The sequence below is a fragment of the Streptomyces sp. NPDC054783 genome (assembly GCF_053611725.1).
The window spans coordinates 1-55,471 of record NZ_JBSHAY010000024.1 but is presented as its reverse complement, the minus strand read 5'-3'; the positions used below and the strand labels follow the sequence as shown (position 1 = coordinate 55,471).

Genomic DNA, 55,471 nt, shown 5'->3' with positions numbered 1-55,471 from the left:
GCCCAGGGCTTCGCCGGCCGGTCGGGTGAGGGTCTTCTCGCGGGCGAACCGCACCCGCACGGGCAGCACGCCGAGCCCGGGGACGGCCCCGGCACGTGACTCGACCTCGTCCTCGATGTGCTCGCCGAGGATCTGGAAGCCGCCGCAGATGCCGAGTACCGGGCGGCCTTCGGCGGCTCTGCGGACGACGGCGTCCGCCAGTCCCCGCTCCCGCAGCCACTCCAGGGCCCGTACGGTCCCGCGCGTGCCCGGGATGACGACCAGGTCCGCGTCCGCCAGCTCCTCCGCGCGGTCCACGAACCGCACCACGACTCCCGGTTCGGCGGCCAGCGCGTCCACGTCGGTGAAGTTGGACATCAGCGGAATCGCGCACACGGCGACGCGCAGCACGTCCGCGCCGACCGGCGGAGTCTCGGTGGGCTCGCGGACGGTGCCGCGCAGCGACGCCCTCCCCCACGCTCGGCTTCGCTCCCGCGGGGGGACCCCCATCCCGTCCTCCTCGTCGATGCCGAGCCCGTGCCGGAACGGCAGCACACCGTACGTCCGCCGCCCGGTGAGGCCGTACAGCATCTCCAAACCGGGCTTCAGCAGGGAGACATCCCCCCGGAACTTGTTCACCAGGAACCCGGCGACCAGTTCCTGGTCCTCCCGCGAGAGCAGCGCGACGGTCCCGAAGAAGGACGCGAAGACGCCCCCGCGGTCGATGTCGCCGACGACGAGCACGGGCAGCCGCGCATTGCGCGCGATCCCCATGTTCACGATGTCGGTGCGCCGCAGATTGATCTCGGCCGGGCTGCCCGCCCCCTCACAGATCACCGCGTCATACGTGCCCCGCAACTCGGCGAGGCAGTCCAGCACCGTGCCGAGGAGCCTCTGCTGCCGTCCGCCGTGGTACCCGCGTGCGCTCAGCTCGCCCACCGGTCTGCCCAGCAGTACCACCTGGCTGCTCTGTTCGCCGCCCGGCTTGAGCAGCACCGGGTTCATCAGCGCGGTCGGCTCGATCCGGCACGCCTGGGCCTGCATGGCCTGCGCCCGCCCGATCTCCGCGCCCTCGCGGGTCACGAAGGAGTTGAGCGACATGTTCTGCGCCTTGAACGGCGCGACCTTCACGCCCTGACGCACCAGCCACCGGCAGATCCCGGCGGTCACGACGCTCTTGCCGGCGTCGGAGGTGGTACCGGCGACGAGGAGTCCCCCGTTCACTTCCCACGTCCCTTCAGACCCTTGACGACACCTTTGACGAGGAGGCGCGCGGCGACCGTGGTGCCGAGCGCGAGCAGGCCGACGCCGCGGGAGAGCCGTACGGCCCGGTCGATGTCGGTGACCCGGACGGCCCGGCCGGTCTCCCCGTTGAGTACGGGCCGGTGCTCGACGCGGCCGCCGTAGGAGAGCGTTCCGCCCAGGCGCACGCCGAGCACACCCGCGAACGACGCCTCTACGGGCCCCGCGTTGGGGCTCGGGTGCCGGTGGGCGTCGGCCTTCCAGGCCCGCAGGGCACCGCGCGGGTCGGGTCCGGCCACGGCGGCGAGTACGGCGGTCAGCCGGGCCCCCGGCCAGCCGGCGACGTCGTCGAGCCGGGCGGAGGCCCAGCCGTAGCGCCGGTAGCGGGGGGACCTGTGACCGACCATCGCGTCCAGGGTGTTGACGGCCCGGAACCCCAGCAGCCCGGGCACCCCGGCCACGGCCCCCCACACCAGGGCGCCCACGACGGCGTCGGAGGTGTTCTCGGCGACCGACTCGACCACGGCCCGGGCGATCCCGTCGGCGTCCAGCGCCTGCGGGTCCCGGCCGCACAGGTGCGGCAGCCGCGCCCGCGCCGCCTCGACGTCACCGGACTCCAGGGCGCGCCCGATCGTGCGGGCCTCCCGGGCGAGCGACGTACCGCCTACGACCGCCCAGGTGGCGGCGGCGGTCAGTGCGACGGAGGCGGCGGGGGAGGGGCGTACGGCGCGTGCGGCCAGCGTGCCGAGCGCGACGGCGCCACCGGCGCACACGGCGGTGTGCACGGTGCCCCAGCCGCGGTGGTCGTGCCACAACGCGCGGTCCACGGCAGCGGCCGCACGTCCGAACGCGGCGACCGGATGCCCGCGGCGGGGATCGCCGAGGAGCAGGTCACCGAGAAGACCGGCGGCGGCGCCGTACGCGAAAGTGCGGTCGGCACCCATCGGCTCAGCCGGTCGTGGGTACAGGAGCGGGCCTGGTGCGGGTCCTTGTCCTTCGGCAGCCGGGCATGGCGATCGATGTCCTCACTCAGGGTGTCCGCGCCCTGGTTCGACGAGATTCGGCGGTGAGAGTTCCTGGCTCCCGGGGGTTCTTCCCCGGTGACAGTGGCGGGACCGCGCCGGATTCGCACCGGCTTCCTCTTCTGCCGCCGTACATGGCCTGGGCAGTCCACCACGCGCCCGGAACGGCCGTCAACTTGCCGTTGACCTGCGAGGGGAGAGTGTGCCGATCCCCACACCGTGGGGCGCCCGTGGCCCGTGGGCATGGCGAAGGCTCCCCTCCGTCACGCCTGGAGGGGAGCCTTCGTGTTGCCTGGTTCGTGGTGGTCCGTCAGGACTTGGAGACGATCAGGAAGATGCCGTACGCCACCGCCGCCGCGCAGGCCGCGAAGCAGACGTAGGCGCCGGTGACGGCGAGGGTGGCGGAGTTGCCCTGGGCCGCGGCCTTCTCGCGCCGGGCCAGACCGTTGATGCCGAGGGTGAACAGGGCCACCAGGCCCACGGTGAACACGAGGCTGGCGCCGAAGACGGAGCCGAGGGCCGACCAGTCGATCTTCATGGGGTTGCTTCCTTGGTTACCGGTGGGGCCGGGGTCAGACGGTCGCGGCCGGCGGGGCGGCCTCGGGCGCGGGCTCGGTGGCGGCCGGGGAGGCGATCGTGGCCGTCAGGTCCTCGGTGATCATGCCCGCCGGGGGCGGGGTCACCGCGGCGATGGCGGCGGTCACCACGCCGGCCGGCTCCTCGGCCCCGGCCACGACGTTGGTGTGGTCGACGACCTCGCGGCGGGAGATCTTCCAGATCGCGGCGCTCGCGGCGACCAGGAAGACGGCGACCACGGCGGTGCCCCAGTCACCGAGATCGGTGACGGACTCGGCGCCCGCGCCGACCAGCGCGGCGGCCGGGAGGGTGAGCACCCAGGCGACGACCATGCGGGTCGCGGTGGACCAGCGGACCACCCCGCCCTTGCGGCCGAGGCCCGCGCCCATCACCGAGCCGGAGACGACGTGCGTGGTGGACAGGGAGAAGCCCAGGTGGGAGGAGGCCAGGATGGCGGTCGCGGCGCTGGTCTGGGCGGCGAAGCCCTGGCGCGGCTCCAGGTCCGTCAGGCCCTTGCCCATGGTGCGGATGATCCGCCAGCCGCCGATGTACGTGCCGAGCGCGATGGCCAGGCCGGCGGAGAGGATGACCCAGGTGGGAGGGTTCGAGCCCGGGGCGATGGAGCCGCCCGCGATCAGCGCGAGGGTGATGATGCCCATCGTCTTCTGGGCGTCGTTGGTGCCGTGCGCGAGGGAGACCAGGCCGGCGGACGCGATCTGGCCGGCGCGGTAACCCTTGCGGGTGGCCTCGCCCTCGGCCTTGCCGCCGATGCCGTAGGAGAACCGGGTGGCCAGCATCGAGGCGACGCCCGCCACGATCGGCGCGGCGACCGCCGGGAGCAGCACCTTGGTGACCAGGGCGTCACCGTGCACGGCGCCGAAGCCGGCGGAGGCGACGGTGGCGCCGATCAGACCGCCCATCAGGGCGTGCGAGGAACTGGAGGGCAGGCCCACCAGCCAGGTCACCAGGTTCCAGAGGATCGCGCCGACCAGCGCGGCGAAGATGACCTCGGGACGGATGCCGGTCTCGTCGACGAGACCCTTGGAGATCGTGTTGGCGACCTCCACGGAGAGGAAGGCGCCCACCAGATTCAGCGTGGCGGACATCGCCACCGCGATCTTGGGCTTCATGGCGCCTGTGGAGATGGTGGTGGCCATCGCGTTGGCGGTGTCGTGGAAACCGTTCGTGAAATCAAACGCGAGAGCGGTTACCACCACTATCGCGAGGATCAGCGAGAAGCTTTCCATTTACCCAGGCAATCGTTCGAGGTCATTGGCTGGACGACCGTAGGCAACCTGGGTGAACGGAAGATGAACTGAGGCGGGCGTGGGGGTGTCCAGAGAGGGGGGTCGGGGTTCCGCTCGGCTCCCGTGTCCCAGGTGCGCCTTGGCTACCAGCCGCGCGCGAAGGTCCGCAGCCGGGCGGTGGAGCCGTTGAAGAGATTCTGGTCACCCGGCAGCCGGCCCCGGGTGCCGAACTGCCAGAACGTCCAGTACCGCCACCCGCCCGGCAGCTTCCCCGGCCGCGAGGTGTCGTGCCGGGCGATCCACAGGGCGTGGCTCTTGGCGAACGCGCGGCTGTTGCCGGTGCACAGCCGCCACCACTGGGTCGTCGTGTAGATCACCGGGCGGCGGCCGGTCTCCCGCTTGACCTCGTTGCTGAAGGACCGGATCCAGCGGACCAGCCGCGTCCTGCCCAGCCCGTAGCACTTGTGCCGCTTGCTGTACGGGTTGTACTCGATGTCGAGCGCGGGCGGCAGCGTCCGGCCGTCCGCCCGCCAGCCCCCGCCGTGCCGGACGAAGTACGCGGCCTGCCGGGCGCCGGAGGACCTGTCCGGCCGCGCGAAGTGGTACGCGCCCTGGTACAGGCCCGCCTTGCGCGCACCGGTGTACTGCTGGGAGAAGTAGGGGTTGCGGTAGTCCGTGGACTCGGTCGCCTTGACGTAGACGAACCGCGCGCCCCTGGACCGGGCGGCCGCCCAGTCGACGCGCTTCTGGTAGGAGGAGACGTCGTGCCCCCGGGGCCGGCCCGAGGCGAGCGCCTCGGGTGCGGCCGCGGTGCCGACGAGGACGAGCGCCGCCGCAGCCGCCGCGAGGACACCGGCGCGGTGACGGAGAAGGGTGCGGTCGCGGGCCATGTGTCTCCCCGGGTCGGCGGACGAAAGATCGTTCCGGCGGGCAAGAGAGACCATTGAAGGCCCGATGATCTTCGAATCGGTGCCTTTTTGCGGCGATTCACCATGACTTTCGCCCATTCGGGGGCATGTGGTTACGGCCGGAAGCGACCGTCCACCCCCCTCCCGAGGGCGCGGCTGGCAGGATCGCGGCATGGCTGCACAGCGGCGGGACACGGAACAGGACGCGGAACAGGTGCGGATCCGGGCGGAGCTGGTCGCGACGGCGCGACGCACCGTAGCCGACGGGCTGGTGGTCGGCACCTCCGGAAACGTCTCGGCGCGCGTCGGCGACCTGGTGCTCGTCACCCCGTCCGGCCTGCCGTACGACCGGCTGACCCCGGACCACATCACCGGCGTCGACCTCACCGGACGCCAGGTGCTCGGCACGCTGGTGCCGACCAGCGAGCTGCCCATGCACCTCGCCGTCTACCGCACCACCGACGCCCGCGCGGTCGTCCACACCCACGCCGTGCACGCGACCGCGGTCTCCACGCTCGTGCCCGAGCTGCCCCTGGTCCACTACATGGCCGCCGCCCTCGGCGGCCCCGTGCGTGTCGCCCGCTACGCCACGTACGGCACCGACGAGCTCGCCGAGAACATGCTCCGCGCCCTGGCCGGCCGCTCCGGCTGCCTCCTGCAGAACCACGGCACCGTCACCTACGGCACCACCCTCGACCAGGCCTACGACCGCACCGCCCAGCTGGAGTGGATGTGCCGCCTGTGGCTGACGGCGTCCTCCGTACCGGGCCTGACCCCGTCCCTGCTGACGGAGGCACAACTGGCCGAGGTCGGGGAACGTTTGCGGGGGTACGGCCAACGGAGGTGACACCTTGCCCGTCAGCACTCGTTTCCAGCCCCTTGTCGATCAGTTCCGGCAGCTCTGCTCCCTGCTGAGGCCGGTCATCGCGATCCGCCGCAACCACGCCCGCCCACGACGCACATGTCCGGCGGTGTCCAATCCACCCGCACCCCGACGTTCCCCATCCGGCCCCACATCTCCGCTGGCCGGTGACGGCAACCCCCACGACACTGGACCCGTGCGCACCGTCAAAGCGACCGCCCTCACCACGGCCATAGCCGCCGGCGTGGCAATGGCGTCCGTCGCCGCCGGCCGGATCGCCAGCGACGCGGCGCTGAAGGCGCCCGCGGGCCGCCCGTTGCCCACCGAACCCCGCCTCACCGTGCACGGCACCGCCGCCGGCCAGATCACCCTCACCCGCGCCCTGGCCTCGCTGCGCCCCGGCACCTACGGCCTCTCCGGCGACGGCTCCCACGCGGTCGTCGGCCCCGTCCTGGACGCGGCCCCGCACGAGGCCGACACCGTCGTACGCCGCCTGGAACGCGTCACCCACGGCACCCTCTCCTCGGGCGACGCGGTGTGGCTCACCCCGAACCTGTACGTCGGCAACCCCGGCACCGCCCTCGGCCTCGACCACGCCGACATCGACGTGCCCGGCGAACTCGGCGAGCTGCCCGCCTGGTTCGTGCCCGCGGCCCGGGACACCTGGGTGATCGCCGTGCACGGCCTCGGCACCACCCGGGAACAGGCCATGAACCTCATGGCCCCGCTGCACGCCCGCCGGGTGCCGGTCCTCGCGCTCGCCTACCGGGGCGACCTCGGCGCCCCGCGCCCGCCGGACGGCCTCAGCCGCCTCGGCGAGACCGAGTGGCGCGACCTGGACGCGGCGATCCGCTACGCCGTCCGCTACGGCGCCCGCCGGGTCGTCCTGCTCGGCTGGTCCACCGGCGCCACCATGGCCCTGCGCGCCGCCGAGCACTCCGCGGTGCGCGAGCGCATCGCCGGGCTGGTACTCGACTCGCCGGTGCTCAGCTGGGAGGCCACGCTGCGCGCCCTCGCCCGGGCCCGCCGCACCCCGCCGCCGCTGCTGCCGCTCGCGGTGCGCGCCGCCCAGGGCCGGACCGGCCTGTACGCCGACCGGGTCCCCGAGATCACCGACCCCGACCTGCTCACCGTACCGACCCTGATCTTCCACGGGCCCGACGACCAGGTGGCCCCCTGGGAGTTCTCCCGCCGGCTCGCCCGCCGCCGCCCGGATCTGGTCGCCCTGCACACCGTCCCGCAGGCCCCGCACGGGGCGATGTGGAACGCCGACCCGAAGGAGTACGAGGAGCGGCTGCGCCGCTTCATGACCCCGCTGGTGTGAGAACGCCCCCGGCTCTCCGGCGGGCGCCGGGAGGCCCGGTGCCGGGCATTCCGTTTAAGGCCGTACGACTGGCCTGATCACCACTGCCGGCCCCTCCCGGCCCCCGTGCCTTGGCCAGCCCCGTCGCCCCCCGTGACATTCCGTTTGGGTTTTCGGACCGTCAACCGGAAGACTGCACCCGTGACGTCCCGTATCCCGCGCGACTCCAGGCTTCGACTCGTCCGACCGCGACCCCTGGCCGCCGCCCCCAGAGCTGTGAACCAGCGGCGCCCGCGCCGCGCCGCACCCCGGCCGCCGGAGGGCACCCCCGCCCCCGCGGAACTGGCCGGAATGGCCCGCATCGGGCTGGCCGGTCCGGTGCGCGTGGCTCGCTGGGCCGACGCCGCACTCGGCCCCGGCAGCGACGGCGCCACCGCCGACGGCAAGGCCACCCTCTCCGACGCCACCGCCCGACGCGCCGCCGTCGACCTGGGCCTGAGCATCGCTCAGATCCGCGCCGACTGGGACACCGCACGCCTCGCCGGACTCGTCGAGGTGCACGGCGACAGCGCGCGCCCCGGCTGGCGGCTGCGCGCCTGGGACCGCGACGACAGCGCCGTACTGCGCGGCTGGGTCGCCCTCTTCGACGCCTGGTCGCTCGCCTCCCCGGAACCCGAGGAGCACGAGCCGTCCGCCGTCGCCGAGGTCGTCTCGGCCATGCCCCAGGTGCTTTCCTTCCTCCAGCTGTCCGCCGGGCCCGTCCCGGTCGAGCAGCTGCTCGACCTGCTCCAGCAGCGGGTCACCGAACTGCGCACCGAACGCTGCGAGGTCCCCTACGAGCCCGGCACCCAACGGCCTGCCGCCCCTGGCACCCAGCGGCCAGCCGAGCCCGCGCTCGCGCAGCCGGCCGTGCCGGCTGCCCGGCAGTCGTCCGAGTCCGGGTCCGCTCAGCCGGGCCTGCCAGGGGCTGAGCGGCCGTCCGAGTCGGGGCGCGTCCGCCCCGCGGTCGGCTCCCCGAGCCCGGTGGAACTCGCGATCGCCGCCCTGGAACACCCCGTGCCCACCGGCGACACCCCGCTCGAACCGCTCCTCGACTGGGCGTTGCGGGCCCTCGCCTCCGTCGGCGCGCTGACCTACGGCGACGGCCAGGCCACGCTCACCCCGCTGGGCAGCTGGGCGGTGTGGGTCAAGCTGGAGCAGATCTGTGTGGCCGCGCAGAGCCCGGCCGGCAACATCGAGCAGTCCGCCGAGGACATGCTCCGCGGCTGCGCCCAGCTCCGCCCCAACGCCGCCCGCGCCGAATACCGCGCCTGGCTCGCCGCCCGCACCGTCGGCGACGCCGTCACCGAGCTGATCCACGCCGCGCGCGGCGAGGACGCCCTGCTGCGCGGCCTTGCCTTCGAGGCGCTGCGCGTCGTCGGCGCCCCCGCCGAGCCGGACGTGCACGCCGTCGTGGACGAGCCGGCCCTGCGGCCCTACGCCCTGCTGTGGCTCGCCGAGCACGACGGGATCGACCCGGAGGACGCCCACGAGGTCCTCACCCGGGAGGAGGCGACCTGGCTGTGGGTGGACACCGCCGCCGCCGTCGCCGACCACGGCGAGTCGCCGATGCTGGTCCGGCACCTGGAGTCCGCGGTGCAGCCCACCGTCCCCCAGCTGCTCGACGAGGTCCGCGCCGTCGGACACCCCCGCACCGTGCAGGTCCTGGTCGCGCTCGCCGCCGCGCACCCCGACCCGGCCCTGGCCAAGGCCGTGCGCCGGGCCGCCTTCCAGGTGCACACCGGAGGATGAGCGGCGCGGGGGCCGCTCAGGCGCCGATCTCCGGGGCGTACGTCCCGAAGCTCCAGATGTTGCCCTCGGCGTCCCGGGCCATGTAGTCCCGCGAGCCGTAGTCCTGGTCGGTCGGGGGCATGAGGATCTCCACGCCGTGCTCCAGGGCCCGCTGGTGGTGGGCGTCCACATCGTCCACGACGACGTACACCCCGGCGGGCCCGGCGTCCTTCATCGCCGCGTCGAAGAGGCCGCCGCGGCCCTTGGAGCCGATCATCACCGCTCCGTTGCCCTGGACCAGCTCGGCGTGCATCACCTTGCCGTCCTCCGTCTCGTACACCGAGAGCTCGGTGAAGCCGAGGGCCTCCGTGAGCTGCTTGATCGCCGCCTTCGCGTCCGCGTACAGCAGCGTGGGGTAAAGACTCGGCCGTCCGCCGCCCGTACCTGCCATGCCGATCACTCCTTCGTGCGTCGGTTCCGTGGCGTCCCGTTCAGTCTTGCAGCCGCCACCGACAACGCCTCGGCGCAACGGGTCGCGCTGCTTGATGACGCCGGTCCGGCAGCCCCGTCGGGGCCACCGCTGCCGCCGCCCCGCCCCCGGCGACCCCCCCGAACGGGCGACTCCCCGCCCCCACCCGCCCCGCCGTCCCGCCCCGGCCGACCCCCGTGACTACGCTCTGCGCCTGATCCGAGGCCGAGGACAGCGAAGGGGGAAGGGTGGCAGCCGCCCCGAGCGAACCAGGGCTCGCCGTGTCGGAGGAGCCGTCACCTGCGGTCCACCTCGGCACCGGCGCCCCGCCCCACCGCGACCCCCGTCACCCACCGCGTCATCCAACGCGCCCGATGGTCCGCGCCCAGCACGGCACCCGTCACCACGGCCGGAGCGCACGCGCCCTGCGGATCCTCGGTGGCGTCCTCCTCGCTCTCGGCCTCCTCCTTGCCGCCCACCACATGCGCCCCGTCCCCTACGAAGACCGTCTCGTCCACGCCGCGCGAGGGGAACGGCAGCCGGGCGCCGGAACCTGGGCACTGCGCGCGCGGGGCGCCGGCGTGACCGCCTACGACACCCGTACCGGCGCCCTGCGCTGGCGGTACGCGCGCGTGGGGCATCGGCCCGTCGACGTACTGACCACGCGCGCGGAGGTGATCGCGCTGTGGGAGGACGGGCTGCTGACCGACACCGACGGGCGCTCGGTGCGCTGGCACCGGGCCCTGCCCGACGCGGCCGAGTGGCTCCCCGCGCAGGGCGGCACCGGCGTGCTGCGCCCCCTGGGACGCGGCATGCTCGCGGCCGTCACCCCGCACCGCGTGACCGCGTACCGCATCGCCGACGGCGACCTGCGCTGGGTACTGCCCGCGAGCGACGGCTGCGCGTTCCGGCCCGAGGCCGCCGTACGGCGCGGTGCGGCCCTGCTGGTCGCCCAGCCCTGCGCGCAAGGGCCCTGGACGGAGCAGCTCGTGGCCCTGGACGACCTCGGCCGGATCGTCCCGGGCCGCACCCCGCTCGGCAACGATCTTCCGCGACGATCTCCGCGGCACCGATCGAACGTGCGGACGTAGAAAACCGCTTGCACACCCCCGTTAGACTTCTCCTCATGGCCATTCTCCTCGCGCATTAGACGGCGGGAACGTCCTCAGCCGCCCACCCGCCAATCCCTGTACGCCCTGGAGTCTGTCCGTGATCTCCGCCTCCGGTATCGAGCTGCGCGCCGGTGCGCGCGTCCTCATCGAGAACGCCACCTTCCGTGTCGCCAAGGGCGACCGCATCGGCCTCGTCGGCCGCAACGGCGCAGGCAAGACCACCCTCACCAAGTGCCTCGCGGGCGAGGGCATCCCGGCCGCGGGCCAGATCACCCGCTCCGGCGAGGTCGGCTACCTCCCGCAGGACCCCCGCACCGGCGACCTGGACGTCCTCGCCCGCGACCGGGTCCTGTCCGCGCGCGGCCTCGACGTACTGATCCGCAAGATGCGCGAGAACGAGGAGCGCATCGCCAACGGCAAGGGCTCCACCCGCGAGAAGGCCCTCAAGCAGTACGAGCGCCAGGAGACGGAGTTCCTCACCAAGGGCGGGTACGCCGCCGAGGCCGAGGCCGCCACGATCGCCGCCGCGCTGAACCTGCCCGACCGCGTCCTCGGCCAGCCGCTGCACACCCTCTCCGGCGGTCAGCGCCGCCGCATCGAGCTGGCCCGGATCCTGTTCTCGGACGCGGACACCCTGCTCCTCGACGAGCCCACCAACCACCTCGACGCCGACTCGATCATCTGGCTGCGCGACTACCTGAGGACCTACCGCGGCGGATTCATCGTGATCTCCCACGACGTCGATCTCGTCGACACCGTGGTCAACAAGGTGTTCTACCTGGACGCCAACCGGTCCGCGATCGACATCTACAACATGGGCTGGAAGCTCTACCAGCAGCAGCGCGAGGCCGACGAGAAGCGCCGCAAGCGGGAGCGGGCCAACGCCGAGAAGAAGGCCGCCGCCCTCAACGCCCAGGCCGACAAGATGCGTGCCAAGGCCACCAAGACGGTCGCCGCGCAGAACATGGCCCGCCGCGCCGAGAAGCTGCTCTCCGGCCTCGACGAGGTCCGGATGTCCGACAAGGTCGCCAAGCTGCGCTTCCCGGAGCCCGCGCCCTGCGGCAAGACCCCGCTGATGGCCGAGGGTCTGTCGAAGTCGTACGGCTCGCTGGAGATCTTCACCGACGTCGACCTCGCCATCGACAAGGGCTCACGGGTCGTCATCCTCGGCCTCAACGGCGCCGGCAAGACGACCTTGCTGCGCCTGCTCGGCGGCGTCGAGAAGCCGGACACCGGCCGGGTCGTCCCCGGCCACGGCCTCAAGCTCGGCTACTACGCCCAGGAGCACGAGACCCTGGACGCCGACCGCACGGTCCTGGAGAACATGCGCTCGGCCGCGCCCGACATGGACCTGGTCGAGGTCCGCAAGGTGCTCGGCTCGTTCCTCTTCTCCGGCGACGACGTCGACAAGCCGGCCGGCGTCCTCTCGGGCGGTGAGAAGACCCGACTCGCCCTGGCGACCCTGGTCGTCTCCTCGGCGAACGTGCTGCTCCTCGACGAGCCCACCAACAACCTCGACCCCGCCAGCCGCGAGGAGATCCTCGGCGCCCTGCGCACCTACAAGGGCGCGGTCGTCCTCGTCACGCACGACGAGGGCGCCGTCGAGGCGCTCCAGCCGGAGCGGATCATCCTGCTGCCGGACGGCGTCGAGGACCTGTGGGGCTCCGACTACGCGGATCTCGTCGCCCTCGCGTGATCGAAAGCGTGATCCATGCCTGACCGAGGCCTGATCCACAGCGTATGGATCATTCGGCTCATCGGTGATCCATCATCTGTGTGAGATCTCCTCGTATCGAGGTGTGTCGTACACGGAATTCCCGGCCGATCCCTTGCGCGCCAAGGGATCGGCCGTCGCGCCTCCCTGACCTGGCACTTCACGAATCCACCCGTTCGGCCCCGCGGACACCACCGCCTGGAATTCTGGATTCCGCTTGTGGGGATCCACTCCTGTCGTCACAACGATGTCCCACGGACCTTGCCGAATGGGTGGCCATCAGGCCCGAGAGGGGTGATCATGAGGAGACCAGAGCGCACTTCCCATGAGGAGGCACGGGTGGCCGAGACTCTGAAGAAGGGCAGCCGGGTGACCGGCGCCGCGCGCGACAAGCTCGCGGCAGACCTGAAGAAGAAGTACGACTCCGGTGCGAGCATCCGGGCGCTGGCCGAGGAGACCGGCCGCTCGTATGGCTTCGTACACCGGATGCTCAGTGAGTCGGGCGTCACGCTTCGTGGGCGTGGCGGAGCGACCCGGGGCAAGAAGGCCGCATCGTCCTGACTCCGGGCGGCCCATCGGCTTCGATGGTGGCCACCCGGTCGGCGGTCTGACCGGCCGGGTGGTTACTGTGCAGTCACTTACGCGTGCCCACGGCATGCACGGCTGACCGCACTCATCGGAGGCGCCCCATGGCTTCGCCCGACCAGGACCTCGCTCCTGTACTCGACAAGGACGGCGTACGGCTCACCGTCGACGACGCGCTCGCCACGGTGACGCTGACCAATCCGGCCAAGCGCAATGCGCAGAGCCCCGCCCTGTGGCGCGCGCTCACCGAGGCCGGCCGGCTGCTGCCGGGCTCCGTCCGTGTCGTCGTGCTGCGCGGCGAGGGCAGGTCCTTCTCCGCCGGGCTGGACCGGCAGATGTTCACCCCGGAGGGGATCCCGGGCGAGCCGAACTTCATCGAACTCGCGCGCCGTGACGACGCGGGGCTCGATGCGAGCATCGCCGAGTTCCAGGAGGCGTTCACCTGGTGGCGGCGCAACGACGTCGTGTCCATCGCCGCCGTCCAGGGGCACGCCATCGGTGCGGGCTTCCAGCTGGCGCTCGCGTGCGATCTTCGGGTCGTCGCGGACGACGTGCAGTTCGCCATGCGCGAGACCAGCCTCGGCCTCGTCCCCGACCTGACCGGCACGCATCCGCTGGTCGGTCTCGTCGGGTACGCCCGCGCGCTCGAGATCTGCGCGACCGGGCGGTTCGTCGGCGCCGAGGAGTCGGTGGCGTCCGGGCTGGCCAACGTTGCCGTCCCGGCCTCCGAACTCGACGCCGCGGTACGGGACTTGGCCGCCGCGCTGCTGGCTGCGCCGCGGGACGCCGTGGTCGAGACCAAGGCGTTGCTGCGCGGGGCCCTGGACCGTGACTACGAAGCCCAGCGTGCGGCCGAGCGTGCCGCTCAGGCACGCCGGCTCCGGGATCTGGCCGGCCTCGGCGAATGAGCCCCGCGCCGGTAAGGCGCCCTGCGCGAGCAGGCCGTTCAGCCGACCGCCGTCACCAGCACGGCCACCGTCGGCCGGTCCTCCAGCGCGTCCCGTACGGCCGTGCGGACCTGCCGAGCCACGTCAACGGCTCGGCGGTCCGCGCCGGTAGTCAGCTCCACGCGCGCGTGCCGGTGCGGCAGTGCCGTACCGGCCGGGCGTTCCTCCAGGTGGACCCCCCGGCCGAGACCGCCGAGGGAACCCGTCAGCCCGGTCACCCCGGGGACGGACAGCGCGGCTTCGGTCACCCGGATCTCGTCCGGGTCCGTGGGCTGCCGCGCGGGTACCGGTCGCGGCCCGCGCACCTCCGGGACAGGCCCCTCCGCCTCCAGCAGGTCGGTGATCCGCAGGTCCACCTCCGTCACCGCGAGCCCGAGCCGCTCCGCCGCGGCCGTCGCCAGGGTCAGCCGTAGCCTGGACGCCACCGCCGGCAGCGGTTCGGCCGCCGTCACGGCGAAGTCCGCCGTCAGGCGCAGCGGCCCCGGCGGCAGCGCGCTCGGCGGAGCCGGTACGACGGGCTCGGGCGCCTCTTCCGGATCGGCGAGCGCGAGCCGCAGCACGCCGAGCCGCACCCCGGGCAGCCCGTCCGCCGCCGCGCGTCGCAGAATCCCCGCAGCCGCGCCCTCCGCGATCCAGACGCCGTCGCGTGGCCCGCCGAGCGGCAGCAGCCTGCCCAGCCCGACCTGGCGCCTGACTACCTGTGTCCACCGGTCCGCCGTCATTCCTCCAGCCTGCCGTATCACCGGCGCGCTATCGGGGAACTTTGCTTACGGTGGGCAGAGGACGATCCAGGGGGACGACCGAAAGGGACGTACGGCGATGACCGACATGACGACGACCCCCGAGGGCGACCAGGAGCCGCAGGTCTCGACCCGCAAGGCGACCCGGCGCGGCGGCGGCGATCCCGCGACCCGTGGACGGACGACCATCGCCGATGGCGTCGTGGAGAAGATCGCCGCTCTCGCGGTCCGGGACGTGGTCGGCGTCCATGCCCTGGGCAGCGGCCTGGCCCGCACCTTCGGCGCCGTACGCGACCGGGTGCCCGGCGGCTCCAAGGCGGTCACCCGGGGCGTGAAGGCCGAGGTGGGCGAGGTGCAGACGGCGCTCGACCTGGAGATCGTCGTGGACTACGGCGTCTCGATCGGCGATGTCGCCCGCGCCGTGCGGGAGAACGTGATCGCCGCCGTGGAACGCATGGCCGGACTCGAGGTGGTCGAGGTCAACATCGCGGTGAGCGACGTCAAACTGCCTGAGGAAGAGGAAGAGGAACCGGAGCCCCGGATCCAGTGAGACCCGGGCCCGGACCCTGCACGCCTGACGAGAGCTGAGGAGCGCTCCATGAGCATGGCCGTGGTCGGCATGATTGCCGGTATGGCGCTGGGCTTTGCCGGGTACTTCGGCGGCTTCGGTGCCTTTCTGCTGGTGGCGGCCCTGGGTGCGGTCGGGTTCGTCGTCGGCCGGTTCGCGGAGGGCGACCTGGAGGCGGGTGAGTTCTTCCGCACCCGCGGCGACCGGCGCGAGCGGCGGCGGTGACCGGAGGTGAGTGCCGAGACCGGCCAGGCGCGCCCGCCGTCGGCCCTCGTGCCGCCGGGCGAGCGCGGCGCCATCCGGATCGCCGACCGGGTGGTGGCGAAGATCGCCGCGCAGGCCGCCCGCGAGGCGCTGCCGCCGCCGCCCGCCGAGGCGGCCGCCCCGCACGCCACGGTCGTCGTCCTCGCCCACTCCCGGCCTCGCTCGAAAGGGGGGACCGCCGTCGCGGCGGCCCGCGTCCGTGTGCACCTCGAGCTCGGCTACCCCTGCGACATCGGCGCCCACTGCGCCGCCGTGCGTCGACATGTCGCCGAGCGGGTAGGCGCGTTGGTGGACATGGCGGTGTCCGAGGTCGCCGTCCAGGTCGAACGGCTGCACCCGGCACCGCACCGGAGGGCGTGATGAGCGAACCGCAGTCGACCACCCCCACCCTCGACAAGGAACCCGGCACCACCCCGCCCGCCCCCGCCACGGGCAGCGGCCGCTTCTGGTCCTTGCGCCGCGTCCCGGCAGCCGTCGTCGCGGCCCTGCTGCTGGCCGGCGCCGGCCTGCTGCTGTACGACATCGCCGCCGTACGCGCCCATCACCCCGCGATGCACTGGCGCCGCGCACTCGCCCGGCAACTGGCCGAACGGCCCCTGGACGACACCTGGGTGCTGACCGGCGCGGCCGTCGCCGCCGCACTCGGCCTGTGGCTGATCGCCCTCGCGGTCACCCCCGGCCTGCGCGGACTGCTGCCCATGCGGCGCCCGCGCCCCGATGTGCGCGCCGCACTCCGGCGCGACGCGGCGGCGCTCCTGCTCCGGGACCGGGCCATCGACGTGTCCGGCGTCCGGTCTGTCCGGGTGCGGATCCGCCACAAGAAGGCCGACGTCCGTGCCGTGTCCCACTTCCGTGACCTGGACGAGGTACGCGCCGACCTGGACACCGTGCTCACGGACGCGATCCGGGGCCTCGGCCTGGCCCGGCCGCCCACGCTGTCGCTGCGTGTGTCCCGGCCCGGCCGGAAGGGGTGAGGACGATGCGCACCGGCGGCCTCAACCGCGTCCTGCTGGCCCTCGTCGGCCTGCTCCTGCTCGCGCTCGGCGGCGCGGTGCTGGCCGTCGGCCTGGGGGCGCCGCCGCCCTCCTGGTGGATCCACACCGGCCCGCACGACGTGCTGCTGACCAAGGCCGAACGCACCCGCTGGCGCGGCGCGGGCTGGTGGTGGCCGACGGTCATCGCCGCCCTCGCCGTCGTCGTCCTGCTCAGCCTGTGGTGGCTCACCGCGGTCCTGCGCCGCCGCCGGCTGGCGGAGATCCTGATCGACACCGGCGACGACGAGTCCGCCCTCCTGCGCGCCAGGGCCCTGGAATCGGCCGTGGCCCAGGACGCCGTACGGCAAGAGGGCGTGGCTCACGCGGAGATCCTCCTGCGGGGCCGCCGTACGACGCCCAGGGCAAGGGTGTGGCTCCGGCTGGAGCCGCACGTGGACCCGGCGACGGCCCTGACCGGGTTCACGGCGCAGGCCCTGGCCCACGCGCGTGAGTCGGCCGGTCTGCCGTCCCTGCGCACGGAAGTGCGGCTGGGGTCGGTCAAGCACCGTGCGGAAAGGGTCGCTTGACCGTGAACGCGAGGTTCAGAACCCGTGCCTCATGCCCCCGTCCACGGGCAACATGACACCACTGAGATAGGACGCGGCCGGAGAGAGCAGGAACGCCGCGACCTTCCCGAACTCCTCCGGCGTCCCGTACCTCCGCAGCGGAATCCGGGATTCGTTCGCGGCCCGGGTGGCCTCGGGATCGGCGGACAGCGCGTCCAGCTCCCGTACGCGATCGGTGTCGATGCGCGACGGCAGCAGGCCCAGCACCCGGATCCCGCGCGGCCCCAGCTCGTCGGCGAGGGACTTGGCGAACCCGGCGAGCCCCGGCCGCAGCCCGTTGGAGATGGTCAGCCCCGGAATCGGCTCGTGCACCGACGCGGACAGCACGAATCCGATCACCCCGCCCGGCTCCAGCTCGGCAGCCGCCGCGCGAGCGAGCCGCACCGCACCGAGGAAGACCGACTCGAAGGCGTCGCGCCACTGTTCGTCGGTGTTGTCCGCGACGAACCCCGGCGCCGGCCCGCCCACGCTCACCAGCACGCCGTGGAACGCGCCGAAGGTGTCACGGGCGGCCGCGATCAGCCGCTCCGGCGCCTCGGGGTCGGCGTTGTGCACGGCCACGCCCACCGCGTTCGGGCCCAGTTCGGCGGCGACGTCGGCCACCCGCTTCTCGTCCCGCCCGCTGATCACGACCTTCGCCCCGTCGGCGACGAGTTCCCGCGCGGCGGCGTTGCCGAGTCCGCGGGTCGCCCCGGTGACGACGTACACCCGGTCCTTCAGTCCAAGATCCATGGTCCCTATCCTGCCTGGTCGTCCCGGAACAGCGTGAGGGCGGTGTTCACCAGCGCGATGTGACTGAAGGCCTGCGGGAAGTTGCCCAGGTGGCGGCCGTCGACGGGGTCGTACTCCTCGGCCAGCAGCCCCACGTCGTTGACCAGGCCCACCAACCGGTCGAACAGCTCCCGCGCCTCGTCCTTCCGGCCGGTCAGATGGAGCGCGTCGGCCAGCCAGAACGAGCAGGCCAGGAAGGCGCCCTCGCCGCCCGGCAGCCCGTCGACCACCGAGTCCTCGGTGTCGTACCGGCGCAGGAAACCGCCGTGCCCGAGGTCGTCGCGGACCGCGTCGACCGTGCCGACCACCCGCGGGTCGTCGGGCGGCAGGAAGCCGACGCGCGGGATGAGCAACAGCGCCGCGTCGAGTTCGCGGGAGCCGTAGTACTGGGTGAAGGTGTTGCGCTCGGGGTCGAAACCCTTCTCGCACACCTCCCGGTGGACCTCGTCGCGGAATCTGCGCCAGCCCTCCAGGTCGCCCTTGAGGTCCTTGTTCTGCTCCAGTGTCTTCACGGCCCGGTCGGCGGCCACCCACACCATCACCTTGGAGTGCACGAACTGCTGCCGGCCGCCGCGCACCTCCCACAGGCCCTCGTCCGGCTGCCGCCACGCCGACTCCAGGAACTGGATCAGGGCGCGCTGCATCGCCCACATGTGCGGCCGCGGGGGCAGGCCGGAGCTGCGGGCCAGCGCGAGGGAGTCCATCACCTCGCCGTACACGTCGAGCTGGAGCTGTTCGACGGCGCCGTTGCCGATGCGTACGGGGGCGGAGTCGGCGAAGCCGGGCAGCCAGGACAGCTCCATCTCCGGCAGCCGCCGCTCGCCCCCGACGCCGTACATGATCTGCAGGTCGGCCGGGGCGCCCGCGACCGCGCGCAGCAGCCAGTCGCGCCAGGCCGAGGCCTCGTCGTGGTAGCCGGCGTTGAGCAGTGCGCCGAGGGTGAGGGTGGAGTCGCGCAGCCAGCAGTACCGGTAGTCCCAGTTGCGCACCCCGCCCGGCTTCTCCGGCAGCGAGGTGGTCGCCGCGGCCACGATCCCGCCGGTCGGGATGTAGGTGAGGGCTTTGAGAGTGATCAGGGAGCGGACGACCACGTCCCGGTAGGGGCCCTGGTAGCAGCACTGCCGGGCCCAGCCCTGCCAGTCGGCGACGCTGCACTCCAGGCCTTCGAAGGGGTCGTTGAGCGGCGGGCGCTGCTCGTGCGAGGGGTGCCAGGTGAGCACGAACGCGACCCGCTCGCCCTCGGCGACGGTGAACTCCGAGTGGGTGCCGAAGTCCTCGCCCCAGGTGTGCACGGCCGGCTCGGAGCGCAGCCAGACCGAGTCCGGGCCCGCGACGGCCACCCGGTGCCCGTCCGCGCGGCGCACCCACGGCATGATCGAGCCGTAGTCGAAGCGCAGGCGCAGGGTGCTGCGGACGGTGACCCGGCCGCTGACGCCTTCGACGATGCGTACGACGTCGGGGGCCCGGTCGCGCTGTGGCATCAGGTCGGTGACCCGGACGGTGCCGTCCGGGGTTTCCCATTCGGTGTCGAGGACGAGGGTGTCTTGCCGGTAGGCGCGGCGCGTGCAGGTGTCCGCTCCCTCGGGGGCGATCCGCCAGTAGCCGTGGTCCTCGTCGCCCAGCAGCCGCGCGAAGCAGGCGCCGGAGTCGAAGCGGGGCAGGCACAGCCAGTCGATGGAGCCGTTCTTTCCGACCAGCGCGGCGGTCTGCTCGTCACCGATGAGTGCGTAGTCCTCGATGCGCGCGTTCACGGGATCCGGTTTCCCGGCGGGCCGGAGGGCCAATCAGGTGGTGCGCCGGGGGAGTGACGTGTTCCCCGTGGTGCTTCCGGGGGTGCCCGGTCACACCGTGACCGGAGCGCTCTCCTCCGGCTTCGCCTCCGCCGCGGCCTCCTCCCGGTCGCTGATCTCCCGGCGGACCAGGAACCACCAGCCGACCGGGACGCCCGCGGCGAACAGCCACCACTGGATCATGTACGCGTAGTTCAGCGGGGCGTCCTCGCTGCCGGGGTCGGAGATCTGCTCCGGGCCGCCCTTGGGCGTGGGCGCCGTCTGCTCGACGTAGCCGCCGAGCACCCGCGCGCCGAGCCGGTGCGCCTCCTCCGCGCTGTTGATCAGCATGATCTGCCGGTCGGGGAGGCCCTTGACGTTCTTGATGCCGCTCGCCGCGGTCGTCTCGTCGGCCATCAGCCGCCCGGTGATGGTGGTCCGGCCGGACGGCGGGGCGGGGATCTCCGGGAAGGCGGTCTGGGCGCCGTTCGCGGGGATCCAGCCGCGGTTGACGAGGAGGACCCTGCTGTCCGCGAGGACGAGCGGGGTGAGCACGTGGAAGCCGACCTCGCCGTCGGAGTTGGTCCGGCGCCGGACCACGACCTCCCTGGCGGTGTCGAAGGTGCCGGTCGCGGTGACCGTGCGGTACTTCTCGGTGCGGGTCACGGCGTGCCCGGGAGAGGACAGCCGCTCGACCGGGACGGGCTTGGCGTGCAGCGCCGAGGAGACCAGGTTGTTGCGCGCGGTGCGCTCCTCGTACCGGTGCTTCTGCCAGAAGCCCAGCCTGATCATCGTCGGGATCAGTGCGATCGCGACGAGGGTGAGGATGACCCACTGGCGGGACAACAGGAAGCGGTAGCGGTGCACCCCACGACGGTACATCCGGGCCGTGGGGTGCATTCGGGCGGGTACCGGGTCACACCCGGTCGACGATTCCCACCTTCCCCTCGGCGCGGGCGCAGTGAGCGCCGCAGTAGAACCGGCCGTCGGCCTCCACGCCCTGGCCGATGATCTGCACCCGGCAGTGCTCGCAGATGGGGGCCATCCGGTGGATCGCACAGGAGAAGCAGTCGAAGACGTGCACCGAGCCCTGTGCGTGGACCTCGAAGGTCATTCCGTAGTCATTGCCGCAAACTTCGCATTTCGCCATGCGCCACAGGGTGATCCGTCACCGATGCGTGGGCGAGCGGCTGCCGGGTGAGTCGTCCGGCAACCACCCGTTCGTACGATTACCTGCCGGTTCGGCGCTGCCTTCCGTGCCGCTATCCGTCGGCGGGCTCGACATCCCGCAGCAGCTGTCCGAAGGCGGCCTCGTCGACGACCGGTGTCCCGAACTGCCGCGCCTTGACCACCTTGGACGTGCCCGAGTCGGGGTCGTTGGTCACCAGCAGGCTGGTCAGCCGGGAGATGCTGGACGCCACGTGCAGACCGGCCTCGGTGGCCCGGTCCTCCAGCAGATCGCGCTCGACGGAGGTGTCCCCGGAGAAGGCCACCCGCATGCCCTGTTTGAGGCGTTTGCCGTCTTCATAGCGGCCCGGGTTGGGATGGGGGCATGCGGGCCTTTTGCGGGAGGGGCGCCAACTGTTCGGCCGGTAACCGCCGTAGCCGCCGTGTCCGCCGGTCGACTGCCGGGGCACCGGACGGTCCGACCACTCCGTCAGCGGCCGGCACTCCAGCAGCGGCAGCCGGACGCCGCCCGCCGCCGCGGCCCGCAGGCTCGGCCGGAACGCCTCCGCCAGCACGCGCGCGTCGTCCAGCGCGTGGTGCGCCCGCTGCTGTACGACGCCGTAGTGCGCCGCCAGCGACTCCAGCTTGAAGTTGGGCAGCGGCAGTCCCAGCTCTTTCGACAGCGCGATGGTGCACAGCCGCTGACGCACCGGCGCCTCGCGCTCCGCGCGCGCGTACTCCCGCGCGATCATCTGCCAGTCGAAGACGGCGTTGTGCGCGACCAGCACCCGGCCGTCCAGCCGGGCCGCGAACTCCTCGGCGATGTCCGCGAAGAGCGGTGCCCCTTCGAGCACCTCGCTCGTCAGACCGTGTATCCACACCGGGCCCGGATCGCGCTCCGGGTTGACCAGCGTGTACCAGTGGTCCTCGACCTCGCCGCGCTCGTCCAGCCGGTAGACCGCCGCCGAGATGATGCGGTCGTCCCGGGCCAGGCCGGTGGTCTCCACGTCAACAACCGCGTATCCGTTCGGATACGCGGCCGGCCACTGGGTGGGGGAGGACACTGCGGTCGCACGGTCTTCGAGCATGGTCATTGAGGATACGGGCCGCGACCGACACCGCTGACCTTCAGGTGCCGGTCCCGCCCGCGGACCCCGTCCGGGTGTGCGGGTGCCGCACACGCGTGCGTGTTCTGTCCACTTCGCCACGCGTGCGTGCCCGTGCCTGTGCCTCTCAGCCGGCCGAGTCGGACGGGCGGGTGGGCAGGGCCGGTGCCAACAGCGACCGCACCAGCGCTCGTACGGCCGTCACGAACAGCCGCTCGGTGTCCACCGGCCGGGCCAGCGCACGCGCCAGCGCCGGGTCGTCCCCGGCGGTCTCGGCGCTCCACAGCTCCTCCTCGCCGGGGCACTGCACGGGGGCCCGCTCCCGGTTGCGCTCCACCAGCACATGGCCGACGACCTGGAACTGCACGGCCCGCACGAACTCGGCCGCCCGCGCGCCGCGCAGCCCGGCCGCGTGCGCCTCGCGCACCAGGACCCGCTGCGCGGGCAGGAACATCCGCTCGGTCAGCCCCCGCTCGTGCACCAGCGCCACCAGGTGCGGATGGTCGCGCAGTTGCCGGCGCAGGTCGCGGGCGACGCCGACCACGCGCTGTTCGGGCGTGCGCCCCGACGGTCGGATCTCGCCGAGCTCGGCCACGGTCCGCTCCACGAGCGCGTCGAGCAGGGCCTCACGGCCGCCGACATGCCAGTAGATCGACGTCACGGCGGTGCCCAGCTCGGTGGCCAGCCTGCGCATGGTGAGGGCGTCCGGACCGGATCGCTTCACCAGGCCGGCGGCGGCGTCCAGCACCGCTTCCCGGGTCAGCGCACTTCTCGTCCCGCTCGTCATGATCCCCCCGACTCCCGTCCACACGCGTGTCTTTACCCCGCGCCAGGTCTGCTGTAACTGTGTTACAGGTGACGGTCCGTCAGGAGCGCTGGCTCCGTCAGAAGAAGGGCGGTACGGCCGATGGAACACGCACGCGTACGGTACGGCGCACGGACCGAGCGGGAGATCGCCGCGACGCGCGCCGCGAGCGCGCGGCTTCCCGGCATCTGGTCCACCGGTGTGGTGGCCGTCTGGGAGACCGACCCGGACTCGGTCGCCGCGGTCCTGCCTCCGCCCCTGAAACCCACCGGCAGTCCGCTCGTCCGGGTGAACATCAGCAAGGTCGGCCTGCCCGGATATCCGCTCGGTGCCGGCTCCGTCGCGGTCGCCGCCCTGCACGGCACGGTCGAGGGCTGGTACCCGCTGGTCATGCCGATGACCCACGAGCGCGCCCTCACCGGCGGGCGCGAGGTCTTCGGCGAGCCCAAGAAGCTCGGCGAGGTGACCGTCGAGCGCGACGGCGCGGGCGTGCACGCGTCGATGAGCCGGCACGGCATCGCGTTCGTCGAGGTCCGCGGCACGGTCGGCGCCGAGCTGCCGCTGCCGGAGCCGAGCAGCAGGACCGACTTCTACTTCAAGTTCCTTCCCGCCGTGGACGGTTCCGGCTTCGACACCGGTCCGGTGCTGGTCCACTGCGTGCGCCACGAGCGGGTGCGCCGGCTGGAGCGGGTGGCAGGGGACGTCCTCCTGCGCGAGTCGGCGTACGACCCCGTGGCCGACCTGCCGGTGCTGCACCTGCGCGAGATCACCGTCGGCGAGAAGACCAGCGACCAGAGCGGCCGGGTCGTCGAACGGGTCGACGCACAGGCCCTGTTGCCGTACGTCCACCAGCGCTACGACGACCCGCTGCAGATCCTCGACGGACCGCCGGAGTCCGCATCGCCCGAGGGGAGCGTGTGATGGACCTCAAGGCCGGACAGGTCGCCGTCGTCACCGGCGCGGCGAGCGGGATCGGGCTCGCGATGGCCCGGCGGTTCGCAGCCGAGGGCCTGAAGGTGGTCCTCGCCGACGTCGAGGCGGCCGCCCTGGACAAGGCCGCGGCCGACCTGCGCGCCGGGGGCGCCGACGTGCACGCGCGCGTGGTCGACGTCGGCGAGCGCGCCCAGGTCATGGAACTGGCCGACGCGGCGTACGACACCCACGGCGCCGTGCACGTCCTGTGCAACAACGCGGGCGTCGGCTCGGGCGCCGAGGGCCGGATGTGGGAGCACGACCCGAACGACTGGCGGTGGGCCTTCGCCGTCAATGTGTGGGGTGTCTTCCATGGTGTCCAGGCGTTCGTGCCCAGGATGATCAAGTCGGGTCAACCCGGTCACGTGGTCAATACGTCCTCCGGCGACGGCGGTGCCGCGCCCCTCCCGACCGCCTCCGTGTACGCGGTGACCAAGGCGGCCGTCGTCACCCTGACAGAGTCCCTGTACGCGCACCTGAGGGCCGAGCACGCCCGCGTGGGCGCCTCGGTGCTCTTCCCGGGCCCCCACATGCTGCGCACCGGCCTGTGGGAGTCGCACCGCAACCGCCCCGCCCGCTACGCCAAACAGCGCCCGCGCAGGACGCCGTACCGCAGCCTCGACCAGTGGGAGGCGGCGATGCGCGCGGCCGGCCAGGAGGTCCGTTTCACGCCGGTGGAGGAGGTCGCCGGCCTCGTCGTGGACGGCATCCGCGCCGACCGCTTCTGGCTGCTGCCGGCGAGCGAGCACAGCGACGCGCAGATCCGCGCCCGGGCCCGGTCGATGCTGGACCGGGCGAACCCGTCGTACCTCGAAAGCTTCGTCCTGGACTGAACCGAGAGGAGGCCCTGGTGAGCGCATACGACGACCCGTACCTGATCATCTCCTCCGACTGCCACGCCGGACTGCCCACCGAGGAGTACCGGCCCTATCTGGAGTCCCGTTTCCACCGGGACTTCGACGCGTTCCTCGCGGGCCAGGGCCGGCGCCGCGAGGAGATGACCCGGCTCGGCATCCGCAACGAGGCCTTCGCCGACGAGTGGTTCCGGGCCAACGAGGAAGGCCTGCGCGGCGGCTGGGACACGGGACAGCGCCTCAAGGAGCTCGACGGGGACGGTGTGGCCGCCGAGGTGGTCTTCCCGGACGCCGACGCCGTCGACAGCCGCACCGCCGCCCCCTTCGGCGTGGGCCTCGGCCTGAGCGGCGACCAGGACCCGGAGCTGGGCATGGCGGGCGCCCGCGCGCACAACCGCTGGCTCGCGGACTTCGTCTCCGCACACCCCGAACGGCACTGCGCAGTCGCCCTGCTGCCGGTCACGGCCCCCGTCGAGCAGGTCGTCGCCGAGATCCACCGGGCCCGGGAGTCCGGCCTCGGCGCCCTGATGATCCCGGCCATGTGGGCGGACAAGGAGCCCTACCACGACCGCCGTTACGACCCCGTGTGGGCGGCCGCCGCCGAGTGCGGCATGCCCGTGCTCACCCACTCGGGCGCCGCCCCGCGCGAGGAGTACGGCGACCACCTCGGCATCTATGTGAGCGAGGTGACCTGGTGGCCGGCCCGGCCGCTGTGGTTCCTGCTCTGGTCCGGCGTCTTCGAACGCCACCCCGGCCTGCGCTTCGGTATCGCCGAGTCCGGCTGCTGGTGGCTGCCGAACCTGCTGTGGTTCATGGACCGCCTCTACCTCGGCGCGCACGGCGGCAAGAAGCTCTCCCCGTTCGAGGAACTGAAGCGCCCGCCGCACGAGTACCTGGACCGGCAGGTGTTCGTCTGCGCCACCAACACCAAGCGGCGCGAACTGGCCCAGCGCTACGAGATCGGCGTCGACAACATCCTCTGGGGCAGCGACTTCCCGCACCCCGAGGGCACCTGGCCCGACACACGCGCGTGGCTGCGCCGTACCTTCCACGACATCCCCGTCACCGAGACGCGCCGGATGCTCGGCCTCGCCGCGGCCGAGGCCTTCGGCTTCGACGTGGACAAGCTCGCCCCCCTGGCCCGCCGCATCGGGCCGACCCCCGCCGACCTCGGCCAGCCGGCCGGCCAGGCGGCCGTCGAGGCGTCCTGGGCGCGCTCGCGCGAGACGGGCCGGCACTGGCTGACCGATCACGACTTCCCGATGCTGGGGACCGAACCCGGCTCTCGCGCAGGGGGAGCGCCCGCATGAGCGACGACCGGTACACCGTCATCTCCGCCGACTGCCACGCCGGCGCCGACCTGCTGGACTACAGGCCCTACCTGGAGAAGCGGTACCACGACGACTTCGACGTCTGGGCCGCCACCTACGTCAACCCCCACGAGGACCTGCTCGCCGACTCCGCCGACCGCAACTGGAACTCCGAGCGGCGCCTCGCCGAGCTGGAGGCGGACGGGATCGTGGCGGAGGTGATCTTCCCGAACACCATCCCGCCGTTCTTCCCGTCGGGCTCCCTGATGGCCCCGCCGCCCGGCGCCGAGGACTTCGAGCGGCGCTGGGCGGGCCTGCGCGCCCACAACCGCTGGCTCGCCGACTTCTGCGCCGCCGCGCCGGGCCGCCGGGCGGGTGTCTTCCAGATCCTGCTCGGCGATGTCGAGGAGGCCGTCAAGGAGATCCGGTGGGCCGCTTCGGCGGGCCTGAAGGGCGGCCTGATGCTGCCCGGCACCCCGCCCGGCTCGGGGCTGCCCGAGCTGTACTCGCGGACGTACGACCCGATCTGGGCCACGTGCGCGGAACTCGGCGTCCCGGTCAACCACCACGCCGGCTCGGCCTCCCCGCCGCTCGGCGAGGAACCGGCCGCACGCGCGGTGTTCATGGTGGAGACGACCTGGTTCTCCCACCGCGCCCTGTGGCACCTGGTCTTCGGCGGCGCCTTCCGCCGGCACCCCGGGCTGAAACTCGTCCTGACCGAACAGGGCTCGGGCTGGATCCCCGGGGTGCTCGGCATGCTGGACTACTACCACGGCCGCCTGGTCTCTGCAGCCACGAAGGCCGGGACCGCCGAGGCCAGGTTCGGCGCCGGTCTGGCCGCCGGCATGGGCGCCGCCCCCTCGCAGGTGTGGCGGGACAACTGCTTCGTCGGCGCCAGCTTCATGCGCCCGCACGAGGTGCCGCTGCGGGACCGCATCGGCGTCGACAAGATCATGTGGGGCAGCGACTACCCGCACGACGAGGGCACCCATCCCTACACCCGCGAGGCCCTGCGCGTCGCCTACGCGGGCGTGCCGCGCGAGGAGGCCGCGGCCATGCTCGGCGGCAACGCCGCCCGCGTCTACGGCTTCGACCTCGCCCTCCTCGACCCCCTCGCGGCGAAGGCGGGCCCCACGGTGGCGGAGGTCGCCGAGCCCCTGACGCAGCCACCGGCGGACGCGACCAGCCCGGTGTTCGCTCGGGGGGCCTCACTGCGGGTGTGGTGAGGTGGAGGTGGCAGCCCCGGGAGTGCGATCCTCCCTGCTGTGACGGAACCCACCCACGAAGAGGCCCACGGGGGCGCGCTCGGCTCGCGGCTGAACTGGCTGCGGGCCGCCGTGCTCGGCGCGAACGACGGCATCGTCTCCACCGCGGGCATCGTCGTCGGCGTGGCCGGTGCGACCCAGAGCCGGTCCGCCCTGCTCACCGCCGGACTGGCCGGCCTGCTCGCCGGGTCGATGTCCATGGCGGCCGGCGAGTACGTCTCCGTCTCCACCCAGCGCGACTCCGAGATGGCCGCGCTGGCCGTGGAGAAACGGGAACTGCGCGAGCAGCCGGAGGCCGAGCTGCGGGAGCTGACCACGCTGCTGGAGGAACGCGGACTGTCCCACGAGGTGGCCCGGGAGGCCGCCGAGCAGCTCACCGCGCGGGACCCCCTGAAGGCCCACGCGCGCGTGGAGCTCGGCATCGACCCGGAGGAGCTGACCAACCCGTGGCACGCGGCCTGGGCGAGCTTCCTGGCCTTCACGGTGGGCGCGCTGCTGCCGCTGCTGGCCATCGTCCTGCCCCCGGCCGGCTGGCGGCTCGTCGTCACCGTCGTCTCCGTCCTGGCCGCGCTCGTCCTCACCGGCTGGAAGAGCGCCCGGCTCGGCGCGGCGGACCCGAAACGCGCGGTGCTGCGCAACGTGGTGGGCGGGGCGCTCGCGATGGGGGTCACCTACGCGGCGGGCAGCCTGCTGGGCGCGGCGGGCGTCTGAGGCGCCGGCCGGCCGGCTGGCCCTGGGCGCGCAGGCCGGGCCGGTGACGGCGTACCGTGAGTGCGCTCGACCACCCCCTGAGCGCTCCGCACCGACCCGCACGAGAAGGACCCTCGCCATGCGCGCCACCACCATCCACGCCCCCTACGACATGCGTGTGGAGGAAGTCCCCGAGCCCGTGGTGCAGCTGCCCACCGACGCGGTGGTGCGGGTGCTGCGCGCCTGCATCTGCGGCAGCGACCTGTGGGCCTTCCGGGGCGAGGCGGCCCGGCAGCCGGGGCAGCGCATCGGACACGAGTTCCTCGGGATCGTCGAGGAGACCGGTTCCGAGGTGAGCACCGTCAGGCGCGGTGACCTGGTGGTCGCGCCGTTCATGTGGTCCGACGGCGTCTGCGACTACTGCCGCGAGGGCCTGACGACGTCCTGCGAGCACGGCGGTTTCTGGGGCTCCGTCGGCTACGACGGCGGCCAGGGCGAGGCCGTGCGCGTGCCCTTCGCCGACGGCACCCTCGTCCAGCTCCCCAAGGACGCGGCCTCCGACGACCACCTGCTGTCCGCCCTGCTGACCCTCTCCGACGTCCTCGGCACCGGCCACCACGCCGCCCTCGGCGCGGGCGCCCGCCCCGGCGCCACGGTCGCCGTCGTCGGCGACGGCGCGGTCGGCCTGTGCGCGGTGCTGGCCGCCAAGCGGCTGGGCGCCGAGCGGATCATCGCGCTCGGCCGGCACGAGGTCCGCACCGACATCGCGCGCGGCTTCGGGGCCACCGACGTTGTCGCCGTGCGCGGGGACGCGGCCGTGGAAGCCGTCCGTGAGCTCACCCGCGGCCAGGGCGCGCACGCCGTTGTGGAGGCCGTCGGCACCGAGCAGTCGATGCGGACGGCCGTCGACATCACCCGCGACGGCGGCGCGATCGGTTTCGTGGGCGTGCCGCACGGCAGCGGCACCGGCCTCGACCTCGGCGTCATGTTCGACCGGAACATCGCCCTGCGCGGCGGCGTCGCCCCCGTCCGCGCCTACATCCCGGACCTGCTCCCCGACGTCCTCGACGGCACGATCGACCCCTCGCCGGTGTTCGACATGACGGTGGACATCGAAAGCGTGCCCGAGGGCTACAAGGCGATGGACGAGCGCACCGCCCTCAAGGTCCTGGTCACCAACGACCGGTGACGAGCTAGGTCCAGCGGATCGGCAGCGGCAGCGCCGTGAGCAGCCCCGAGACCGCGACGACCGCGCCCAGGGCGATCACCTCGGCCCGCGCGGGCGCGCACGCGGTCAGCGGGTCGGCGGCACGGCGCAGCCGGATCCGCGCCCACAGGGCGAGCAGCGCGACGGCGGCGACCAGGATCACCTTGGCCAGCAGGGTGCGTCCGTACGCCGTCGTCGTCAGCTGGTCCAGGACCGTGGCCGACGGCATACGCCGCAGCGAACTGCACACGCCCGTCGCGGCGACGGCGGCGAGCAGGACGGCGGCCACGCGCGCGTAGAGGCCGAGCAGCGCGGCCCCGGCGGGGTTGCCGCGCCACAGCCCGATCAGCCGCAGGGCGTGTAGCAGACCGCCGGTCCACAGCGCCGCGCACGTCAGGTGCACCAGCGTCAGGACCGAGCCGGTCAACGGGCTCTGTTCGGTCGTGGGGTGGGCGCGCAGCGCCTCCGCGACCACCACCGCGGCCAGCGGCCACACCTGGGCCGCCGGACGGCGCAGGAACGCGCACAGGGCCGCCGGCAGAAAGGCGTTGACCTCCAGCAGGGCCAGCCGGCCGTCGCGGGAGCCGTACAGGCCGCCGACGTCGATCTGGCCGAGACTGTGTGGGACCAGATTGCCCGCGGACACCACCGAGGCGAGCGCCAGCGCGGCGACGAAACCGGCGGCGGTGGCCAACGGGGCCCAGCTGCGGGGCCGTTCGGGCGGGGCACCGGGCAGGCGCCGGGCGAGCCGGTGCACGAACAGCTCGCCGAGGGGCACGCTCAGGCCGGCGAACAGCACCGCGCGCAGCAGCCCGATGCCGCCGGCTCCCGGCGCGGCGGCCTCCCCGGTGCCGTGCAGCGCCGCCGACGGCCCGAGCAGCGGGATCAGGGCGCCCAGCGCCACCAGGGCCAGGAGGGCGACGGCCCGGCCGGTGCCGGACCGCCGGGCGGGGTCCTCCTCGCCGGTCGCCTCGGCGGTCGGCCGTATCGAGCTCACCCCGTGATCTTCGCCAGCCGCCGCAGAGCCGGGCAAGTCCCGGAAAACAAGTGGCAGTACGGAATTCCACGCATACATGCGTTTCCGGCCGCCCGTGCGCTCACCTGCTTCCGGCCGAGCGCGCTCACCGCCAGCGGGCGCTGTCCGACCCCCACGGCACCGGAGGCCGCGCCCAGTCGGCGGGGCCGCCCGCGAAGGACACGGGAGGCAGCGCGTGCCGCAGCCGCCCGAGCGGGCCGTCCGTCTCGGCCAGCCAGGCGTCCGGGCCCTCGTACGGCGCACCCGTGGCCGCGGTCGGCCGGATCCCGTCGGTCAGCCAGCGCGCGGTCCGGGCCAGCGCCAGCCGCACGAGGCGGCCGCCCCCGTCGTACGACTGCTCGGTCAGCGCCCGCAGTACGGCCGCCGCCAGGAGGTAGCCGGTGCCGTGGTCCAGCGCCTGCGCGGGCAGCGCGCCGGGCTCCTCGGCCGAGCCCTCGGTGGCCGCGATGCCGGTCGCGACCTGCACCAGGCTGTCGAATCCGCGCCGCCCGCCCCAGGGGCCGTACGCGCCCCACGCCGAGACCTGTGCCACGACCAGTCCGGGCCGGCGCGCGAACAGCGCCTCCGGCGTGAGCCCGAGCCGGTCGAGGGCGCCCGGCCGATAGCCGGTGACGACGACGTCGGCCGCGGCCAGCAGCTCCTCGAAGGTGTCGCGGTCGGCGGTGAGATCGAGCGTCGCCGACCGCTTGCCGAAACCCGTGTCGGCCTGCTGGTCGGGGAGTTCGGGCAGCCAGGGGGCGTCCACGCGGAGTACGTCCGCGCCGAGCAGGGCGAGGGTGCGGGTGGCGACTGGGCCGGCCAGGACCCGGGTCAGGTCCAGCACGCGCAGCCCGGCGGCGGGCAGCAGGGCAGCGGCGGCGGGATCGAGCGGGCTGAGCACACGCGCGTGCGTGGAGCCGAGGCGTTCGCGCTCGACCAGCGGGCGTGCGGCCACCTCGGCGGCCTGCTCGGTGGCCGCCCACTCCTTCGGGCTGCGCAGGGACACCGCGAGGCCGCCGGCGCCGTAGACCGCCTCCTCGACGTCCAGCGCGGGGCGCTCGGCGATGCGGTCGGCCACCGCCTCCGCCGAGGCGTCCTCCGGCAGGCCCAGTGCGCCGAGCAACCGGGCCCGGTGGTGCGGGTAGTTGGCGTGGGTGCGCACCCAGGCGTCGGCCGTCCGCCAGAACCGCGACAGGGGTGCGAAGGCGACCGGCGTGCGCCCGTCCACCCGGAGCAGGCGCTCGCTGTGGAACGCGGCGGCGACCGCGCCGTCGTCGACGCGGACGCCGGGCAGCTCGGCGAGTCCGGCCCGACGCGTCCCCAGCTCCGCGGCGGCCAGCGCGCAGGCGCCGACGCAGGCACGGGCGAGCTCCCGTACGGGAAGGCGCGCCTCGAGCACGCCCTCCCGCACCACGGTGGTGAGCCGCGCGAGGTGGGCGGGGTCGCCGCCCAGCGCGGACCAAGCGAACTTGATAGCAGTCATGACTGCACTATGCAGTATTGACTGAATCAATACTCAGGGGACGGGTCCGGCCCTACTTGGTCACCGCGGCCAGCGCGTCCACCGTGCCGAAGCCGTAGAAGCCGTTGACGCGCTTGCCGCCGACGCAGGTCGCGTCCACGACCCCGTCACCGTCGCCGTCGTAGGGACCGCTCGGGCAGCCCGGGTTGTCCGCCTCGGCCTTCAGCAGGGCCTGCAGCTGGTCCGGAGTGGCGTTCGGATGCGCCGACTTCAGCAGCGCGGCCACCGCGGCCACGTGCGGGGAGGCCATCGAGGTGCCCTGGAGGAAGCCGTACTGGTCGTTCGGCAGCGTGGACAGGATGCGGCCGTTCTTCGACGGCGTGTCCGGGATCTGGTACTTGTCGCCGCCCGGCCCCGCCACGTCGATCACGCCCTGGCCGTAGCTGGAGTAGTACGACTTGGCGCCCTTCACGCCCACCGCGCTCACGGTCACCACGCCGGGCAGCTGGGTCGGCACGTCGAAGCACTCGTGCGGGTCGACCGTGCGGGTCGTGGCAGTCGAGTCGTCGGGGCTGGAGTCGTCCAGGAGCGCGTGCGCGTCCAGGTCGTCGTTGGAGTTGCCCGCGGAGGCCACATTGAGCGTGCCCTTGCGCTGTGCATACATCTGTGCCCTGTTGACCGCGTCAACGATGGCCCGTTGATCCGGATCGTCCATGCAGTTGTACAGCCACGGATCAACGTAGTAGCTGTTGTTGGTGATCTGGATGCCGTGGTCGGCGGCGAACACGAAGGCGCAGACCACGCTCTCCGGGTAGAACAGCTGCGTCGAGTCCGGCTGGGCCACCGTGATGCTCGCGACCCTCACGCCCGGCGCCACACCGGCCACGCCTGTGCCGTTGCGGGCCGCGGCTATCTCACCGGCCACATGGGTGCCGTGGTAGTGGCCGGCGTCCGCCGGGCGCCACGCGCCGTAGGTCGTATCCGCTTTGCCGCTCACGCAGTTCGCCGACTGGGAGGCGGAGAAGTTCGGGGCTATGTCCGGGTGGGTGTCGTCCACGCCCGTGTCGATGACACCGACGGTCACGCTCCTGCTGCCCGGGTTGATCCGCGCGGCCCGGTCGGCGCCGATCGCCCGCAGGTCCCACTGGTCCGCCTCGAGCGGCTCCTCGCCCGGGGCCGCGGCCCGGGCGAGCTGCGCGGCCTCCGCCTTCGACAGGACCTGCACCGCACCCTCGTCGGTCGTCCCCGCGGCACTCAGCGGCGCGGTACGCGTCGCGCCCGCCGAGTCCACCCCGCGCACCGCACGCATCCGCGCGGCGAAGTCCGCCGTCGCGGAGTGGACGACGATCACACCGATCCTGTCGTAACTGGCCACCACCGAACCGCCGTTGCGGACGATCTCCCGCTGCACGGACTCGATCGTGCGGTGATCCGTACGGGTGTTGACCACGTACGCGAGGTTCGGTCCGTCGCCCGCCGCCCGCACCTCCCGCGCCGTGCCGGGAGCCGCGGAGGCCGCCGCCGGCAGCAGGCCGAGCGAGGCGGTCAGCGACAGCACGACGGGCACGGCGAGCGCGAGCCGGCGTCTGGAACGCAGATGAACCATGGGATCTCCACTTCATCCGGATACGAAACCGCCCGAGACACAGATGGTGCTCGGGCAGGTACATGACGCGTGGTGCAGGCAGAAGCTAACCCCACGACTCACCGCACAGCAATGTCTTGGCAATGGCTCGACAAGACCGCTTGCGAAACAACTCATAGGACTTGAACCGGTCCTCGCGTGGCGCCGTGGACCTTGGGCGGGGAGCGCCAGCACCATCGAGCCCCCGTTCGTCATCGCTTCCGCAACGCGAGGAGACTCCGTGGCCACCGAGACACCACCGCCCGCCACACCGGGGGCCCCACTTCCCACCACCGAGGAGTTCGCCGAGGTGCAGCAGAGCGCGGAATTCGGTGAACTGCGCCGCGCCCACCGCTCGTTCGCCTTCCCGCTGGCCGTCGCCTTCACCGCCTGGTACCTGCTGTACGTGCTGCTCTCCAACTACGCGGGCGGCTTCATGGGCACCAAGGTGGCCGGCAACGTCAACGTGGCCCTCGTCCTGGGCCTCGCCCAGTTCCTCACCACCTTCCTCATCGCCTGGTGGTACGCACGGCACGCCGCCGCGAAGCTCGACCCCAAGGCGGAGGCCATCAAGTCCCGGATGGAGGGCGGCGCATGAGCCCCGCGATCACGCTGGCCGCAGGCGAGGCGAGCGACCACCGGACGCTGATCACCACCCTGTTCGCGGTGTTCGTCGCCGCGACCCTCGTCATCACCGTCTGGGCGGGCCGCCAGACGAAGAACGCCGCCGACTTCTACGCCGGCGGACGCCAGTTCACCGGCTTCCAGAACGGCCTCGCCGTCTCCGGCGACTACATGTCCGCCGCGTCCTTCCTCGGCATCGCCGGCGCCATCGCCCTGTTCGGCTACGACGGCTTCCTGTACTCCATCGGCTTCCTCGTCGCCTGGCTCGTCGCCCTGCTCCTGGTCGCCGAACCCCTGCGCAACTCCGGCCGCTACACCATGGGCGACGTGCTGGCCTACCGCATGCGCCAGCGCCCGGTCCGCACGGCCGCCGGCACCTCCACGATCGTGGTCTCGATCTTCTACCTGCTGGCCCAGATGGCGGGCGCGGGCGTCCTCGTCTCGCTCCTGCTCGGCATCACCAGCGACGGCGGCAAGATCGGCATCGTCGCCCTGGTCGGCGTCCTGATGATCGTCTACGTCACCATCGGCGGCATGAAGGGCACCACCTGGGTACAGATGGTCAAGGCGGTCCTGCTGATCGCCGGCGCCCTGCTGCTGACCTTCCTGGTCCTGCTGAAGTTCCACTTCAACATCTCCGATCTGCTCGGCCGGGCCGCCGACAACAGCGGCAAGGGCTCGGCGTTCCTGGAGCCGGGCCTGAAGTACGGCGCCACCGGCACCACCAAGCTGGACTTCATCTCGCTCGGCATCGCCCTGGTCCTGGGCACCGCGGGCCTGCCGCACATCCTGATCCGCTTCTACACGGTCCCGAGCGCAAAGGCCGCCCGGAAGTCGGTCATCTGGGCGATCGGCCTGATCGGCGCCTTCTACCTGATGACCCTCGCCCTGGGCTTCGGCGCCGCCGCGCTGATCAAACCCGACGAGATCATCGCCTCCAACAAGGCGGGCAACACCGCGGCACCCCTCCTGGCGCTGCATCTGGGCGGCGTCCACTCCGACTGGGGCGCGATCCTGCTCGCCACCATCTCGGCCGTCGCCTTCGCGACGATCCTGGCGGTCGTCGCGGGCCTCACCCTGGCCTCGTCGTCCTCCTTCGCCCACGACATCTACGCCAACGTCATCAAGAAGGGGCAGGCCACCGAGAAGCAGGAGGTCGGCGCGGCCCGCTGGGCCACCGTCGGTATCGGCGCGGTCTCGATCGTCCTCGGCGCCCTGGCCCGCGACCTGAACGTGGCCGGCCTGGTCGCCCTCGCCTTCGCGGTCGCGGCCTCCGCCAACCTGCCGACCATCCTCTACAGCCTGTTCTGGAAGCGGTTCACCACCTCGGGCGCCCTGTGGTCGATCTACGGCGGCCTGGTCACCGCGGTCGGCCTGGTGCTGTTCTCCCCGGTGGTCTCCGGCAGCCCCGCCTCGATGTTCCCCGACGCCGACTTCCACTGGTTCCCGCTGGAGAATCCCGGCATCATCTCCATCCCGGTCGGATTCCTGCTCGGCGTCGTGGGCACCCTGCTCTCCAAGGAGGTCCCGGACGCCGGCAAGTACGCCGAACTGGAGGTGCGGTCCCTGACCGGCACCGGAGCGCACTGACATTCGTACGACGGCCGCGTCGTGAGGGGACTGTACGGTCCTACGATGCGGCCGTGCCGGACCTCGTCGGATCGGGCCGCTGTCGTTGTCAGTGGTGTCACGTAGGCTCTCAGTGACAGGAAACAAGTGCTTGGCATCGAGGGAGGGGGCCCACGTGCTCATCGACACCTACGGCCGGGTGGCCACCGACCTGAGGGTCTCGCTGACCGATCGGTGCAACCTTCGCTGCACTTACTGCATGCCCGAGGAGGGCCTGCAGTGGCTGGCCAAGCCCGACCTGCTCACCGACGACGAGATCGTCCGCCTCGTCGACATCGCCGTGCGCACGCTCGGCATCGAGGAGGTCCGCTTCACCGGCGGCGAGCCCCTGCTGCGCCCCGGCCTGGTCGGCATCGTCGAGCGCGTGGCGGCCCTCGCCCCCCGCCCGCAGATCTCCCTGACCACCAACGGCATCGGCCTCAAGCGCACCGCGACCGCGCTGAAGGCGGCAGGCCTGGACCGGGTCAACGTCTCCCTGGACACCCTGCGCCCCGACGTCTTCAAGACCCTGACCCGCCGCGACCGCCACAAGGACGTCCTCGAAGGCCTGCGGGCCGCCCGCGAGGCCGGTCTGACTCCCGTCAAGGTCAACTCGGTCCTGATGCCGGGCATGAACGACGACGAGGCCCCCGACCTGCTGGCCTGGGCCGTGGAGCACGACTACGAACTGCGGTTCATCGAGCAGATGCCGCTGGACGCCCAGCACGGCTGGAAGCGCGAGGGCATGGTCACCGCCGGGGACATCCTGGCCTCCCTGCGCACCCGCTTCGACCTCACCCCGGAGGGCGCCGACGCGCGCGGCTCGGCCCCGGCGGAGCGCTGGCTGGTGAACGGCGGCCCGCACCGGGTCGGCGTCATCGCCTCGGTCACCCGCCCCTTCTGCGCGGCCTGCGACCGCACCCGCCTCACGGCCGACGGGCAGATACGGACCTGTCTGTTCGCCACCGAGGAAACCGACCTCCGCGCAGCCCTGCGCTCCGGCGCCCCGGACGAGGAGATCGCCCGCATCTGGAAGCTGGCGATGTGGGGAAAGAAGGCGGGAGCGGGCCTGGACGACCCGTCGTTCGTGCAGCCGGACCGACCGATGTCGGCGATCGGCGGCTAGGCCCCTCCGGGATCCTGCCAGTCGGCGAACTTCACGACGTCCTTCAGGAAGCCCCGCACCCCGAGGAACTGCGACAGATGCTCGCGATGCTCCTCGCACGCCAGCCACGTCTTGCGCCGCTCCGGCGTGTGGATCTTCGGGTTGTTCCACGCCAGCACCCACACGGCATCGGCACGGCAGCCCTTGGCGGAGCAGATCGGGGTCTCGTCACTCACAGGTTCGTCTCGGGTTCGTCGTACAGAAAGGGCCCGAACAAGGCGACGCCGAGCAGCCACGGGGGGAGCTGCCCGGCGTCGGTCCGTCGCTCCGACGGGGGATGCGGAGCGCGTACGCAGTATGTCACGGTTACCCCGTCGCCCGGCACTGGAACTACACGATTGATCTGAGCTTTTCTTGAGCTTGTCGGGCGGCGGTGTTCCGCTTCCGGCGTATCCGTCGTGCTCACGTTGGGCCGGCGCGCTCACCACGCGCGCCCGTCGGATGAGCCGCCGCGTCCTTCGGAACGGATTCCGTCTGCGCCTCCTCCGCCGCCGGCGGCGGCGTGATCATCGGCCGTGTCGGCGCGGTGATGAACGTCGAGGGAAGGGACGGCGGCCGCTCCCGGCCGGCGTTCGCGATCACCACGGCCACATAGGGGAGCAGCGCTCCGGCGACGAGCGCGACGATGGCGACATACCGCTCGACGTTCCACAGGGAGACCGCGAGGATCACCGACACCGTGCGGATCGTCATCGAGATGACGTACCTCCGCTGCCGGCCCCGTACGTCCTCGGCGAGTCCCGTCCGGGCCCCGGTGATCCGGAACACCTGGGCGCTGCCGCCGTGCTGTTTCCGCATCACATTCCACCATCCGCCCGCTTCGGCTCACCCCGACCTCCTTACGTTACGCCGCGGCTGCGCCGCCCACGAGACCGGGTCGCCCGCTGTCTGCGGTAACGGCACCGGCCGTGCCGCGCACGGGGGAACCCGACATGCGCCGTACGGCCCACCCACCCAGACTGGCCGTAATGCTCACGTCGAGCCGTACGAGGAGGCAGCCATGGGCTGGTTGTGGGCGATCATCGTGGGATTCGTGCTGGGTGTCATAGCCAAGGCGGTCATCCCGGGCAAGCAGCACAGCCCCCTCTGGCTGACCACCATCTGCGGCATGCTCGGCGCCATCGTGGGCAACGCGGTCGCCGGCGCCATCGGCGTCGCCGCGACGCCCGGCATCGACTGGACCCGGCACGCCTTCCAGCTGGTGGCCGCGATCATCATCGTCGCGGCCGTGGACGCCCTCTACATGGCGACGCTGGGCAAGAGGAAGCAGGAGAGGGCCGGTGCGTGAGAGCGCCCCGTAAGGGGGCGCGGCGAACTGCGCGACAAGCCACGACGAAGCCGCAGCCCGCTGCGCAACCCACGCCCCCACGGCGCTAAGCGGAAACAACCTCCACTGCGGCAAGGTTCTTCTTCCCCCGCCGCAGCACCAGCCACCGCCCGTCCAGCAGATCCTCGGAGGAGGGCACCGCATCCTCGGAGGCCACCTTCACGTTGTTCACGTAGGCCCCGCCCTCCTTCACCGTCCGCCGCGCAGCGGACTTGCTGGCGACGAGCCCGACCTCGGCGAACAGGTCGACCACCGGACGCAGTTCGGCGACCTCGATGTGCGGCACCTCGGACAGCGCCGCGGCCAACGTCCGACCGTCCAGCTCCGCCAGCTCACCCTGCCCGAACAGGGCACGGCTCGCGGCGATCACGGCGGCCGTCTGGTCGGCGCCGTGCACCAGCGTCGTCAGCTCCTCGGCGAGCGCCCGCTGCGCGGCCCGGGCCTGCGGCCGCTCCTCGGTCTGCCGCTCCAGCTCCTCGATCTCCTCCCGGGACCTGAAGCTGAAGATGCGCAGGAACTTCGAGACGTCACGGTCGTCCGCGTTGACCCAGAACTGGTAGAACGCGTACGGCGTGGTCATCTCGGGGTCGAGCCACACCGTGCCGGACTCGGTCTTGCCGAACTTGGTGCCGTCCGCCTTGGTGATCAGCGGGGTGCCCAGCGCGTGCACCACGGCGTTCTGCTCCACCCGGTGGATCAGGTCCGTGCCCGAGGTGAGGTTGCCCCACTGGTCACTGCCGCCGGTCTGCAGCGTGCAGCCGTACCGCCGGTACAGCTCCAGGAAGTCCATGCCCTGCAGGATCTGGTAGCTGAACTCGGTGTAGCTGATTCCGGCGTCGGAGTTGAGCCGCCGGGCGACGGCCTCCTTGGCGATCATCTTGTTGACCCGGAAGTGCTTGCCCATGTCCCGCAGGAACTCGATGGCCGACATGCCCTGGGTCCAGTCCAGGTTGTTGACCATGATCGCCGCGTTCGGGCCCTCGAAGTCCAGCAGCGGGGCGATCTGCGCGCGCAGCCGCTCCACCCACTGGGCGACGACCTCCGGAGAGTTCAGCGTCCGCTCGGCGTTCGGCTTCGGGTCACCGATCAGACCGGTGGCGCCTCCGACCAGGCCCAGCGGGCGGTTGCCCGCCTGCTGGATCCGGCGCATGGTCAGGATCTGCACGAGGTTGCCGAGGTGCAGGCTGGGCGCGGTCGGGTCGAAGCCGCAATAGAACGTGACGGGGCCGTCCGCGAACGCCTTGCGCAGTGCGTCCTCGTCCGTGGAAAGGGCGATGAGCCCCCGCCACTTCAGCTCGTCGACGATGTCCGTCACGGTTCTCGTATCTCCTTGATGGTCCTCGGGCAGTCGAGCGACTACCGCCTACGAGGTTATACGCCCTGACTGACAGAGCTCATATTGAAGTCGGGCACCCGCAGGGCGGGCATCGCAGCCCTAGTGAACCAGTCGCTCCACTCCCTCGGCAGCGTCTTTTCCGTGCGCCCCGCCTCCGTGGCCCGCCGCAGCAGGTCCACCGGCGACTCGTTGAACCGGAAGTTGTTCACCTGCCCGGTCACCTCGCCGTTCTCCACGAGGTAGACACCGTCCCGGGTCAGGCCCGTGAGCAGCAGCGTCGCCGGGTCGACCTCGCGGATGTACCACAGGCAGGTCAGCAGCAGCCCGCGCTCGGTGCCCGCGACCATCTCCTCCAGGGAGCGGTCGCCCCCGCCGTCCAGGATCAGGTTCCCCAGCACCGGGGCCACCGGCAGTCCGGTCAGGCCCGCGCTGTGCCGGGTCGTCGGCAGGTGCTTGAGCACACCCTCGCCGACCCACTCCGTCGCGTGGGTCGGCAGCCCGTTGTCGAACACGGACTGGTCCCCGCCGGAGGAGTGGGCGACCACGAAGGGCGGGCACTCCAGGCCCGGCTCGTTCGGGTCGCTGCGCAGCGTCAGCGGCAGCTCGGCGAGCTTCTCGCCCACGCGCGTGCCGCCCCCCGGCCTGGAGAACACCGTCCGGCCCTCGGCCGCGTCCCGGCCCGAGGCCGACCACAGCTGGTAGATCAGCAGGTCCGCGACGGCCGTGGGCGGCAGCAGCGTCTCGTAGCGGCCGGCGGGCAGCTCCACGCGCCGCTCGGCCCAGCCCAGCCGTACGGCCAGCTCGGCGTCGAGCGCCCCGGGGTCGATGTCCTTGAAGTCCCGCGTGGAACGGCCCGCCCAGGCCGAGCGCCGGCGGTCGGGCGACTTGGCGTTCAGCTCCAGCGTGCCGGTCGGCTGGTCATGGCGCAGGCGCAGCCCGGTGGACGTGCCCAGGTAAGTCGACACCAGCTCGTGGTTGGCGAAGCCGTACAGCTCCCGGCCGCCCGCACGCGCGCGTGCGAACGCCTCGCCGAGCGCCGGGGCGAAGTCGGCGAACACCGCGGAGGAGGTCTCGGCGGGCGCGTCCGTGAAGTCCGGCGACTGCGGCACATCGCCGACCAGCGGCTGCGCGTCCTCGGCGGGCCCCGCACCGCGCGCGGCGGTCTCGGCGGCCCACACCAGCGGCTCCAGCTCCTGAGGGGTGACCGCCGAGCGGGACACCACTCCCGAGGCGGTGCCCTCCTTGCCGTCCACGGTCGCGATCACGGTGAGCGTACGGCCGCGCGTCACGCCGTTCGTGGTGAGCGCGTTGCCCGCCCAGCGCAGGTTGGCGGTGGAGTGCTCGTCGGCGATGACGACACAGCCGTCGGCCCGGGAGATCGCGAGCGCCTGCTCGACGATCTCGTGCGGCTTGTTCGTGCGGGCGCTCATCGACCGGCCTCCTGGGTCGTGTTGAGGATGTTGACGGACCTGAAGAGGGCGGACGGGCACCCGTGCGACACGGAGGCCACCTGCCCCGGCTGGGCCTTGCCGCAGTTGAAGGCGCCGCCGAGGACGTAGGTCTGCGGACCGCCCACGGCCGCCATGGACCCCCAGAAGTCGGTGGTCGTGGCCTGGTAGGCCACGTCCTTCAGCTGCCCGGTGATCCGGCCGTTGTCGATCCTGAAGAAGCGCTGGCCGGTGAACTGGAAGTTTTCCGCAGGGTCGGGGGGCATACCTCTCTGATCGGCGTTTGTGCAGGTCAGGCGGTTATTCACGGTCTGCCCTCAATCCCTGTTCATACGGGTTGAAACCGGACTGTACGGGGTCTGGTGATGACTTGGTGTCGACCTCCGGGGCCGCCTGGGAGAGCGCCGAGATGGACCACTGGAAGCGGCACTGCGGATCAATGCAGAGACTACCCATCGGGTGCTTGGCGTGGCGCAGTGTTTCTCGCCAGAGCGAGAGCGAGGCTTGCCCTGACCAGGGAAGTTCGATCGGTCATGCTCGGATCTGCGAGTACCGTGTAGCTACAGGAACCCGCTCCAGAGTGACCTGAGTGCGGTATATTTCTTCCTGTCGAATCGGGGTGGGTAGGATTGCAGCCATCCCGTACAACACTGAAGGGCCCGATCCGGGCAGCACCCCGAATCAAGCCCTCCAGCGCAGTTCACAAGCCCGGTCGCCTAGGTGTCGACCGGGCTTTGTGCGTTGCAGCCCTGTCGCGACCGTACTCGTGTGTGGGGCCGCTAGCGCACAAACTGCCCCACAGTGGCGATGATCGCCACGACGAGTCCTGCTACGGCTAGGTAAACCTGCCACTTATCGGCATTGCTCCACCTTCCCGTGCGGGACTTCGTATCGCCTTCATCACTCACTGTTCCTCCTCGTTCCTCAGGAGCCCCGTTGACGATCCGTCAGCGAGGTTCCCGCGGAACGCGGAGCGCGCCCCCCCGCGGCCCCACCGACGGACCGTCAGCGGCGTCCTCGGGGGATGCGGAGCGCGTACGAAGTATGTCACGGGTAACTCATCGCCCGGCACCGGAACCACATGATTGATCTGAGCTTTTCTTGAGCTTGCGCGGCAGGTGACCTGCGACTTCGGCGGGTCTCTGGTCAAGTGAGGCCTCTGCGCGAGCCCGTCCGGGAGGGCTGCTGGGGTGTCATGAAGGCGGTGAATTCGACGTATGGATGCACCTTCGGCGCTGCCTATTTGCGCACGTCGTTGATGCCGTTGCCTGGGATGCGCGACCTTGCAAGACGCTGGGCGGCGGGCGATGTAGGGGAGGACCAGTCCGAGGACCAACGCCACGATCGCGACGTGCCGTTCGACGTTCCACAGCGAGGCCGCGACAATCACAGACGCCGTGCGGATCGACATCGAGATGACGTACCGGCGCTGCCGACCGCGCACGTCCTCGTCGAGGCTCGCCCGAGCCCCGGTGATCCGGAACACCTGGCTCTTGCCGCCGCCATGCTGCTTCCGCATCACATTCCACCGTCGCCTGCATGGATGCGTGTCTCGCCGTACGCTCGAATCATGAGTGCCGACATTGGCAAACGGCTTCAGGAAGTACGAAAGCGACGCGGCCTGACGCAACGTCAGCTAGCGAGTGAGTCCGGCGTATCCCTGTCTTTGATCAGGAAGCTGGAGCAGGGAGAGCGGGCTGACACGCGCCTGGAGACCGCTCGCCAGCTGGCACAGGCGCTCAGGGTGCCGACTACGAACCTCATCGCCGATCACGAGGAAGAGCAGCAGGCGGCGCCAGGGGCTGGTGATCGCTGGGAGGCTGTCCGGAGTGCGCTCGTGGCTCCTGTGCGGGCGGATGGGGTGGCCGAAGAGCCGACCGTGACAGGCGTACAAGAAGCCCTGGAGTCGGCGCTCCCGCTCTTCTCCGGTGATCGTTTCGCAGAGCTGAGTGTGATCCTTCCGCCCTTGCTGCGGGATGCTGATCTCATCGCAGAGAGCGGTCCCGAGGGGCGTGCTGTGCGTGTGCGGCTGTCGCAGTTGACTGGCTGGCTTCTCACCCAGACGAGACAGTTCGATGCGGCGGACGTCGCCTTGTCCCGGTCCCTGGAGGAGTCCTCGGACCGGCTTCAGGCAGCGGCGACAGTTAGCACACAGTGCTGGCTCCTGCTGCGGCGTGGTCGGCTGGCTGAGGCGCGGGAACTGGCGACCCGGTGGGCGGACGAGGTCGAGCCCCGCATCTCGCGGGCGACTCCAGCGGAGCTGAGCGCATGGGGCTGGTTGCTACTGCGGGCCTCCGCTGCGGCGATCCGGGACAACCGGCCCGGCGAGGCCGAGGATGCCTTGCGCTACGCCAACTCGGCAGCGGTGGCGATGGGGCGGGAGTTCGCTCCGCGTGACGACTTCTTGCAGGCGTTCGGCCCGGTCACGGTGACCTTGAAGCGTGCCGAGAACGCAATGATCGTCGACAAGCCGGACTTGGTCCTCAAGCTCTCGGCGCGCATCCCGACCGGCGGCATGCGGCCCACTTCCAACAACCGCAACCGTCACCTCCTCGACGTGGCAGAGGCGCATGCTCGCTCGCGCGACTACGTGAAAACGGTCGAGGTCTTGCAGCGCATCCGGGCGGACGCTCCTCAGTGGCTGCCTAACCAACGCTACGCGCGGGACATCTTCGGCCGAGTGATCGCGCGTCGGCGCACCCTCACGCAGGAGATGCGGGACCTGGCTGACGCAATCGGCGTACCGGTGTGACTCGGTGTGGCACTTCGGGCTGGCCCCCCATCAAAGTGCCATTGAGGTGTGTTCCTGCCGTTACATAGCGTCATATGCATGGCGACCCAAGGTAGAGCAGCAGAGACAGCTGTCCGTGAGCGCATCACCACGGTCGATGCCGACGCACGACAGTGGGAGTACACGACCTATGCCCCGGCCGGTGAGACGTGCCCGGCGTGCGGAAAGCTGATCAAGAGCCTTGAGAGCTGTCGTCGGGGGATGCTGGCTCGCCGGGACTCGTCTCCGGCCGTGGCCTACTGGCACACGGCTTGCGCACCAAAGGAGGCGGGGCAGTGATCCCGATGGAGATCTACAGGAGCAGCAAGAAGGCTGCTGCTGACGCGCACGAGGTGCTGTGTCAGGCGCTGCTGGCGATCGGGATTCCGAAGCGGGATCTTGGTTGGCTGGCTCCGCGCGTAGCGCCGGACGGGCGTCCGATGGTGGCCTTGGGAACGTGGAACGCTGACGTGGTGCAGAAGGTAGCGGCGCATCTGATGGCGTCACCTGCGCAAGTCCAGACGGCGCCGGACGGCCGCGTCGTGACCGACCACACCTGCGTGAGCCGCGAGGAATAGACCCCGGCTCGCTGAAGACGGCGAATCAAGGCTCAGCGAGTCGGCTGCCCCGTCTGTGCGTCTCCCCCCGGCGCATGGGCGGGGCTCTCTGCTGTTTGAGCCTGTGGTGCCGTGATGGCGCGCTGTGGGCACACCGCCGGCCGGAGAGGCTTTTGGGCGGGAGCTGCCATGGGGCGAGTGAACAGGGGGCCTTACGCTCGCCAGCGGATCGGGCAGTCTTTGGGACCTGCCCGCAATAGTCCGATCGGCCCCCTGTTCTTCGAGGCTCGCCCCATGGTGGCTGCCTAAAAGCCTCGTAGGCCGTCGGCCCCAGCCCGAGAGGGTGAACATCAGCCTCGTCCCTCCGGAGCGGGGCCGAGTCGCCCGATGCCGCGCGGGGCGGGCTCTTGGGCTGGCGGTGTGGGTGTCGTGGTCCGGGTCGGTGGCTGAACTGCTGGAGGCCGTGAGCCTCGGGCCACAGTCCTCGGGATCGGGGCGGGCAAGGTGGGTCGTGCTGGATCTGGCGCACGTCTTCGGGGTCGCCTGATGTGCGCCGGGGCGGCGGCGCCCCGGACCGGACCGGCCGAAGGCCGCATGCCGGGCCGGGGTGCGGCAAGCCGTCCCGGCGGCGCGCCGAAGGCGCGCCCTGGAAAAAGTAAAGCCAGATTCCGCCACGCCCCGATCCGCTGACCGCTCCCGGCCCCCGATGGGCCGTGGCACGCTGCTAACGGCCGGACAGACACGCTCAGTTCACCGCTACCGGGCCGTACGACTTTCCCTCTCCGGGCGTGCCCTCAGATGCCCTGCCTCCGGCGTAATTCGGTTGACAATCGGGCCCCGCTCCGACTCGGTACCTGCGATGCGGTTCGTACCCGTTGATGCCGTTCATTTCCCGTACGTCCATCACGAAAAATCACAGGCCCCTGCCGGTAGCAACTCATATAATTCCAGGGCAAGTTGGCTGCGCCTGATCAGGGCGTATGCAGGATAAGCGCCCTGTAAGCGCAAAGGAGAGAAGCCATGAACACCCGCTACCTACTTCCTGACTTGAGGCTCTGGAGGCCGCGTCATGTCTGCCGAATCCGGCAACAGCACGACACGCAAAACCCGCCTGTCCGCCGCGTCGTCCGTTCCGGGCGAGCGTTCCGGCGTGCTGGCGCGCGAACTACGTCTACAAGCTCTCTCAGAGGCGGACCGTGACCTTATACGGCTCGTCAGTGATCCGCTCTATCCGCGCTGACGGGAGCAGATCAAAGCCATCGGTGGCTGTGCCCATCCGATTTACCTGTCCGGCTCCACGGTCACCCGTGACGCCATAACAGGTGAGGTGATCTCGTCCTACTCGACCGCCGGGGAGCCTGGTGAGCGGCTGGCCGTGCGCTGCCGTAACCGGCGTGCCTCGGTGTGTGAGCCGTGCTCTCGCCTGCACGCGGGAGACACCTTCCAGCTCGTTCGTGCGGGCCTGTCCGGCGGCAAGGGCGTGCCCGATGCGGTGAAGGATCGCCCACGGCTGTTCGTCACGCTCACCGCCCCCTCGTTCGGGCCGGTGCACCGCGTACTGGACGGAGAACCCTGCCGTCCTCGCCGTGATGATCCGCGCTGCGAGCATGGGCGGCGGCTTGGCTGCGGCCTGGTGCACACCGAAGATGACCCGCTGGTGGGTCTGCCTCTGTGCCCGGACTGCTATGACTACGTGGGCCATGTGCTGTGGCACGCGCACGCCGGGCGGCTGTGGGACAGGTTCACCACCGCCGTGCGCCGGTATCTGGCCTCGGCCGGTGGGGTACCGCGCTCGAAGCTTGGTGATCACCTGGTGGTGTCCTTCGCCAAGGTCGCCGAGTTCCAGCGGCGCGCGGCCGTCCACTTCCATGCCGTCGTGCGCTTGGACGGCTCGGACGGTCCCGGCTCGTCGGCTCCGGCCTGGGCGAGTGAGGACGTGTTCTTGGATGCGGTCGAACATGCCGCTGCTTCGACCTTCGTCACAGTGCCCGACTCTGACGCGTACGGCACGGAACGACTCGGCTGGGGAGGGCAGTTCGACGCCCACCCCATCCGGCCCTTCCCCGACGATGATGTTCCGTCAGATGCGGCCGTTGCTGGATACGTGGCGAAGTACGTGACCAAGGGGGCGGCCGAGACGGCCGGCGGCCTGGACTACCAGGTCACAAGCCTGGAGGACATCCGCGCGGCAGTCGTCAACGGCCACGTACGGGCCCTGATGGGTACCTGCTGGCGCCTGGGCGGCCTGGCGGAACTGGAACACCTCCGGCTGCGCCCCTGGGCTCACAGCCTCGGCTACCGGGGCCACATCCTCACCAAGTCCCGCCGCTACTCCACTACGTACGGCGCACTGCGCGAGGAACGGGCCGACCACCGCCGGGCTGGGGCCAAGCCCGTGGACGACCCGAACGCGGTCACGGAATCGGCCTGGCGCTACGTCGGCTCCGGCTATACCCCCGGTGAGGCGGGCATTGCCCTCGGGATCGCTGAAGATCACGCACAGAGTCTCCAACTGGGCAGGGAGGCGCGGGAGGACGCACAGAAGTGGGGTGAGTGGCTGTGAGGGGCGGTAGCAACCTGCTCATGACCCCGGATGAGGCAGCGGCAGAACTCGGTGTGACGAAGCGTGTCCTCATGGACTCGTACCGGCGCTGGGGCATCCCGTTCCTCAAGGTCGGCAGCATGTCCGGTTCCGAACTCGCGATCTGCACAACTGGGTTGAGGCACGCATGCAGCGAAGCTAGGCTGACGACCAGTCACTAACCGATCAACATGCGAAGGGTTAACAAGCGTGGCGACCATCAAGAAGGAAGACTGCACCTGCCCCCGGCGCAGGAAGCCCACGTGCCCTCACAAGCCGTACCGGGTGACGTACCGGGAGCCCGGGGGCAGGGCAGGCAAGCCGCGACAGGTGTCCTTCAAGAAGCTCGAAGACGCGGAAGCTTTCGCGGTCAAGGTCGAGCGGGACAAGGACTTGGGGACCTACATCAACCCCAAGGCGGGGCAGCGGACGTTCCAGCAGGTCTGGCATGAGTGGGTTGAGGCGGGAACTCTGGAAGAGTCATCGAAGAGGAACTATCAGAGCGTCTACGACAACCATTACGGACCGTTCTTCGGGAACAAGCCCATCGGCAGCATCACTCCTACGACAATTCAGGAATGGGAGGCGGATCAGAAAGAGCGCGGCTACAAGGAGACCGGAATCAACGGGCGAAAGAACGTGCTATCGTCCGTTTTCAACTATGCGGTAGCTGCCGAAATCATCGGCCGTAATGCGTGTAAGAAAGTGAATCCCCGTCGTCGTTCGGGGCAGCAAATGACCCCAGTCACCGACGAAGACATCCCGACCATGGAAGAGGTTCTGGGGATCATCGCGGAGGCTCCGAAGCTCATCCGTGCTGGATTCTGGGCCATGGCAGGCTGCGGCACGCGTCCAGGGGAGTCCTTGGCGCTGTCCGATGAGTCAATGGACTGGGAGCGCAGCGTACTCGCTGTGGATCACCAGGTGTCGGCCTACGGCTGTCAGGAGATCTCTGGCTATCGCCGTGGCGTCAAGAGGGGCACGAAGCACCGTGCGTTCGAGCAGGCCCGAAAGACTCCCGTGCCCGAATCAATCAACGAGATCTTCAACGATCACATTGACGCCTTCGGGACATGGGGAGATCGAGGTTGGTTTTTCGAGTCTCCTCGGCTGAATGATCGCCACCCGTCGTACGACTGGTTCCTGGACCAGTTCAAGGCGGCGGCCAAGCTGGCCGGGACTCCGCAGTACACCCCGAAGAGCTTCCGGCACTTCTTCGTCTCCGAGGCCATTCACGCTCAGATCCCGCTCTTCGAGGTGGCGGCGTGGGTTGGGCACCGCACCACTCGGACCACGGAACTGGTGTACGGCCACCTCGTCCGCCGCGCCATGAACCGCGGCGCCCGCACCATGCACAACCGCCTGGGCCTCAAGCTGGAGCCGTTCAAGGGGCTCATCGTCCCGCCCTCGGTGACGCCCTCTGAGGACGACATCGAGGACTGGGACGACGTGGCGTAGGTGGTTCGCCGTGGCCGCGTGCGGACCTGGTGCAGACTTCGGACCGGATCGGTCGACCTCTCAGGCGCGGCCGGACTCGTTCGCAGTGTTCAGGATGTTCACACTCCGAAACATTGCTGACGGGCACCCGTGAGACACGGAAGCGACCTGCCCGGGCTGGGCCTTTCCGCAGTTGAAGGCCCCTCCTAGCACGTAGGTCTGGGGGCCTCCGACAGCCTCCATGGAGCCCCAGAACTGAGGGGTGACCCCCTGATATGCAAAGTCCTTGACCTGCCCCTCAAGGCGGCCGTTCCGGATCATGTATGCCCTCTGACCCGTAAACTGGAAGTTGTACCGCTGCATGTCGATCGACCAGGACCGGTCGCCGACCACGTAGATGCCGCGGTCGACACCCCCGATCAGATCCTCGGTGGACAGCCCCGCCGGGTCGGGCCGCAGGGAGACGTTGGCCATGCGCTGCACCGGCACATGTGCGGGGGAGTCGGCGTACGCGCACCCGTTGGACCGGTCGAAGCCGGTGAGCCGGGCGATCCGCCGGTCCAGCTGGTAGCCGACCAGCGTGCCGTCCTTCACCAGGTCCCAGGACTGCGCCTGGACGCCCTCGTCGTCGTACCCGATGGTCGCGAGGCCGTGCTCGGCGGTGCGGTCCCCGGTGACGTTCATCAGCTCGGAGCCGTACCGCAGCTTGCCGAGCTGGTCGAAGGTGGCGAAGGAGGTGCCGGCGTAGGCGGCCTCGTAGCCGAGCGCACGGTCCAGTTCCGTCGCGTGCCCGATGGACTCGTGGATGGTCAGCCACAGGTTGGACGGGTCGACCACCAGGTCGTACAGGCCCGGCTGCACGCTCGGCGCCCGCATCTTCTCGGCGAGCAGCTCCGGGATCCGCTCCAGCTCCTCGTCCCAGTCCCAGCCGGTGCCGGTCAGGTACTCCCAGCCCCGCCCGACCGGCGGCGCGAGGGTGCGCATCGAGTCGAACTCGCCGCTGGACTCGTCCACCGACACGGCGGTCAGCTGCGGATGCAGCCGCACCCGCTGCTGGGTCGTCACGGTCCCGGCGGTGTCGGCGTAGAACTTGTTCTCGTGGACGGTGAGCAGGGAGGCGTCCACGTGGTTGACGCCCTTGGCGGACAGCAGCCGCGTGCTCCAGTCCGTCAGCAGCGCCGCCTTCTCCTCGTCCGGCACGCAGAACGGGTCGATCTCGTACGACGACACCCACGTCCGGTCGGCGTGCACCGGCTCGGCGGCCAGCTCCACGCGCTCGTCGGAGCCCGCCGCCTTGATGACCTGCGCGGACAGCTTGGCCATGGCCACCGCCTGCGAGGCAACCTTGGCGGCCGCGTCCATGGTCAGGTCCACACCGGAGGCGAAGCCCCACGTACCGCCGTGCACGACCCGTACCGCGTAGCCGAGGTCGGTGGTGTCGGACGATCCGGCGGGCCGGGCGTCCCGCAGCCGCCAGGACGCGCTGCGCACCCGCTCGAACCGGAAGTCCGCGTGCTCGGCCCCGAGCGCACGCGCGCGTGCCAGCGCGGCGTCGGCGAGCGACCTCAGCGGAAGCGCCGTGAAGGCTTCGTCGATGGAATGAGGCACGGAGGTCTCCCTGCTGTCGTGGCCTGTCGGGTCCGATCATGTCGTGGGAGCGGCCCGGCGGACCACATGTTTCGAGCCCGGACCGGGACGGTTCTGTAGGGACCCGACAGTGACTCCCGCTCGCCACTGTCGGTGCCCGAATGCCCACGCGCCCGGCCGTACCGATAGGTTTTCGGTGAAGCCGCCTGTCATCCAGGTGTTCGGGCGGGTTGTCCGACATCTGCAGACCGCTATCGAAAGGGTGATCCGTTGAGCCGCTCGGTTCTCGTCACCGGAGGAAACCGGGGCATCGGCCTCGCCATCGCCCGCGCGTTCGCCGACGCCGGCGACAAGGTCGCCATCACGTACCGCTCGGGTGAGCCGCCGGCCGGTTTCCTGGCCGTCAGGTGCGACATCACCGACCAGGAGCAGGTGGAGCAGGCCTACAAGGAGATCGAGGACCAGCACGGTCCGGTCGAGATACTGATCGCCAACGCCGGTGTCACCAAGGACCAGCTCCTGATGCGCATGTCCGAGGAGGACTTCACCTCGGTCATCGACACCAACCTCACCGGCACCTTCCGCGTCGTCAAGCGCGCCAACCGCGGCATGCTGCGCGCCAAGAAGGGCCGCGTCATCCTGATCTCGTCCGTCGTCGGCCTGCTCGGCTCGGCGGGCCAGGCGAACTACGCCGCCTCCAAGGCCGCCCTCGTGGGCTTCGCGCGCTCCCTCGCCCGTGAGCTGGGCTCGCGCAACATCACCTTCAACGTCGTCGCGCCCGGTTTCGTCGACACCGACATGACCAAGGTGCTCACCGACGAGCAGCGCCACAACATCGTCTCGCAGGTGCCGCTCGGCCGTTACGCGCAGCCGGAGGAGATCGCCGCGACGGTGCGGTTCCTCGCCTCGGACGACGCCTCGTACATCACTGGAGCCGTCATCCCCGTTGACGGCGGACTGGGAATGGGTCACTGATCACCATGAGCGGAATCCTCGAGGGCAAGCGCGTCCTGATCACCGGCGTGCTGATGGAGTCCTCCATCGCCTTCCATGCGGCCAAGCTGGCGCAGGAGCAGGGCGCGGAGATCATCCTGACGGCGTTCCCGCGGCCCACGCTGACCGAGCGCATCGCCAAGAAGCTGCCGAAGCCGACCAAGGTCATCGAGCTGGACGTCACCAACGACGAGCACATGGGCCGGCTGGCCGACGTCGTCGGTGAGGAGCTGGGCGGCCTCGACGGTGTCGTGCACTCCATCGGCTTCGCGCCGCAGGACGCGCTCGGCGGCAACTTCCTCAACACGCCGTTCGAGTCGGTGGCCACCGCCATGCACGTCTCGGCGTACTCCCTGAAGTCGCTGACCATGGCCTGCCTGCCGCTGATGCAGAACGGCGGCTCGGTCGTCGGCCTGACCTTCGACGCGCAGTTCGCCTGGCCGCAGTACGACTGGATGGGTCCGGCCAAGGCCGCCCTGGAGGCGACCAGCCGCTACATCGCCCGCGACCTGGGCAAGCAGAACATCCGCTGCAACCTCATCTCCGCCGGTCCGATCGGCTCCATGGCCGCCAAGTCCATCCCGGGCTTCGGCGAGCTGGCCTCCGTGTGGGACACCCGCTCCCCGCTGGAGTGGGACCTGAAGGACCCGGAGCCGGCCGGCCGCGGCATCGTCGCCCTGCTGAGCGACTGGTTCCCGAAGACCACCGGTGAGATCATCCACGTCGACGGCGGTCTGCACGCGATCGGCGCCTGATCCTCGTGCCTGACGCCCCGTTTCCCGCAGCGCGCGGGGAACGGGGCGTCACCCGTTCGGCCCACCTGTCGGGCGCCCCCCGGTCCCGGCGGCGCACCCTGGATTGAGCGTTCACCTCACGCGTTCCTCCCCAGCCCGGCCGAGGAGGTCCCCTTGTGCGCCTGTCCCGAAGCCTGGCCCCGGTGACCGTGGCCGTGGCCCTCGTGCTGTCCCTGCCGTACGACGCGATGCCCTACGCGCGCGTGGACGACGCAAAGCCCCCCGCGCCGAGCCTCTTCGGGGCCTCCTGCCGTACGACCGTCCGCGGCTCCCATGTCGTGGCCTACTGCCACAATCCCTATGTCGACACCGATCGCGTGCGTCTGCACATCGAGTGCGCCCGCTGGTGGGACATCGACACCGACAGCGCCCCGGTGGACACCGGACCCGCCATGACCGTACGGCTCACCGGCCGGTGCTGGAAGGAGGTCCGCTCGGTGTGGATCAGCCACCAGAACGAGCACTGAACCGGCTGGATCAGTCGGCGGAAGAGGCGCCGAACCGGCCCGGCCGGCACAGGAAGGGATAGCTCGCGGCCTCGGCGGCCGCCGCCTCCGCGTCCCCGGCGTGGATCGCGTCCAGCAGGCGCGTGTGGTCCATGTACGTCTCCGGAGTCAGCTCCGCGCCCACGTCCGCGCGCAGCCAGTCCCGCAGCACCTCGCCCAGATCGGCGTACATCGCGGTGATCACGTCGTTGTGCGAGGCGGCCACGACGGCCAGGTGGAAGGTGGCGTCGGCGGTCACGAAGGCCTCCGCCTCGCCCGCCTCCCAGGCCACCTCGCGCCGGTCCAGCAGCGCGTCCAGCTGCTTGAGGTCCTTCTCGGTGCGCCGCTCGGCGGCCAGCTTCGCCGCGGCCGACTCCAGTGCGGCGCGCAGCTCGGCGATGTGCCGGGGATCGGCGTCGGCGAACCGGCGGTGCATCACACCGGCCAGCTCGCTCGTCGCCACCACGTAGGTGCCGGAGCCCTGCCGGATGTCCAGCAGCCCGTTGTGGGCGAGCGCGCGGACGGCCTCGCGGACGGTGTTGCGGGCGACGCCGAGCTGCTCGACGAGCTCCGGCTCCGTCGGGATGCGCGAGCCGACCGGCCACTCGCCTGAGGTGATCTGGTTGCGCAGTTCGGCGATGACCTGCTCGGACAGCGCCGAACGGCGCGGGTGGCTCAAGGGCATGGCACACCTTCGCACGCGAGGCCCGGGCGGGGACGCCCCGGGACCGGAGAACCGAATGGACAACCAATCATCCCATGATTCTATGATGGGTCTCATGGCACGTGAGGAAACCCGGACAGTGGACACCCGTACGGCGACGTCACCGACCGAAGGCGGCACGGCCGCCACGACGAGCACGCCCGGGACGACCCCCGGCGCCGCCCGCACGCGCGCGTGGGCGACCCGTCTGGTCGTCCTGGGCATCGTCCTGTCCGCGCTGAACCTCCGCCCGGCCATCACCAGCCTCGGCGCGCTCCTGGAGGAGGTCCGCGACGGGCTCGGCATGAGCGGCAGCGTGGCCGGACTGCTCACCTCCGTGCCCCCGCTCTGCTTCGCGGTCTTCGGCGTCACCGCACCCCGGCTGGCCCGCCGCTTCGGCCCGGCCGCCGTGGTGTGCGCCGGCATGGCCGCCATCACCGCCGGCCTGCTGATACGGCCGTTCGTCGGCAACACGGCCGGGTTCCTGGCCGCCAGCGCGCTCGCCCTGATGGGCATCGCCCTCAGCAACGTGCTCATGCCGGTCATCGTCAAGCGCTGGTTCCCCGACCGGGTCGGCTCCATGACCGGCCTGTACTCGATGGCCCTCGCCCTCGGCACCTCCCTCGCCGCCGCGGTGACCGTGCCCCTGACCGACGCCCTCGGCGGCAACTGGCGGTCCGGCCTCGCCGTGTGGGCCGCCCTCGCGGGCACCGCCATCCTGCCCTGGCTGCCGCTCCTCCGGGAGCGCGGCAGCGACACCGCGCCCGCGAGGGCGGGGCGGCAGGCGCGCGCGGAGGCACAGGGCGGGGAGGTACGACGCCCGGAGGCACGGCAGGCGGGGGCGCGGAAGGTGGGGGCACGGAAGGTGGAGGCGCGGCAGGATGGGGTGGCGGCACAGCACGCGCCGCTGCGCATCACCCGCAGCCGCACCGCCTGGGCGCTCGCCGTCTTCTTCGGCCTCCAGGCCACCGCCGCCTACATCACCATGGGCTGGATGCCGCAGATCTTCCGCGACGCCGGCGTCCCGGCCGGCACCGCGGGCGTGCTGCTCGCCGTCACCATGGTGATGGGCGTGCCGCTGGCCTTCGTCATCCCCCGGGTCGCCACCCGGCTGCCCCATCAGGGGCCGATCGTGCTGGTTCTGGGTGTGTGCGGGCTCGCCGGGTACGCAGGCCTGTACTTCGCTCCGGCCGCCGGCGCCTGGGCCTGGGCGACGCTGCTCGGCGTCTCCAACTGCGCCTTCCCGCTGGCCCTGACGATGGTCGGCATGCGCGCCCGCAGCGGGCCGGGCGTGGCCCAGCTGTCCGCGTTCGCGCAGAGCACCGGCTATCTGATCTCCATCCCCGGCCCGCTGCTGGTCGGCGTGCTCTACCAGCAGAGCGGCGGCTGGGGCCTGCCGATCGCCCTCATGGCGGGCCTGATGCTGCCGCAGATGGCAGTGGGCTTCCTGGCGGGCCGCGACCGCACGGTGGAGGAAGAGGCGACCGCACACTGACTCGCAGGACGGGCTCGGGCTGCGGCGACGGACTGTCGCGTGTGGACGGGCTCGGTGGGTGGCGCTGGCCTGACCCGTGCGGACCGGCTCGGTGGGCGGCGACGCGGTGCCGCGCAAGGACGGGTGGGGGACGAGGACGGGGCGCGAGGCGGTGAGGGGCTGATCTGCGGACGGTCCGGCCCGGAGGGCAGCGTGCCGATCTGCGCCGAAGGGACCCGGCAGCGTGTGACGCGCCGACCTCCACGGCCGGTGGCAGGCCGGTGCGGATGGGGCTGTCGGCCTTCGGCGAGACCGGCCTGAGAGGGGCCGGCACGCGCCGGCGGGTCGGGGCGGAGACAGTGCCCTCGTCGTCCGTGGCAGGCGAGCCGGGTGGCCGGCCGGCTCCCGGGGGCGTGTGCGATGACCGACCCGTCCGGCGGTCCGGGCAGGTCCGGGCAGGACGACACCTGGCCCCGGCCGCCCTCTGGGGAGCGGAGGGTGCGAGACTGGGCGCATGCAGCCTGTGCTCGACCCGAACCCGCAGAACGGTCAGAAGAAGATGCTGATCGTCTTCGGCTCGTTCTTCGCCATCTTCGTGATCATCGCCGTCATCGCGACCCTCGCGTCCCCCTGACGGCCGCGTCCCGGCCCGCCTCTCCCGGCGGATGGTGGGGTTAGCTCCACCATCCCCTAGGGGGAAAGGGTCAGGGTGAACTGGGTGGAAGTCCGGATGGGTTGGCGGCCCCGGATTCCGTAACTTCGAGATGTGACCGCACGACACGGTCACGGACACCCCGAAGACCCACGGAGGCGATCATGCCGGCCCGCACCCACCCCCGGCCCCACCCGGCGACCACGGGCGGCGTCGACATCCGGCTGCCCTGGTGGGCCCTCGCCCTCCCCGCGCTCGCCTTCATCGCACTGCTGGCGCTGATACTGAACCCGTCGGACGCCCACGCGGCGAGCGGCGACCCGGCGATCACGCACCTCTTCGAGCGCGCCCAGCAGCTCCTCGCGCGCTGACCAGGCGCCCCGTACGCGGTGAATCCGCATGTCAACTCCCTGCGCCGCATGGTCTGTTTCATGCGAAGCTGGGTCCCATGAGCGCCGCAGAACCTCGCAGTATCGTCCTCCTCCGGCATGCGAAAGCCGACTGGCCCCAGGTGTCCGACCACGAGCGCCCGCTCGCCGAGCGGGGCCGCATGGACGCCGCGGTCGCCGGACGCAAGCTGGCCGACACCGGCATCACCTTCGACCTCGCCCTGTGCTCCACCGCCATCCGGACCCGCGAGACCTGGAAGCTCGCCGTCCACGAACTGGCACACCGGCCGAGGACCATCTACGAGGAGCGGGTCTACGAGGCCTCGCCCGGTGAACTGATCGCCGTGCTGAACGAGACCCCGGACGACGTGCGGAACGTGATCCTCATCGGCCACAACCCGGGCGTCCACGGCCTGGCCGACATCCTGGCCGGCACCGCCGAGGGCGACGCCCGCGACCGGATGAACCGCCGCGGCTTCCCGGCCGCCGGTTTCACGCTGCTGTCCTTCGACGGCCCCTGGAAGAGCCTGGAGCCGGGCGTGGCCACTCTCAAGGACTACTGGGCACCCGCCGAGTGACCCCGCCCCTGCGGTGGGGGCCCGGCACCTCCAGGTGC

General features: G+C 71.5%; 57 protein-coding genes, 2 pseudogenes and 1 riboswitch (1 of these 60 cut by a window edge). Of the genes and pseudogenes, 34 read left to right on the top strand and 25 right to left on the bottom strand.

Going from position 1 to position 55,471, the window contains the following annotated elements; translation table 11 throughout:
* From ACWGJ5_RS32645 to ACWGJ5_RS32625, 5 genes are all read right to left on the bottom strand, one after another.
* A protein-coding gene (locus ACWGJ5_RS32645; protein ID WP_453313226.1) for a cobyric acid synthase crosses the window boundary here: on the bottom strand, positions 1–1,203 show its 5' portion. 342 nt of this gene lie to the left of the window's left edge; 1,203 of the gene's 1,545 nt are visible here — the first part of the coding sequence; it begins with the start codon at positions 1,201–1,203; its stop codon lies beyond the left edge, outside the window.
* The gene (locus tag ACWGJ5_RS32640) at positions 1,200–2,165 is read right to left on the bottom strand and encodes a cobalamin biosynthesis protein (protein ID WP_453313225.1); all 966 of its coding nucleotides are present in this window, start codon (positions 2,163–2,165) and stop codon (positions 1,200–1,202) included. Before ACWGJ5_RS32640 ends, ACWGJ5_RS32645 begins: the two co-directional genes overlap by 4 nt.
* Positions 2,166–2,269: 104 nt before the next feature.
* Positions 2,270–2,411, bottom strand: a riboswitch (cobalamin riboswitch).
* A 142-nt stretch (positions 2,412–2,553) separates the two neighbouring features.
* The gene (locus ACWGJ5_RS32635) at positions 2,554–2,781 is read right to left on the bottom strand and encodes a hypothetical protein (protein WP_453313224.1); all 228 of its coding nucleotides are present in this window, start codon (positions 2,779–2,781) and stop codon (positions 2,554–2,556) included.
* A gap of 34 nt (positions 2,782–2,815) precedes the next feature.
* The gene (locus tag ACWGJ5_RS32630) at positions 2,816–4,066 is read right to left on the bottom strand and encodes an anion permease (protein ID WP_453313223.1); all 1,251 of its coding nucleotides are present in this window, start codon (positions 4,064–4,066) and stop codon (positions 2,816–2,818) included.
* Between the two features lie 143 nt (positions 4,067–4,209).
* A complete protein-coding gene (locus tag ACWGJ5_RS32625) occupies positions 4,210–4,956 on the bottom strand; it encodes a lysozyme (RefSeq protein ID WP_453313222.1) in 747 nt (248 codons plus the stop codon).
* Between the two features lie 190 nt (positions 4,957–5,146).
* Between ACWGJ5_RS32625 and ACWGJ5_RS32620 the strand changes: the two genes are divergently transcribed.
* From ACWGJ5_RS32620 to ACWGJ5_RS32610, 3 genes are all read left to right on the top strand, one after another.
* Positions 5,147–5,821: a class II aldolase/adducin family protein gene (locus ACWGJ5_RS32620; protein ID WP_453313221.1), complete on the top strand. Its 675-nt coding sequence runs from the start codon at positions 5,147–5,149 to the stop codon at positions 5,819–5,821.
* Between the two features lie 211 nt (positions 5,822–6,032).
* Positions 6,033–7,160, top strand: coding sequence for an alpha/beta hydrolase (locus ACWGJ5_RS32615; protein ID WP_453313220.1), 1,128 nt, complete (start codon positions 6,033–6,035; stop codon positions 7,158–7,160).
* Positions 7,161–7,490: 330 nt separating this feature from the next.
* On the top strand, positions 7,491–8,930 hold the full coding sequence (locus tag ACWGJ5_RS32610) for a hypothetical protein (protein ID WP_453313304.1): 1,440 nt from the start codon (positions 7,491–7,493) through the stop codon (positions 8,928–8,930).
* A gap of 16 nt (positions 8,931–8,946) precedes the next feature.
* On the opposite strand, the gene ACWGJ5_RS32605 is transcribed toward ACWGJ5_RS32610, so the two are convergent.
* Entirely contained in the window at positions 8,947–9,360 is a 414-nt protein-coding gene (locus tag ACWGJ5_RS32605; RefSeq protein WP_453313219.1) for a VOC family protein, read from the bottom strand.
* A gap of 314 nt (positions 9,361–9,674) precedes the next feature.
* Entirely contained in the window at positions 9,675–9,896 is a 222-nt protein-coding gene (locus ACWGJ5_RS32600) for a hypothetical protein (RefSeq protein ID WP_453313218.1), read from the bottom strand.
* Positions 9,897–9,959: 63 nt separating this feature from the next.
* Here ACWGJ5_RS32600 and ACWGJ5_RS32595 point away from each other — a divergent pair, with 63 nt between their 5' ends.
* The 4 genes from ACWGJ5_RS32595 (at position 9,960) to ACWGJ5_RS32580 (ending at position 13,697) form a co-directional block, all read left to right on the top strand.
* Positions 9,960–10,469 carry a hypothetical protein gene (locus ACWGJ5_RS32595; protein ID WP_453313217.1) on the top strand — a complete coding sequence of 170 codons (510 nt, stop codon included), beginning with the start codon at positions 9,960–9,962 and terminating at the stop codon, positions 10,467–10,469.
* Between the two features lie 118 nt (positions 10,470–10,587).
* Positions 10,588–12,186: an ABC-F family ATP-binding cassette domain-containing protein gene (locus tag ACWGJ5_RS32590; protein ID WP_453313216.1), complete on the top strand. Its 1,599-nt coding sequence runs from the start codon at positions 10,588–10,590 to the stop codon at positions 12,184–12,186.
* A gap of 357 nt (positions 12,187–12,543) precedes the next feature.
* Positions 12,544–12,765 carry a helix-turn-helix domain-containing protein gene (locus ACWGJ5_RS32585; RefSeq protein WP_004002281.1) on the top strand — a complete coding sequence of 74 codons (222 nt, stop codon included), beginning with the start codon at positions 12,544–12,546 and terminating at the stop codon, positions 12,763–12,765.
* A 128-nt stretch (positions 12,766–12,893) separates the two neighbouring features.
* A complete protein-coding gene (locus tag ACWGJ5_RS32580; RefSeq protein ID WP_453313215.1) occupies positions 12,894–13,697 on the top strand; it encodes an enoyl-CoA hydratase/isomerase family protein in 804 nt (267 codons plus the stop codon).
* Positions 13,698–13,735: 38 nt separating this feature from the next.
* Here ACWGJ5_RS32580 and ACWGJ5_RS32575 read toward each other — a convergent pair whose 3' ends face one another.
* Positions 13,736–14,458 carry a nucleopolyhedrovirus P10 family protein gene (locus tag ACWGJ5_RS32575; protein WP_453313214.1) on the bottom strand — a complete coding sequence of 241 codons (723 nt, stop codon included), beginning with the start codon at positions 14,456–14,458 and terminating at the stop codon, positions 13,736–13,738.
* Between the two features lie 97 nt (positions 14,459–14,555).
* On the opposite strand from ACWGJ5_RS32575, the gene ACWGJ5_RS32570 reads away from it, so the two are divergent.
* The 5 genes from ACWGJ5_RS32570 to amaP are packed head-to-tail and all read left to right on the top strand — an operon-like array spanning position 14,556 to position 16,869.
* Entirely contained in the window at positions 14,556–15,026 is a 471-nt protein-coding gene (locus tag ACWGJ5_RS32570) for an Asp23/Gls24 family envelope stress response protein (protein WP_453313213.1), read from the top strand.
* Between the two features lie 48 nt (positions 15,027–15,074).
* Positions 15,075–15,269: a hypothetical protein gene (locus ACWGJ5_RS32565; RefSeq protein ID WP_453313212.1), complete on the top strand. Its 195-nt coding sequence runs from the start codon at positions 15,075–15,077 to the stop codon at positions 15,267–15,269.
* 6 nt (positions 15,270–15,275) lie between these two features.
* Positions 15,276–15,668, top strand: a complete 393-nt coding sequence (locus ACWGJ5_RS32560) for an Asp23/Gls24 family envelope stress response protein (protein WP_453313211.1) — start codon at positions 15,276–15,278, stop codon at positions 15,666–15,668.
* A complete protein-coding gene (locus ACWGJ5_RS32555; protein ID WP_453313210.1) occupies positions 15,668–16,282 on the top strand; it encodes a DUF6286 domain-containing protein in 615 nt (204 codons plus the stop codon). The genes ACWGJ5_RS32560 and ACWGJ5_RS32555 overlap by 1 nt, the downstream gene beginning before the upstream one ends.
* A 5-nt stretch (positions 16,283–16,287) precedes the next feature.
* Positions 16,288–16,869: an alkaline shock response membrane anchor protein AmaP gene (gene amaP, locus ACWGJ5_RS32550; RefSeq protein ID WP_453313209.1), complete on the top strand. Its 582-nt coding sequence runs from the start codon at positions 16,288–16,290 to the stop codon at positions 16,867–16,869.
* Between the two features lie 15 nt (positions 16,870–16,884).
* Here the strand turns inward: amaP and ACWGJ5_RS32545 are convergent, their stop codons facing one another.
* The 6 genes from ACWGJ5_RS32545 to ACWGJ5_RS32520 all read right to left on the bottom strand — a co-directional run bounded on the left by ACWGJ5_RS32545 (position 16,885) and on the right by ACWGJ5_RS32520 (position 22,508).
* A complete protein-coding gene (locus ACWGJ5_RS32545; protein ID WP_453313208.1) occupies positions 16,885–17,640 on the bottom strand; it encodes an SDR family oxidoreductase in 756 nt (251 codons plus the stop codon).
* A gap of 5 nt (positions 17,641–17,645) precedes the next feature.
* Positions 17,646–19,430 carry a glycoside hydrolase family 15 protein gene (locus ACWGJ5_RS32540; RefSeq protein WP_453313207.1) on the bottom strand — a complete coding sequence of 595 codons (1,785 nt, stop codon included), beginning with the start codon at positions 19,428–19,430 and terminating at the stop codon, positions 17,646–17,648.
* 90 nt (positions 19,431–19,520) lie between these two features.
* A complete protein-coding gene (locus tag ACWGJ5_RS32535) occupies positions 19,521–20,330 on the bottom strand; it encodes an SURF1 family cytochrome oxidase biogenesis protein (RefSeq protein WP_453313206.1) in 810 nt (269 codons plus the stop codon).
* A 34-nt stretch (positions 20,331–20,364) separates the two neighbouring features.
* Positions 20,365–20,598: a hypothetical protein gene (locus tag ACWGJ5_RS32530; protein WP_153535354.1), complete on the bottom strand. Its 234-nt coding sequence runs from the start codon at positions 20,596–20,598 to the stop codon at positions 20,365–20,367.
* 112 nt (positions 20,599–20,710) lie between these two features.
* Entirely contained in the window at positions 20,711–21,703 is a 993-nt protein-coding gene (locus ACWGJ5_RS32525; RefSeq protein ID WP_453313205.1) for a DEDDh family exonuclease, read from the bottom strand.
* A gap of 145 nt (positions 21,704–21,848) precedes the next feature.
* A complete protein-coding gene (locus tag ACWGJ5_RS32520) occupies positions 21,849–22,508 on the bottom strand; it encodes a TetR/AcrR family transcriptional regulator (protein ID WP_453313204.1) in 660 nt (219 codons plus the stop codon).
* A 120-nt stretch (positions 22,509–22,628) separates the two neighbouring features.
* Between ACWGJ5_RS32520 and ACWGJ5_RS32515 the strand changes: the two genes are divergently transcribed.
* The 6 genes from ACWGJ5_RS32515 (at position 22,629) to ACWGJ5_RS32490 (ending at position 28,806) form a co-directional block, all read left to right on the top strand.
* On the top strand, positions 22,629–23,447 hold the full coding sequence (locus ACWGJ5_RS32515; protein WP_453313203.1) for an acetoacetate decarboxylase family protein: 819 nt from the start codon (positions 22,629–22,631) through the stop codon (positions 23,445–23,447).
* Positions 23,447–24,331 carry an SDR family NAD(P)-dependent oxidoreductase gene (locus ACWGJ5_RS32510; RefSeq protein WP_453313202.1) on the top strand — a complete coding sequence of 295 codons (885 nt, stop codon included), beginning with the start codon at positions 23,447–23,449 and terminating at the stop codon, positions 24,329–24,331. Before ACWGJ5_RS32515 ends, ACWGJ5_RS32510 begins: the two co-directional genes overlap by 1 nt.
* Positions 24,332–24,348: 17 nt before the next feature.
* A complete protein-coding gene (locus ACWGJ5_RS32505; RefSeq protein ID WP_453313201.1) occupies positions 24,349–25,662 on the top strand; it encodes an amidohydrolase family protein in 1,314 nt (437 codons plus the stop codon).
* Entirely contained in the window at positions 25,659–26,888 is a 1,230-nt protein-coding gene (locus tag ACWGJ5_RS32500) for an amidohydrolase family protein (protein WP_453313200.1), read from the top strand. Before ACWGJ5_RS32505 ends, ACWGJ5_RS32500 begins: the two co-directional genes overlap by 4 nt.
* Before the next feature lie 39 nt (positions 26,889–26,927).
* Positions 26,928–27,638 carry a VIT1/CCC1 transporter family protein gene (locus tag ACWGJ5_RS32495; RefSeq protein ID WP_453313199.1) on the top strand — a complete coding sequence of 237 codons (711 nt, stop codon included), beginning with the start codon at positions 26,928–26,930 and terminating at the stop codon, positions 27,636–27,638.
* A gap of 118 nt (positions 27,639–27,756) precedes the next feature.
* A complete protein-coding gene (locus tag ACWGJ5_RS32490) occupies positions 27,757–28,806 on the top strand; it encodes a zinc-dependent alcohol dehydrogenase family protein (protein ID WP_453313198.1) in 1,050 nt (349 codons plus the stop codon).
* A 4-nt stretch (positions 28,807–28,810) separates the two neighbouring features.
* Here ACWGJ5_RS32490 and ACWGJ5_RS32485 read toward each other — a convergent pair whose 3' ends face one another.
* The 3 genes from ACWGJ5_RS32485 to ACWGJ5_RS32475 form a co-directional block, all read right to left on the bottom strand.
* Entirely contained in the window at positions 28,811–29,821 is a 1,011-nt protein-coding gene (locus ACWGJ5_RS32485; RefSeq protein WP_453313197.1) for a CopD family protein, read from the bottom strand.
* A 124-nt stretch (positions 29,822–29,945) separates the two neighbouring features.
* Complete coding sequence (locus ACWGJ5_RS32480; RefSeq protein WP_453313196.1) at positions 29,946–31,322, bottom strand: CoA transferase; 1,377 nt, start codon at positions 31,320–31,322, stop codon at positions 29,946–29,948.
* A 52-nt stretch (positions 31,323–31,374) separates the two neighbouring features.
* On the bottom strand, positions 31,375–32,907 hold the full coding sequence (locus tag ACWGJ5_RS32475; protein WP_453313195.1) for a S8 family peptidase: 1,533 nt from the start codon (positions 32,905–32,907) through the stop codon (positions 31,375–31,377).
* Between the two features lie 259 nt (positions 32,908–33,166).
* Between ACWGJ5_RS32475 and ACWGJ5_RS32470 the strand changes: the two genes are divergently transcribed.
* The 3 genes from ACWGJ5_RS32470 to moaA all read left to right on the top strand — a co-directional run bounded on the left by ACWGJ5_RS32470 (position 33,167) and on the right by moaA (position 36,283).
* On the top strand, positions 33,167–33,523 hold the full coding sequence (locus ACWGJ5_RS32470) for a DUF485 domain-containing protein (RefSeq protein WP_228623903.1): 357 nt from the start codon (positions 33,167–33,169) through the stop codon (positions 33,521–33,523).
* On the top strand, positions 33,520–35,139 hold the full coding sequence (locus ACWGJ5_RS32465; protein WP_453313194.1) for a solute symporter family protein: 1,620 nt from the start codon (positions 33,520–33,522) through the stop codon (positions 35,137–35,139). The genes ACWGJ5_RS32470 and ACWGJ5_RS32465 overlap by 4 nt, the downstream gene beginning before the upstream one ends.
* A gap of 154 nt (positions 35,140–35,293) precedes the next feature.
* Positions 35,294–36,283: a GTP 3',8-cyclase MoaA gene (gene moaA, locus ACWGJ5_RS32460; RefSeq protein ID WP_453313193.1), complete on the top strand. Its 990-nt coding sequence runs from the start codon at positions 35,294–35,296 to the stop codon at positions 36,281–36,283.
* Here the strand turns inward: moaA and ACWGJ5_RS32455 are convergent.
* Both ACWGJ5_RS32455 and ACWGJ5_RS32450 read right to left on the bottom strand, forming a co-directional pair.
* Positions 36,280–36,498, bottom strand: a complete 219-nt coding sequence (locus tag ACWGJ5_RS32455) for a hypothetical protein (protein WP_453313192.1) — start codon at positions 36,496–36,498, stop codon at positions 36,280–36,282. The genes moaA and ACWGJ5_RS32455 overlap by 4 nt on opposite strands.
* A gap of 226 nt (positions 36,499–36,724) precedes the next feature.
* On the bottom strand, positions 36,725–37,120 hold the full coding sequence (locus ACWGJ5_RS32450) for a DUF3099 domain-containing protein (protein ID WP_453313191.1): 396 nt from the start codon (positions 37,118–37,120) through the stop codon (positions 36,725–36,727).
* A gap of 202 nt (positions 37,121–37,322) precedes the next feature.
* Between ACWGJ5_RS32450 and ACWGJ5_RS32445 the strand changes: the two genes are divergently transcribed.
* Entirely contained in the window at positions 37,323–37,610 is a 288-nt protein-coding gene (locus ACWGJ5_RS32445) for a GlsB/YeaQ/YmgE family stress response membrane protein (protein ID WP_453313190.1), read from the top strand.
* Between the two features lie 85 nt (positions 37,611–37,695).
* On the opposite strand, the gene tyrS is transcribed toward ACWGJ5_RS32445, so the two are convergent.
* From tyrS to ACWGJ5_RS32425, 4 genes and pseudogenes are all read right to left on the bottom strand, one after another.
* Positions 37,696–38,964 carry a tyrosine--tRNA ligase gene (gene tyrS, locus ACWGJ5_RS32440; RefSeq protein WP_453313189.1) on the bottom strand — a complete coding sequence of 423 codons (1,269 nt, stop codon included), beginning with the start codon at positions 38,962–38,964 and terminating at the stop codon, positions 37,696–37,698.
* A 56-nt stretch (positions 38,965–39,020) separates the two neighbouring features.
* On the bottom strand, positions 39,021–40,415 hold the full coding sequence (locus ACWGJ5_RS32435; protein ID WP_453313188.1) for a metallopeptidase TldD-related protein: 1,395 nt from the start codon (positions 40,413–40,415) through the stop codon (positions 39,021–39,023).
* Positions 40,412–40,678: pseudogene (locus ACWGJ5_RS32430) on the bottom strand (metallopeptidase TldD-related protein); the annotation flags it as partial. The pseudogene ACWGJ5_RS32430 and the gene ACWGJ5_RS32435, both read right to left, overlap by 4 nt.
* A gap of 1,058 nt (positions 40,679–41,736) precedes the next feature.
* Positions 41,737–41,952, bottom strand: a pseudogene (locus tag ACWGJ5_RS32425) (DUF3099 domain-containing protein); the annotation flags it as partial.
* Here ACWGJ5_RS32425 and ACWGJ5_RS32420 point away from each other — a divergent pair.
* The 5 genes from ACWGJ5_RS32420 (at position 41,938) to ACWGJ5_RS32400 (ending at position 47,799) form a co-directional block, all read left to right on the top strand.
* The gene (locus ACWGJ5_RS32420) at positions 41,938–43,185 is read left to right on the top strand and encodes a helix-turn-helix domain-containing protein (RefSeq protein ID WP_453313187.1); all 1,248 of its coding nucleotides are present in this window, start codon (positions 41,938–41,940) and stop codon (positions 43,183–43,185) included. The pseudogene ACWGJ5_RS32425 and the gene ACWGJ5_RS32420 overlap by 15 nt on opposite strands.
* Before the next feature lie 314 nt (positions 43,186–43,499).
* Entirely contained in the window at positions 43,500–43,781 is a 282-nt protein-coding gene (locus tag ACWGJ5_RS32415; protein WP_453313186.1) for a hypothetical protein, read from the top strand.
* A 1,048-nt stretch (positions 43,782–44,829) separates the two neighbouring features.
* Positions 44,830–45,000, top strand: coding sequence for a hypothetical protein (locus ACWGJ5_RS32410; protein WP_453313185.1), 171 nt, complete (start codon positions 44,830–44,832; stop codon positions 44,998–45,000).
* 9 nt (positions 45,001–45,009) lie between these two features.
* Entirely contained in the window at positions 45,010–46,323 is a 1,314-nt protein-coding gene (locus ACWGJ5_RS32405; protein ID WP_453313303.1) for a replication initiator, read from the top strand.
* Between the two features lie 348 nt (positions 46,324–46,671).
* Positions 46,672–47,799 (top strand): tyrosine-type recombinase/integrase, encoded by a 1,128-nt coding sequence (locus ACWGJ5_RS32400; protein ID WP_453313184.1) that lies wholly within the window; start codon positions 46,672–46,674, stop codon positions 47,797–47,799.
* 60 nt (positions 47,800–47,859) lie between these two features.
* Here ACWGJ5_RS32400 and ACWGJ5_RS32395 read toward each other — a convergent pair whose 3' ends face one another.
* A complete protein-coding gene (locus ACWGJ5_RS32395; protein WP_453313183.1) occupies positions 47,860–49,386 on the bottom strand; it encodes a TldD/PmbA family protein in 1,527 nt (508 codons plus the stop codon).
* A gap of 249 nt (positions 49,387–49,635) precedes the next feature.
* Between ACWGJ5_RS32395 and fabG the strand changes: the two genes are divergently transcribed.
* The 3 genes from fabG (at position 49,636) to ACWGJ5_RS32380 (ending at position 51,619) form a co-directional block, all read left to right on the top strand.
* Complete coding sequence (fabG, locus tag ACWGJ5_RS32390) at positions 49,636–50,340, top strand: 3-oxoacyl-[acyl-carrier-protein] reductase (RefSeq protein WP_453313182.1); 705 nt, start codon at positions 49,636–49,638, stop codon at positions 50,338–50,340.
* A 5-nt stretch (positions 50,341–50,345) separates the two neighbouring features.
* Positions 50,346–51,113: an enoyl-ACP reductase FabI gene (gene fabI / locus ACWGJ5_RS32385; RefSeq protein WP_351617521.1), complete on the top strand. Its 768-nt coding sequence runs from the start codon at positions 50,346–50,348 to the stop codon at positions 51,111–51,113.
* 155 nt (positions 51,114–51,268) lie between these two features.
* Positions 51,269–51,619, top strand: coding sequence for a hypothetical protein (locus tag ACWGJ5_RS32380; protein ID WP_453313181.1), 351 nt, complete (start codon positions 51,269–51,271; stop codon positions 51,617–51,619).
* 10 nt (positions 51,620–51,629) lie between these two features.
* Here ACWGJ5_RS32380 and ACWGJ5_RS32375 read toward each other — a convergent pair whose 3' ends face one another.
* Complete coding sequence (locus tag ACWGJ5_RS32375; RefSeq protein WP_453313180.1) at positions 51,630–52,322, bottom strand: FadR/GntR family transcriptional regulator; 693 nt, start codon at positions 52,320–52,322, stop codon at positions 51,630–51,632.
* Between the two features lie 82 nt (positions 52,323–52,404).
* On the opposite strand from ACWGJ5_RS32375, the gene ACWGJ5_RS32370 reads away from it, so the two are divergent.
* From ACWGJ5_RS32370 to ACWGJ5_RS32355, 4 genes are all read left to right on the top strand, one after another.
* Positions 52,405–53,835, top strand: a complete 1,431-nt coding sequence (locus ACWGJ5_RS32370; protein ID WP_453313179.1) for a CynX/NimT family MFS transporter — start codon at positions 52,405–52,407, stop codon at positions 53,833–53,835.
* A gap of 493 nt (positions 53,836–54,328) precedes the next feature.
* Positions 54,329–54,448: an SGM_5486 family transporter-associated protein gene (locus ACWGJ5_RS32365; RefSeq protein ID WP_279617406.1), complete on the top strand. Its 120-nt coding sequence runs from the start codon at positions 54,329–54,331 to the stop codon at positions 54,446–54,448.
* A gap of 182 nt (positions 54,449–54,630) precedes the next feature.
* The gene (locus ACWGJ5_RS32360; protein WP_453313178.1) at positions 54,631–54,837 is read left to right on the top strand and encodes a hypothetical protein; all 207 of its coding nucleotides are present in this window, start codon (positions 54,631–54,633) and stop codon (positions 54,835–54,837) included.
* A 77-nt stretch (positions 54,838–54,914) separates the two neighbouring features.
* Positions 54,915–55,433, top strand: a complete 519-nt coding sequence (locus ACWGJ5_RS32355) for a SixA phosphatase family protein (RefSeq protein WP_453313177.1) — start codon at positions 54,915–54,917, stop codon at positions 55,431–55,433.
* The last annotated feature ends 38 nt before the right edge of the window (positions 55,434–55,471 follow it).

Coding starts and splice junctions, on each gene's coding strand:
- ACWGJ5_RS32465 (WP_453313194.1), top strand. CDS start 33,520: ATGAGCCCCGCGATCACGCTGGCCGCAGGCGAGGCGAGCGACCACCGG.
- ACWGJ5_RS32555 (WP_453313210.1), top strand. CDS start 15,668: ATGAGCGAACCGCAGTCGACCACCCCCACCCTCGACAAGGAACCCGGC.
- ACWGJ5_RS32375 (WP_453313180.1), bottom strand. CDS start 52,322: ATGCCCTTGAGCCACCCGCGCCGTTCGGCGCTGTCCGAGCAGGTCATC.
- ACWGJ5_RS32360 (WP_453313178.1), top strand. CDS start 54,631: ATGCCGGCCCGCACCCACCCCCGGCCCCACCCGGCGACCACGGGCGGC.
- ACWGJ5_RS32630 (WP_453313223.1), bottom strand. CDS start 4,066: ATGGAAAGCTTCTCGCTGATCCTCGCGATAGTGGTGGTAACCGCTCTC.
- ACWGJ5_RS32530 (WP_153535354.1), bottom strand. CDS start 20,598: ATGGCGAAATGCGAAGTTTGCGGCAATGACTACGGAATGACCTTCGAG.
- ACWGJ5_RS32420 (WP_453313187.1), top strand. CDS start 41,938: ATGCTGCTTCCGCATCACATTCCACCGTCGCCTGCATGGATGCGTGTC.
- ACWGJ5_RS32520 (WP_453313204.1), bottom strand. CDS start 22,508: ATGACGAGCGGGACGAGAAGTGCGCTGACCCGGGAAGCGGTGCTGGAC.
- ACWGJ5_RS32580 (WP_453313215.1), top strand. CDS start 12,894: ATGGCTTCGCCCGACCAGGACCTCGCTCCTGTACTCGACAAGGACGGC.
- ACWGJ5_RS32565 (WP_453313212.1), top strand. CDS start 15,075: ATGAGCATGGCCGTGGTCGGCATGATTGCCGGTATGGCGCTGGGCTTT.
- ACWGJ5_RS32515 (WP_453313203.1), top strand. CDS start 22,629: ATGGAACACGCACGCGTACGGTACGGCGCACGGACCGAGCGGGAGATC.
- ACWGJ5_RS32450 (WP_453313191.1), bottom strand. CDS start 37,120: ATGCGGAAACAGCACGGCGGCAGCGCCCAGGTGTTCCGGATCACCGGG.
- ACWGJ5_RS32640 (WP_453313225.1), bottom strand. CDS start 2,165: ATGGGTGCCGACCGCACTTTCGCGTACGGCGCCGCCGCCGGTCTTCTC.
- ACWGJ5_RS32625 (WP_453313222.1), bottom strand. CDS start 4,956: ATGGCCCGCGACCGCACCCTTCTCCGTCACCGCGCCGGTGTCCTCGCG.
- ACWGJ5_RS32535 (WP_453313206.1), bottom strand. CDS start 20,330: ATGTACCGTCGTGGGGTGCACCGCTACCGCTTCCTGTTGTCCCGCCAG.
- ACWGJ5_RS32410 (WP_453313185.1), top strand. CDS start 44,830: ATGTCTGCCGAATCCGGCAACAGCACGACACGCAAAACCCGCCTGTCC.
- ACWGJ5_RS32545 (WP_453313208.1), bottom strand. CDS start 17,640: ATGGATCTTGGACTGAAGGACCGGGTGTACGTCGTCACCGGGGCGACC.
- ACWGJ5_RS32500 (WP_453313200.1), top strand. CDS start 25,659: ATGAGCGACGACCGGTACACCGTCATCTCCGCCGACTGCCACGCCGGC.
- ACWGJ5_RS32355 (WP_453313177.1), top strand. CDS start 54,915: ATGAGCGCCGCAGAACCTCGCAGTATCGTCCTCCTCCGGCATGCGAAA.
- ACWGJ5_RS32475 (WP_453313195.1), bottom strand. CDS start 32,907: ATGGTTCATCTGCGTTCCAGACGCCGGCTCGCGCTCGCCGTGCCCGTC.
- ACWGJ5_RS32575 (WP_453313214.1), bottom strand. CDS start 14,458: ATGACGGCGGACCGGTGGACACAGGTAGTCAGGCGCCAGGTCGGGCTG.
- ACWGJ5_RS32510 (WP_453313202.1), top strand. CDS start 23,447: ATGGACCTCAAGGCCGGACAGGTCGCCGTCGTCACCGGCGCGGCGAGC.
- ACWGJ5_RS32605 (WP_453313219.1), bottom strand. CDS start 9,360: ATGGCAGGTACGGGCGGCGGACGGCCGAGTCTTTACCCCACGCTGCTG.
- ACWGJ5_RS32570 (WP_453313213.1), top strand. CDS start 14,556: ATGACCGACATGACGACGACCCCCGAGGGCGACCAGGAGCCGCAGGTC.
- ACWGJ5_RS32490 (WP_453313198.1), top strand. CDS start 27,757: ATGCGCGCCACCACCATCCACGCCCCCTACGACATGCGTGTGGAGGAA.
- ACWGJ5_RS32370 (WP_453313179.1), top strand. CDS start 52,405: ATGATGGGTCTCATGGCACGTGAGGAAACCCGGACAGTGGACACCCGT.
- ACWGJ5_RS32435 (WP_453313188.1), bottom strand. CDS start 40,415: ATGAGCGCCCGCACGAACAAGCCGCACGAGATCGTCGAGCAGGCGCTC.
- fabI (WP_351617521.1), top strand. CDS start 50,346: ATGAGCGGAATCCTCGAGGGCAAGCGCGTCCTGATCACCGGCGTGCTG.
- ACWGJ5_RS32525 (WP_453313205.1), bottom strand. CDS start 21,703: ATGCTCGAAGACCGTGCGACCGCAGTGTCCTCCCCCACCCAGTGGCCG.
- ACWGJ5_RS32365 (WP_279617406.1), top strand. CDS start 54,329: ATGCAGCCTGTGCTCGACCCGAACCCGCAGAACGGTCAGAAGAAGATG.
- ACWGJ5_RS32445 (WP_453313190.1), top strand. CDS start 37,323: ATGGGCTGGTTGTGGGCGATCATCGTGGGATTCGTGCTGGGTGTCATA.
- ACWGJ5_RS32635 (WP_453313224.1), bottom strand. CDS start 2,781: ATGAAGATCGACTGGTCGGCCCTCGGCTCCGTCTTCGGCGCCAGCCTC.
- amaP (WP_453313209.1), top strand. CDS start 16,288: ATGCGCACCGGCGGCCTCAACCGCGTCCTGCTGGCCCTCGTCGGCCTG.
- ACWGJ5_RS32480 (WP_453313196.1), bottom strand. CDS start 31,322: ATGACTGCTATCAAGTTCGCTTGGTCCGCGCTGGGCGGCGACCCCGCC.
- ACWGJ5_RS32610 (WP_453313304.1), top strand. CDS start 7,491: ATGGCCCGCATCGGGCTGGCCGGTCCGGTGCGCGTGGCTCGCTGGGCC.
- ACWGJ5_RS32620 (WP_453313221.1), top strand. CDS start 5,147: ATGGCTGCACAGCGGCGGGACACGGAACAGGACGCGGAACAGGTGCGG.